The organism is Amycolatopsis bullii (genome assembly GCF_014654205.1).
In the GTDB taxonomy this organism is placed as follows: Bacteria; Actinomycetota; Actinomycetes; order Mycobacteriales; family Pseudonocardiaceae; genus Amycolatopsis; species Amycolatopsis plumensis.
Genome location: NZ_BNAW01000068.1, coordinates 1 through 44,501, shown reverse-complemented (window position 1 = coordinate 44,501; position 44,501 = coordinate 1). Strand labels below are relative to the sequence as shown.

At 72.3% G+C, this 44,501-nt stretch carries 47 protein-coding genes and 2 pseudogenes; 33 read left to right on the top strand and 16 right to left on the bottom strand.

Going from position 1 to position 44,501, the window contains the following annotated elements:
* Together IE317_RS41090 and IE317_RS41085 are read left to right on the top strand one after the other, a co-directional pair.
* Positions 1-915: hypothetical protein (locus IE317_RS41090; protein ID WP_191316756.1), on the top strand; the 915-nt coding region annotated here is incomplete at its 5' end.
* 291 nt (positions 916-1,206) lie between these two features.
* Positions 1,207-2,139 (top strand): sensor histidine kinase, encoded by a 933-nt coding sequence (locus IE317_RS41085; protein WP_191316755.1) that lies wholly within the window; start codon positions 1,207-1,209, stop codon positions 2,137-2,139.
* On the opposite strand, the gene IE317_RS41080 is transcribed toward IE317_RS41085, so the two are convergent.
* Complete coding sequence (locus IE317_RS41080; RefSeq protein WP_229903188.1) at positions 2,111-2,647, bottom strand: phosphatase PAP2 family protein; 537 nt, start codon at positions 2,645-2,647, stop codon at positions 2,111-2,113. The genes IE317_RS41085 and IE317_RS41080 overlap by 29 nt on opposite strands.
* 125 nt (positions 2,648-2,772) lie before the next feature.
* Here IE317_RS41080 and IE317_RS41075 point away from each other — a divergent pair, with 125 nt between their 5' ends.
* Genes IE317_RS41075 through IE317_RS41060 form a run of 4 tightly spaced genes read left to right on the top strand, consistent with a single transcriptional unit; the run spans position 2,773 to position 5,090 of the window.
* A complete protein-coding gene (locus IE317_RS41075; RefSeq protein ID WP_191316754.1) occupies positions 2,773-3,162 on the top strand; it encodes a hypothetical protein in 390 nt (129 codons plus the stop codon).
* Entirely contained in the window at positions 3,159-4,391 is a 1,233-nt protein-coding gene (locus tag IE317_RS41070) for an NRAMP family divalent metal transporter (RefSeq protein ID WP_191316753.1), read from the top strand. The genes IE317_RS41075 and IE317_RS41070 overlap by 4 nt, the downstream gene beginning before the upstream one ends.
* Positions 4,388-4,777 carry a PRC-barrel domain-containing protein gene (locus IE317_RS41065; protein ID WP_191316752.1) on the top strand — a complete coding sequence of 130 codons (390 nt, stop codon included), beginning with the start codon at positions 4,388-4,390 and terminating at the stop codon, positions 4,775-4,777. Before IE317_RS41070 ends, IE317_RS41065 begins: the two co-directional genes overlap by 4 nt.
* Positions 4,764-5,090: a hypothetical protein gene (locus IE317_RS41060; RefSeq protein WP_191316751.1), complete on the top strand. Its 327-nt coding sequence runs from the start codon at positions 4,764-4,766 to the stop codon at positions 5,088-5,090. The genes IE317_RS41065 and IE317_RS41060 overlap by 14 nt, the downstream gene beginning before the upstream one ends.
* Before the next feature lie 292 nt (positions 5,091-5,382).
* On the opposite strand, the gene IE317_RS41055 is transcribed toward IE317_RS41060, so the two are convergent.
* On the bottom strand, positions 5,383-5,799 hold the full coding sequence (locus IE317_RS41055) for an STAS domain-containing protein (RefSeq protein WP_191316750.1): 417 nt from the start codon (positions 5,797-5,799) through the stop codon (positions 5,383-5,385).
* A 220-nt stretch (positions 5,800-6,019) separates the two neighbouring features.
* Positions 6,020-7,621 carry a sialidase family protein gene (locus IE317_RS41050; protein ID WP_191316749.1) on the bottom strand — a complete coding sequence of 534 codons (1,602 nt, stop codon included), beginning with the start codon at positions 7,619-7,621 and terminating at the stop codon, positions 6,020-6,022.
* 307 nt (positions 7,622-7,928) lie between these two features.
* Here IE317_RS41050 and IE317_RS41045 point away from each other — a divergent pair, with 307 nt between their 5' ends.
* From IE317_RS41045 to IE317_RS41010, 8 genes are all read left to right on the top strand, one after another.
* Entirely contained in the window at positions 7,929-8,093 is a 165-nt protein-coding gene (locus tag IE317_RS41045) for a hypothetical protein (RefSeq protein WP_229903187.1), read from the top strand.
* 11 nt (positions 8,094-8,104) lie between these two features.
* The gene (locus tag IE317_RS41040) at positions 8,105-9,631 is read left to right on the top strand and encodes an acyl-CoA synthetase (RefSeq protein WP_191316748.1); all 1,527 of its coding nucleotides are present in this window, start codon (positions 8,105-8,107) and stop codon (positions 9,629-9,631) included.
* Positions 9,628-10,404: a crotonase/enoyl-CoA hydratase family protein gene (locus IE317_RS41035; RefSeq protein ID WP_191316747.1), complete on the top strand. Its 777-nt coding sequence runs from the start codon at positions 9,628-9,630 to the stop codon at positions 10,402-10,404. Before IE317_RS41040 ends, IE317_RS41035 begins: the two co-directional genes overlap by 4 nt.
* A complete protein-coding gene (locus IE317_RS41030) occupies positions 10,401-12,320 on the top strand; it encodes an acetoacetate--CoA ligase (protein WP_191316746.1) in 1,920 nt (639 codons plus the stop codon). The genes IE317_RS41035 and IE317_RS41030 overlap by 4 nt, the downstream gene beginning before the upstream one ends.
* Positions 12,317-13,210: a 3-hydroxyacyl-CoA dehydrogenase NAD-binding domain-containing protein gene (locus IE317_RS41025; protein WP_191316745.1), complete on the top strand. Its 894-nt coding sequence runs from the start codon at positions 12,317-12,319 to the stop codon at positions 13,208-13,210. The genes IE317_RS41030 and IE317_RS41025 overlap by 4 nt, the downstream gene beginning before the upstream one ends.
* A gap of 13 nt (positions 13,211-13,223) precedes the next feature.
* Complete coding sequence (gene couO / locus IE317_RS41020; protein ID WP_191316744.1) at positions 13,224-14,090, top strand: 4-hydroxyphenyl-beta-ketoacyl-CoA hydrolase; 867 nt, start codon at positions 13,224-13,226, stop codon at positions 14,088-14,090.
* Between the two features lie 74 nt (positions 14,091-14,164).
* Positions 14,165-14,383 (top strand): DUF2188 domain-containing protein, encoded by a 219-nt coding sequence (locus tag IE317_RS41015; RefSeq protein WP_191316760.1) that lies wholly within the window; start codon positions 14,165-14,167, stop codon positions 14,381-14,383.
* A 96-nt stretch (positions 14,384-14,479) separates the two neighbouring features.
* A complete protein-coding gene (locus IE317_RS41010; RefSeq protein ID WP_191316743.1) occupies positions 14,480-15,211 on the top strand; it encodes a hypothetical protein in 732 nt (243 codons plus the stop codon).
* A 69-nt stretch (positions 15,212-15,280) separates the two neighbouring features.
* On the opposite strand, the gene IE317_RS41005 is transcribed toward IE317_RS41010, so the two are convergent.
* Entirely contained in the window at positions 15,281-16,006 is a 726-nt protein-coding gene (locus IE317_RS41005) for an ATP-binding protein (protein ID WP_191316742.1), read from the bottom strand.
* 136 nt (positions 16,007-16,142) lie between these two features.
* On the opposite strand from IE317_RS41005, the pseudogene IE317_RS41000 reads away from it, so the two are divergent.
* Both IE317_RS41000 and IE317_RS44925 read left to right on the top strand, forming a co-directional pair.
* A pseudogene (locus tag IE317_RS41000) lies at positions 16,143-16,940 on the top strand (manganese catalase family protein); the annotation flags it as partial.
* Between the two features lie 81 nt (positions 16,941-17,021).
* Positions 17,022-17,195: pseudogene (locus tag IE317_RS44925) on the top strand (DUF2188 domain-containing protein); the annotation flags it as partial.
* 2 nt (positions 17,196-17,197) lie between these two features.
* Here the strand turns inward: IE317_RS44925 and IE317_RS40995 are convergent.
* On the bottom strand, positions 17,198-17,356 hold the full coding sequence (locus IE317_RS40995) for a hypothetical protein (RefSeq protein WP_191316740.1): 159 nt from the start codon (positions 17,354-17,356) through the stop codon (positions 17,198-17,200).
* Between the two features lie 147 nt (positions 17,357-17,503).
* On the opposite strand from IE317_RS40995, the gene IE317_RS40990 reads away from it, so the two are divergent.
* Positions 17,504-17,950: a DUF4383 domain-containing protein gene (locus tag IE317_RS40990; RefSeq protein WP_191316739.1), complete on the top strand. Its 447-nt coding sequence runs from the start codon at positions 17,504-17,506 to the stop codon at positions 17,948-17,950.
* A gap of 25 nt (positions 17,951-17,975) precedes the next feature.
* Here IE317_RS40990 and IE317_RS40985 read toward each other — a convergent pair whose 3' ends face one another.
* Complete coding sequence (locus IE317_RS40985) at positions 17,976-18,620, bottom strand: hypothetical protein (protein ID WP_191316738.1); 645 nt, start codon at positions 18,618-18,620, stop codon at positions 17,976-17,978.
* Between the two features lie 92 nt (positions 18,621-18,712).
* Here IE317_RS40985 and IE317_RS40980 point away from each other — a divergent pair, with 92 nt between their 5' ends.
* Positions 18,713-19,372, top strand: a complete 660-nt coding sequence (locus IE317_RS40980) for an HAD family hydrolase (protein ID WP_191316759.1) — start codon at positions 18,713-18,715, stop codon at positions 19,370-19,372.
* Here IE317_RS40980 and IE317_RS40975 read toward each other — a convergent pair.
* Both IE317_RS40975 and IE317_RS40970 read right to left on the bottom strand, forming a co-directional pair.
* Positions 19,365-19,982, bottom strand: a complete 618-nt coding sequence (locus IE317_RS40975) for a class I SAM-dependent methyltransferase (protein ID WP_191316737.1) — start codon at positions 19,980-19,982, stop codon at positions 19,365-19,367. The two genes, IE317_RS40980 and IE317_RS40975, sit on opposite strands and share 8 nt — an antisense overlap.
* A gap of 24 nt (positions 19,983-20,006) precedes the next feature.
* Positions 20,007-20,480, bottom strand: a complete 474-nt coding sequence (locus IE317_RS40970; RefSeq protein WP_191316736.1) for a carboxymuconolactone decarboxylase family protein — start codon at positions 20,478-20,480, stop codon at positions 20,007-20,009.
* A gap of 156 nt (positions 20,481-20,636) precedes the next feature.
* Here IE317_RS40970 and IE317_RS40965 point away from each other — a divergent pair, with 156 nt between their 5' ends.
* Positions 20,637-21,515, top strand: coding sequence for an RNA polymerase sigma-70 factor (locus tag IE317_RS40965; RefSeq protein WP_191316735.1), 879 nt, complete (start codon positions 20,637-20,639; stop codon positions 21,513-21,515).
* Position 21,516: 1 nt separating this feature from the next.
* Here IE317_RS40965 and IE317_RS40960 read toward each other — a convergent pair whose 3' ends face one another.
* Complete coding sequence (locus IE317_RS40960; RefSeq protein ID WP_191316734.1) at positions 21,517-22,221, bottom strand: alpha/beta fold hydrolase; 705 nt, start codon at positions 22,219-22,221, stop codon at positions 21,517-21,519.
* 122 nt (positions 22,222-22,343) lie between these two features.
* Here IE317_RS40960 and IE317_RS40955 point away from each other — a divergent pair, with 122 nt between their 5' ends.
* Together IE317_RS40955 and ligD are read left to right on the top strand one after the other, a co-directional pair.
* Positions 22,344-22,901 carry a TetR/AcrR family transcriptional regulator gene (locus IE317_RS40955; protein ID WP_191316733.1) on the top strand — a complete coding sequence of 186 codons (558 nt, stop codon included), beginning with the start codon at positions 22,344-22,346 and terminating at the stop codon, positions 22,899-22,901.
* Positions 22,902-23,002: 101 nt separating this feature from the next.
* Positions 23,003-25,003: a DNA ligase D gene (gene ligD, locus IE317_RS40950; protein WP_191316732.1), complete on the top strand. Its 2,001-nt coding sequence runs from the start codon at positions 23,003-23,005 to the stop codon at positions 25,001-25,003.
* A 3-nt stretch (positions 25,004-25,006) separates the two neighbouring features.
* Here ligD and IE317_RS40945 read toward each other — a convergent pair whose 3' ends face one another.
* Both IE317_RS40945 and IE317_RS40940 read right to left on the bottom strand, forming a co-directional pair.
* The gene (locus IE317_RS40945) at positions 25,007-25,906 is read right to left on the bottom strand and encodes a hypothetical protein (protein ID WP_191316731.1); all 900 of its coding nucleotides are present in this window, start codon (positions 25,904-25,906) and stop codon (positions 25,007-25,009) included.
* Between the two features lie 78 nt (positions 25,907-25,984).
* On the bottom strand, positions 25,985-26,926 hold the full coding sequence (locus tag IE317_RS40940; protein ID WP_191316730.1) for a glycoside hydrolase family 43 protein: 942 nt from the start codon (positions 26,924-26,926) through the stop codon (positions 25,985-25,987).
* 215 nt (positions 26,927-27,141) lie between these two features.
* Between IE317_RS40940 and IE317_RS40935 the strand changes: the two genes are divergently transcribed.
* Positions 27,142-28,152, top strand: coding sequence for an AI-2E family transporter (locus tag IE317_RS40935; RefSeq protein WP_191316758.1), 1,011 nt, complete (start codon positions 27,142-27,144; stop codon positions 28,150-28,152).
* Between the two features lie 49 nt (positions 28,153-28,201).
* On the opposite strand, the gene IE317_RS40930 is transcribed toward IE317_RS40935, so the two are convergent.
* The 3 genes from IE317_RS40930 to IE317_RS40920 all read right to left on the bottom strand — a co-directional run bounded on the left by IE317_RS40930 (position 28,202) and on the right by IE317_RS40920 (position 29,901).
* Positions 28,202-28,555, bottom strand: a complete 354-nt coding sequence (locus IE317_RS40930; RefSeq protein WP_191316729.1) for a hypothetical protein — start codon at positions 28,553-28,555, stop codon at positions 28,202-28,204.
* Between the two features lie 321 nt (positions 28,556-28,876).
* Positions 28,877-29,257, bottom strand: coding sequence for a hypothetical protein (locus tag IE317_RS40925; protein ID WP_191316728.1), 381 nt, complete (start codon positions 29,255-29,257; stop codon positions 28,877-28,879).
* A gap of 302 nt (positions 29,258-29,559) precedes the next feature.
* A complete protein-coding gene (locus IE317_RS40920) occupies positions 29,560-29,901 on the bottom strand; it encodes a hypothetical protein (protein ID WP_013225112.1) in 342 nt (113 codons plus the stop codon).
* A gap of 270 nt (positions 29,902-30,171) precedes the next feature.
* On the opposite strand from IE317_RS40920, the gene IE317_RS40915 reads away from it, so the two are divergent.
* Both IE317_RS40915 and IE317_RS40910 read left to right on the top strand, forming a co-directional pair.
* Positions 30,172-30,516, top strand: a complete 345-nt coding sequence (locus tag IE317_RS40915) for a WGxxGxxG family protein (RefSeq protein ID WP_229903185.1) — start codon at positions 30,172-30,174, stop codon at positions 30,514-30,516.
* Between the two features lie 1,027 nt (positions 30,517-31,543).
* Positions 31,544-32,014: a hypothetical protein gene (locus IE317_RS40910; protein WP_191316727.1), complete on the top strand. Its 471-nt coding sequence runs from the start codon at positions 31,544-31,546 to the stop codon at positions 32,012-32,014.
* A 144-nt stretch (positions 32,015-32,158) separates the two neighbouring features.
* Here the strand turns inward: IE317_RS40910 and IE317_RS40905 are convergent, their stop codons facing one another.
* Complete coding sequence (locus IE317_RS40905; RefSeq protein WP_229903184.1) at positions 32,159-33,238, bottom strand: hypothetical protein; 1,080 nt, start codon at positions 33,236-33,238, stop codon at positions 32,159-32,161.
* 56 nt (positions 33,239-33,294) lie between these two features.
* Between IE317_RS40905 and IE317_RS40900 the strand changes: the two genes are divergently transcribed.
* From IE317_RS40900 to IE317_RS40880, 5 genes are all read left to right on the top strand, one after another.
* Entirely contained in the window at positions 33,295-34,302 is a 1,008-nt protein-coding gene (locus IE317_RS40900; RefSeq protein ID WP_191316726.1) for a polysaccharide deacetylase family protein, read from the top strand.
* A 1,135-nt stretch (positions 34,303-35,437) separates the two neighbouring features.
* Positions 35,438-36,202, top strand: coding sequence for a DUF3152 domain-containing protein (locus tag IE317_RS40895; protein WP_191316725.1), 765 nt, complete (start codon positions 35,438-35,440; stop codon positions 36,200-36,202).
* A 58-nt stretch (positions 36,203-36,260) separates the two neighbouring features.
* The gene (locus IE317_RS40890; protein WP_191316724.1) at positions 36,261-37,580 is read left to right on the top strand and encodes an extracellular solute-binding protein; all 1,320 of its coding nucleotides are present in this window, start codon (positions 36,261-36,263) and stop codon (positions 37,578-37,580) included.
* Positions 37,581-37,630: 50 nt separating this feature from the next.
* Complete coding sequence (locus IE317_RS40885; RefSeq protein WP_229903183.1) at positions 37,631-38,482, top strand: carbohydrate ABC transporter permease; 852 nt, start codon at positions 37,631-37,633, stop codon at positions 38,480-38,482.
* Complete coding sequence (locus IE317_RS40880; protein WP_191316722.1) at positions 38,479-39,309, top strand: carbohydrate ABC transporter permease; 831 nt, start codon at positions 38,479-38,481, stop codon at positions 39,307-39,309. The genes IE317_RS40885 and IE317_RS40880 overlap by 4 nt, the downstream gene beginning before the upstream one ends.
* On the opposite strand, the gene IE317_RS40875 is transcribed toward IE317_RS40880, so the two are convergent.
* Positions 39,278-40,159, bottom strand: a complete 882-nt coding sequence (locus tag IE317_RS40875; RefSeq protein ID WP_191316721.1) for a LysR family transcriptional regulator — start codon at positions 40,157-40,159, stop codon at positions 39,278-39,280. The two genes, IE317_RS40880 and IE317_RS40875, sit on opposite strands and share 32 nt — an antisense overlap.
* Positions 40,160-40,235: 76 nt before the next feature.
* Here IE317_RS40875 and IE317_RS40870 point away from each other — a divergent pair, with 76 nt between their 5' ends.
* The 4 genes from IE317_RS40870 to IE317_RS40855 all read left to right on the top strand — a co-directional run bounded on the left by IE317_RS40870 (position 40,236) and on the right by IE317_RS40855 (position 44,363).
* Complete coding sequence (locus IE317_RS40870) at positions 40,236-40,619, top strand: hypothetical protein (RefSeq protein WP_191316720.1); 384 nt, start codon at positions 40,236-40,238, stop codon at positions 40,617-40,619.
* Complete coding sequence (locus IE317_RS40865; protein WP_191316719.1) at positions 40,612-42,159, top strand: multicopper oxidase family protein; 1,548 nt, start codon at positions 40,612-40,614, stop codon at positions 42,157-42,159. Before IE317_RS40870 ends, IE317_RS40865 begins: the two co-directional genes overlap by 8 nt.
* Positions 42,160-42,394: 235 nt before the next feature.
* Positions 42,395-43,246 (top strand): geranyl diphosphate 2-C-methyltransferase, encoded by an 852-nt coding sequence (locus IE317_RS40860; RefSeq protein ID WP_191316718.1) that lies wholly within the window; start codon positions 42,395-42,397, stop codon positions 43,244-43,246.
* A gap of 10 nt (positions 43,247-43,256) precedes the next feature.
* Complete coding sequence (locus tag IE317_RS40855) at positions 43,257-44,363, top strand: family 2 encapsulin nanocompartment cargo protein terpene cyclase (protein ID WP_191316717.1); 1,107 nt, start codon at positions 43,257-43,259, stop codon at positions 44,361-44,363.
* Positions 44,364-44,501: the final 138 nt, after the last annotated feature.

Below are 44,501 nucleotides of genomic sequence, written 5' to 3'. Positions count from 1 at the left end.
TCCGGGGCGGCCCCGCAGTCGGTCGACCCCGAGGCGGCCGAGCGGGCCGTGGCGGCGGCGGCCGGCGACCCGCTGCTGCTCAGCGCGGCCCTGGATGCCCGGTGCACGGCGCAGGCGCTGGCCGGCCGTCCGGATCAGGCGTACCGCACGACCCAGGAGCGCCTCGCCCTCGTCACGGCACTGGACCGCACCGACCCGCACGCGGCGGTCGAGGTCCTGGACGCGTTCCGGGCCGCGATCACCTACGCCGTCGCCACCGGCGCGCTGTCCGGCGCGCTGGCCTTGAGCAGACGCGCGGCCGGCGACCCGGCGCTGGCCGGCCACCCGTATTGGGGCACGAGCGGCCTGGTCACCACCCTCGCGCTGACCGGCCGGTTCGCCGAAGCGGGCGAGGCCGCCGAAGAACTGTGGCGCGCCCGGCTCCCGCGCAACGCGACCCTGGGTGTGCCGCTGCTCGCGGCGGCGCTGGCGGCCGGCCTGTCCGGTGACGAGCCGGCGATGACCCGCTGGCGCACCCGCGCGGCGGACGTCGCGGGCGTGGCCACGCCGTCGGATTCGGCCAATCTCGCGCCGCTGGACGCGTTCGTCCGGGCCAGGGTCGCCCTGCACACGGGCACCGGCTTGGCGGAACGGCTCGCCGAAGCGGGCGCCGAGTTCACTCCCGGCCGCTTCAACGGCTACGCGGCCGGCGTGGCCGCGGAACTGGCTGTGCTCCTCGACGCGCCGGACGCGCCGCAGCACCTCGCCCGAGCCGAGCACCACGCGGCCCGCAACCGCTGGACGGCGGCGGCCCTGACCCGCGCCCGAGCCCGCCACCGAGGCGACACCGCTCTGCTGGCGGCCGCCGCGAAGGAGTTCGCCGAACTCGGCGCGACATTCGAAGCGGAGACGACCCGACCCGCGGCCGGCTCCTGACGGTGCTCCGCGAGCACGACGCGACGGACTTCCCGTAAACCGGCGGGCCTCAGATCAGGACGATCCGCTCCGGTCCCGAGACCACCAGGAAGCCCACCACGGCCATCGGCACCGTCCGCCCGAGCACCGTAGGAGAAGGCCGGCACCGCCGTCGCCAGCGCGACGATCCGCGCCGTCCCCGGGCGTGATCCGCCGTGTTTCCGTCTCCGGCAAACGCCCGGTGACCGCGGGTCACCCGAGGCGGAGGGGATCACGCATACTGGTGAGGTCCCGTGCGGAAGGAGAGGCGGCTTGAGCGCAACCGCGGAGAGGGGTACCGGCACCTTCGGGCACCCCGCGTTGTTCTACCGCGGTGCCGCCGAGTACCTGGCGGGCACCGTGCCGTTCGTCCGGGACGGCCTCGCCGCCGGCGAGCCGGTGGCGGTGGCGGTCCCCGGCGGCAACCTCGAGCTGATCGAACGCGAACTCGGCGCCGACGCCGCGCGGGTCCGCCTGCTGGACATGACCGTGGCCGGGCGCAACCCCGGGCGGATCATCCCCGGCGTGCTGCGCGCCTTCGCCGACAGCCACCCCGGACAGCCGGCGCGGATCATCGGCGAGCCGATCTGGGCGGCGCGCTCGGCCGTCGAATACCCGGCGTGCGCCCAGCACGAGGCCCTGATCAACCTCGCCTTCACCGGCCGGGACGCCACCATCCTCTGCCCCTACGACGCCGACGCGCTCGCCCCGGACGTCCTCGCCGACGCCGAGGCCACGCACCCGGTCCTGATCGACGGCACCGGGCAGCGCACCAGCCCGGCCTACGACCCGGCCGGGCTGATCGAGCGGTACAACCAGCCGCTGCCCGCGCCGCCCGGGGCGTTCGAACTGGCCGGCACCACCGACCTCGCGGCGGCCCGGGCGCTGGCCCACGTCCGCGCGGCCGCCTGCGGGCTGGCCGGCGACCGGCTCGCCGACGTCGAGATAGTCGTCACCGAGCTGCTGTCCAACAGCGTCGAACACGGCAGCGGCTCCGGCACCGTCCGGTTCTGGGGCGGCGACGGCGAGTTCGTCTGCGAGGTCCACGACCGGGGCCGGCTCACCGACCCCCTCGCCGGCCGCCACCCCGCGAGCCCGTACCAGCCGCGCGGGCGCGGGCTGCTGCTCGTCAACCACCTCGCCGACCTCGTCCGCCTGCACACCGGCGAGGGCGGCACTACTTTCCGGGCGTACTTCCGCGCCTGAGCCGGCGGTGCACGAGGCCGCCCGCGACGGCGCCGATCGCCACCCCGCCGTACACGTCGGTCGGCCAGTGCGCCCGCGTCCGGAGCCTGCTGTAGCAGACGGCGGCCGCCAGCGGCGCGATCGCCGCTCCCGTCGCGGGCGAGGTGAGCCCGACGGCGACCGTGAACGCGGCCGCCGTCGTCGCGTGCGTGGAGGGGAACGCGGACGACTTCGGCTGTTCGAGCAGCGCGCGGTGGGCCGGCAGGCTCTGCGCCGGCGGCCGCGGGCGGCGCACCGCCGCTTTGACGGCGTGCCCGCACGCCATGCCGGCCGCACCCGCCACGAGCCCGCGGGCCGCCGCCCGGCGCCGGAGACCCGGCCGCCACGCCAGCACCCCGGCGACGAGGACCCACAGGAGGCCGCCTTGGGCCGCCGCGCTGAGCGCCGTGACCGGCCACGCCGGCCGGGTGACCGGAAGGTCGTTTTCGTCCGGTCCATCCCCGGCGTCAGAGGACATTTCGCTCGGCATGGTCCCCAATTTCCCACCCCTGCACGGGTTCAACCACCCCCGTCTGTCCACGGTGGAGGTTTGTCCGCTCCGCAATCGGGTACCCCCGCCGAGTGATAGTGCTGCGGCGGACAGGGCTTTGCGCGGTGGCCGCCGTCGTCGCGGTCGCGGCACTGGCGGCCTGCGGCGCCGACCCTCAGGCCGAAACCGTGCACGCCGGACGCGAGATCCGCGGTCAGCTCGAACTCCTGCGGCTGGTGGTGACCGCCGACCGCGACGAGGTGCCGCCCGTGCCCAGCCTGTCGGTCACCGTCCGCGACGCGGCCGACGAACTCGGCGCGGCCGGCCAGGACGTCGGCAAGCTGACCGACGACCGCGCCCGCGCGGCGCTCGCGTCGATCACCGATCGCGCGGTCGCGGTGGCCCACCGGCTCGACGACGGCCTCGGCGACGGCACCGACGACGGGCTCGACCGGATCGACGCCGAACTGCAGGGCCTCATCGGCGAGCTCGCGCGCTGGGGTGTGACGTCGTGAGCAAGAAGTTCCTCGCCATCACCCTCGGCATCCTGACCGCGGTCGGCGGCTTCGTCGACATCGGCGACCTCGTCGAAAGCGGTGTCGTCGGCGCCCGCTACGGGATGGCGATGGTCTGGGTGACCGTCCTCGGCGTGCTCGGGATCTGCGTGTACGCCGACATGTCCGGGCGGATCGTGGCGGTGTCCGGGCGCCCGGTGTTCGACCTGATCCGCGAACGCCTCGGCCCGCGGATGGCACTGCTCAACCTCGCCGGGTCGTTCCTCATCACGCTGCTGACCGTGTGCGCGGAGATCGGCGGCGTCGCGATCGTCATCGAGCTCGCCTCCGGGGTCGACCGGCTGGTGTGGGTGCTGCCGATCGGCGTGCTCATCTGGCTGGTGGTCTGGCGGGTCGGCTTCGAGCGGATGGAGACCGGGTTCGGCCTCGGCGGGCTGGCGATCGGCGTGTTCGCCGTCGCGGTGTTCTTCCTGCACCCCGACTGGTCGTCGCTGGGCGCGCAGGTCGCCGGGCTCGCCCCGCCGCCCGACCAGGCGCTGCCGACCTACGCCTACCACGCGGTGGCGCTGTTCGCGTCGGCGATGACGCCGTACGAGGTGTTCTTCTTCTCCTCCGGCGGCGTCGAAGAGGGCTGGACGGTCAAGGACCTGTCGGTCCAGCGGGCCAACGTGCTGCTCGGGTTCCCCCTCGGCGGGCTGCTGGCCATCGCCGTGATGGCGTGCTCGGCGATCGTGCTGTTCCCGGCGGGGGTCGACGTCAGCCAGGTCAGCCAGATCGTGCTGCCGGTAACGCTCGCGCTGGGCACCGCGGGCCTGGTGATCGTGCTGATCGGCATCTTCGCCGCGACCTTCGGGGCGGCGCTGGAAACGGGCCTGTCGTCGGGGTACATGCTGGCGCAGTACTTCGGCTGGGACTGGGGCAAGCGCCGCGCGCCGCGCAACGCCGCCCGGTTCCACCTGACCGTCGGCGCCGGCCTGCTGATCGCGGTGCTGGTGGTGCAGACGGGTCTCGATCCGGTCGGCCTGACCGAGATTTCGCTGATCTTCTCGGCGGTGGCGCTGCCGCTGACCTACCTGCCGGTGCTCATCGTCGCCAACGACCGCGAGTACCTCGGCAAACACGCCAACGGCCACTTCAGCAACACCGTCGGCGTCGTCATGCTCGTCGTCATCGCCGTCGCGGCGCTGGTGGCGATCCCCCTCATGATCTTCACCGGAGCAGGCCAATGAACCCGTGGACCGACCTCGGCCTCGTCGACCTGGGCGACACCCTGCTCGACCGGCAGATCATCGGAGAGGACGGCACGGTGGTCGGCAAGGTCGACGACCTCGAGCTCCGCACCGAAGACGGGCGGTGGATCGTCGACGCGCTCCTGGTCGGCCCGGAGGCACTGGCGGACCGCCTGGGCGGCCCGATCGGCAGGCTCCTGCACCACGTCGGCCGCGGCTTCCGCACCCAGGCGCCGCAACGCATCCCGATGACCGCCATCCGCCGCATCGAGCCGACGATCGTGGTGACGACGGCCGTCGCCCAGGCCACGACCAGCCCGTCGGAAGACTGGCTGCGCCGCCGCGTGATCGGCCGGATCCCGGGAGCGGGCCGTGCGAGCCGGTGACCTGATCGGCCGCCCGGTCCGCGACCCGGCGGGCCGCGACCTCGGCGCGATCCGCGAGATCCGCGCCGAAGCGACCCCGGGGAAGGACGGGCTGCCGCAGCTGGTGGTGCGCGGGGTGATCGTGGGACGCACGCGCGTGCGGCTGTTCGGCTACCAGCGCCACGACCAGCGGGGGCCGGTGCCGCTGGTGAGGCTGATCCGCTGGTTGCACCGCCACAGCCGGTACGTGGCGTGGGAGGACGTGGACACGTCGGACCCGGTGGTGCGCGTGCGGCGGCCGTTCGAAGAGCTGGCCCCACTCGACCGCCCCTGAGGACAGCCCGCAGCCGGAAAGGCCAGGCCGCGTACCGAGAAGGTCGGCTTGCGTGCCTGGAGCGTCGGCTTGCGTGTCTGAACGGTCGGGTCGCGTACCGCAACGGTCGGCTTGCGTACCTGGAAGGTCGGCTCGCGCACCTGGAAGGTCAGGTCGCGTACCGGAAAGGTCGGCTTGCGTACCTAGAGGGTCGGGTCGCGTGCCTGGAGCGTCGGGTTGCGTGCCTGGAGGGCCGGTTGGGCGCGCCTCGGTGGCCGCCCGGCACTCCCGGGCGGCCACCGGCGAGCAACCGTCAGCTCTGGCCGGGGATTTCCGTGGCGCGTTCCCACCCGGACGGCAGGCGGCTGACGTTGAGCGCGTGGTCGAGCCCGCTGGCCGACAACGCCCGGCGCACCACCCGGTTGTCACCCGTGACGATGCGCAGGGTCGCGTTCTCGCGGGCCACTCGCACCTGGATGCCGCCCAGGGCCGCGAGACCCGCTCCGTCGAGGAAATCGACCTCGGACAGGTCGAGCACGAGGACCGGGAAGCGGCGGTGGGCCCAGGTGCTCAGTGCCGACCGCACCTGGGGTGCGCTGTCCGCGTCGAGCGCGCCGCGGATGCGGATCATGACCGCGCCGAAGTACGGGCGGATCACCTGGATGTCGAATTGTTCGCGCTTCGACGGCGCTACGGGGATCGCCGTCGCTGGGGGCTGGACGACTAACATTCTTCCACGCCTCATTCGCAGATGACGTGACGAACGGGTGCCGGACCCGTTCGGTCGCTGGCAAGTTCGGGGGACGGATGGTGCTGCTTGACGCACTTCGCAGCGTAGTCCTTGATCCGAACGGCGCAACCCCGCCAACGGCCGAACCCCCTACCTCCGCACGCGACCCGCACGCGCGCCACTCAAACCACCCATCCGGGTGAATCATGTCCGGGAGCCGCTATCCGGCGTGGTCGGCGAAGATGTCCGACGCCCCGCTGACCGCCACCGGCCGCGCGACGCCGAAGTACGCCGTCAACGCCGGACCCGTGGCCGCGAGCCCGGAGTAGTCACCGAGGAAGTAGCCGCCGGCGTCCGGGGCGGTCGTGAAGTCGAACGACGTCGTGGTCAGCCTCGTCTGGCCGTTGACGGCCCAGTTCGCCGGGTTGCCGCAGTCGCTCGTGGCGGCGTGGCAGTGGGCGAGGAAGGCGTCGGTGAGGCCGGGCTGCGCCGGGGTCGCGTTCTGCAGGTCGTAGTAGCTCAGGCCGATCGTGCCGTCGGCGGTGACGCGGATCTGCGGCACGAACGCGGGCGTGTCCCCCGGCGCCTGGTCGACGCGGATCGTGTCACCCCACGTCAGCCCGCCGTCGGCGGACTGGGCGAAGGCGATCTTCGAGGCGCCCGTCGCGCTGAACCGAGCGTCCTGCCAGACCGCGTACACGAAGCCGTTGACCGGGTTGACGGCGAACTCGGGCAGCTCGTCGCTGGAGCGGACCGGGTGGCCGGCGATCGTCACCGAGGCCACCTGCTGGGTGTCGATGCCGATCGCGCCGGACCACGTCGTCCCGCCGTCGGTGGACCGGACGACCGCCGCGGTCGACGTCGACGAGCCCCGGCAGTGCCGGCCGCCGTGGGTGTACGGGCAGGCGCCACCCTTGTTGGTGATCAGGTCGAAGCCGTTGATCAGCACGCCGCGCGCCGGGCCGGTGGTCGGCACGACGATCTGGTTGCCGATCGTCTGGTCGTTCTGCCCGGGGTCGAAGATGATCCGGCCGGTGCTCCAGGTCGCGCCCCGGTCGGTGGTGCGGGAGAAGTAGGCCGGGCCGCGGTAGGTGATCGCGTGCGTGTACGCGCTCGGGTTGGCGTGGCTCTGCGGCGAGACCAGCTGGTCCCACACCGCGTACGCGCGGTCGGCGAGCAGCGGGTCCGCGGTCACTGTTTCCTTGTCGTCGAGCACCTGCGTCGAGGTGTCCAGGCGTGCGACGACCGGCGTTTCCCAGTGGTCGCCGCCGTCGAGGGAACGGCTGACGAGAATCGCACTGGCGCCGCCGAACGCCGGGCCGTCGGCGTTGAACGAATCCGCGATCGAATACACCACCCGGCCGTCGGCGGAGAAGCTGACCCACGGGTCGGTGGTCCGCTGGAAGTAGCCGGGCGAGCCGGCCGTCGCGCCGGCGCAGACGCTGAACGCGGGCTGCGCGGCGGCCGGGGTCCAGGTCGCCCCGCCGTCGCGGGAGACGACGTTGGTCAGGCCGTTCGAGCCGCCGTCGTTCCAGCGGTCCTGCTGCGCCGAGCCGACCAGGTGGCGCGGGTCGGCCGGGTCGGCGGCGACGTACGGCTCGACCTCGGACGCGGGGTAGTTGACGCTGCCTCGGGCCTCCTGCTGCGCGACGAGCGCAGCGCACGCGGCCCCGCCGCCCAGCGGGTGGTCGGGCACCGCGACCGGCACCCCGGCGGCGAAGGTGGTGGCGACGGCGACACCGGCGCCGGCCAGCAGGGCGGACACCGCGGCGCCGGGCGGCAGGGATCGGCGGGCGAACCGCCGGAGGTTCTTCGGGTTCACGGGTGACCTCTTTTCCGACACGCCCGGCGGGCCGGACGGAACGGACACGGCCCATTCCCGGGCACGTTGGAGTCGGCATTCCGCCCGCGGCCGTTACGGATCCTCGCCGCTGGGGTGAAACATCCGGTTCCCCGCTGAAAAACTCGTCCGTCCACACGGGATTCGGTTAACGGACGGTCAAAAATTGCGCCGGAAATCCCGTCGCGCCCGGCGCGGGCCCGGTCCCTTGACACGGGCGGGCCGCTCGCCGCATCCTGGTCCATGTCAGGGTTCCTGATATATACCTCGCCCAGTGAGGAGCACACCGATGACCGCAGTGGAGGAGCGTCCCGGCACCCGGCCGGCCGACCTCGTCGCCGCCGGCCGGTTCCCGCTCGAAAAGCTGGTCACCCACTCCGAGTTCGGGCAGATTCAGGAGGCAGTCGACGACCTGCTCGCGGGCACGGCGATCAAGCCAGTGCTGCTGTGGTGAAGGAGGCAGCGGTGAACCTCCCCGACTTCGGTCTGGGCAGCTGGCCCGCGCGGCGGGCGCGGATCAACCCGGCCCGCACCGCGCTGGTGCAGGCCGGCCGGTCGCTCACCTACGCCGGGCTCGCCGACCGGGTGGAAAGCCTCGCCGGGGCGCTGACCCGGCGAGGCGTGCGTCCGGGTGACCGGGTGGCCTACCTGGGCGTCAACGACATCACCGTGTTCGAGACGCTCTTCGCCACCGCCCGCTGCGGCGCGATCTTCGTCCCGCTCAACTACCGGCTCTCCCCGGCCGAGATCCGGTACATGCTCGACGACAGCGGCGCCTCGGTCCTCGTGCACAGCGCGGACACCGCCGGCCTCGTGGCGGCGGCCGGCGGGCTCCCGCACGGCGTCGTCATCGCGACCGAGGGGGACTTCGAACCGGAGATCGCCCAGGGCGGACCGGCGCCGGACATCGAGGTGCGGCTCGAAGATCCGTGCCTGCTGCTCTACACCTCGGGCACCACCGGACGGCCGAAGGCGGCGGTCCTCACCCACGGCAACCTGACCTGGAACACCGTCAACCAGCTCGCCCACCTCGACGTCCTGGGCACCGACAAGGCGTTGTGCATCGCGCCGCTGTTCCACTGCGTCGGGCTGGGCCAGATCACGCTGCCGACGCTGTTCAAGGGCGGCAGTGTCGAACCGGTGGCCAAGTTCGACCCGGGCACCATCCTCGCCCGGATCGGCGAAGCCGGGATCACCAGCTTCTCGGCGGTGCCGACGATGCTGGAGATGATGTGGCGGCACGAATCCTGGGACGCCACCGACCTCAGCTCGCTGACCTGTGTGCTCTACGGCGGCTCCCCGGTGGCCGAACGCGTCGCGCAGGCGTGGCTCGACCGCGGCGTGAAACTCCTGCAGGGCTACGGCATGACCGAGGCCGCCCCGGGCGTCTCGATGGCCACCCACGAAGGCACCCTCGACCACCCGGTCGCCGCCGGGGTGCCGCACTTCTTCACCGACGTGGCCGCGCTCGGCCCCGAGCTCACCCCGCAGCCGCTCGACGGGACCCCGGCCGAGTTGCTGGTGCGCGGCCCGCACGTCTTCGGGGGCTACTGGAACCGGCCCGGCGAATCGGAAGCGAGCTTCGTCGAGGGCGGCTGGTTCCGCACCGGTGACGTCGTCCGCGTCGACGACGACGGCTGGGCGCACGTCGTCGACCGGGTCAAGGACATGATCATCTCCGGCGGGGAGAACGTGTACCCGGCCGAGATCGAAGCCGTCGCCGTCCGGCTCGACGAGGTCGACGCCTGCGCCGTGGTCGGCGTGCCCGACGAGCGCTGGGGCGAGGCCGGCGCGGCCTTCGTCGTGGTGCGGCCCGGTGCGCAGCTCGACGAACCCCGGTTCCGCGCCCACCTCGAACGGCACCTGGCCCGCTACAAGATCCCCAAGCACGTGCAGTTCACCGACACCCTGCCCCGCAACGCCACCGGCAAGATCCGCCGCGTCGAACTGCGCACGCTGGCCGCCGAAACCTTCACGAACGGATCCGCATGACCACCCCCCTCCTGCCCCCCTCGCTGCGCCTGGAGCTGCGGGACGACATCGCCGTGCTGTGGCTGGCCCGTCCCGAGAAGCGCAACGCCCTCGACGACGCGACCGTGCTCGGCCTCGAGACGTTCTTCGGCAGCCCGCCACCGGGGGTCAAGGCCGTCGTGCTCGACGCCGTCGGCGACCACTTCTCCGCCGGGCTGGACCTGTCCGAGCTCACCGAGCGCGACGCGTTCGAGGGCCTGGAGCACTCGATGATGTGGCACCGGGCCTTCGAGCGGCTCGAACGCGGGCGGGTGCCGGTGGTCGCCGTGCTCAAGGGCGCGGTCGTCGGCGGCGGCCTGGAACTGGCGGCCGCCGCGCACATCCGCGTCGCCGAACCGTCGGCGTTCTACGCCCTGCCGGAGGGGCAGCGCGGGCTGTTCGTCGGTGGCGGCGCGTCGGTGCGGGTGCCGCGGCTGATCGGCGCGCACCGGATGGCCGACATGATGCTCACCGGCCGCGTCCTCGACGCCGACGAGGGCCACGCCGCCGGGTTGTCGCACTACCGCGTGGACAACGGGCTGGAGCACGCGCTCGGCCTGGCCCGCAAGATCGCGGACAACTCGCCGATCACGAACTTCGCCGTCCTGCAGGCGCTGCCCCGCATCGCCGAGGCCAACCCCGCCGAGGGCTACCTGATGGAGGCGCTGATGGCCGCGGTCGCCAGTGGCAGCGCCGAAGCGAAGGAGAAGATGCAGGCGTTCCTCGAGAAGCGGGCCGGGAAGGTGGGCCGATGATCCTGCGCCCGGTCGCGCCCGACGTCCGCGAAACCACCGAGATCGGCCGGTACCTGCGGTGGCTGGAAACCCGCGGGCACGTCTTCGACGGCTACGCGGACCTGCACCGGTGGTCGGTCACCGATCTCGACGGCTTCTGGTCCTCGATCAAGGACTTCTTCGGCGTCCGGTTCCACTCCCCCGCCACCGCGGTCGTGCCCGACCGGACCATGCCGGGCACGACGTGGTTCCCCGGCGCGACCCTCAACTACGCCGAGCAAGCCCTCGGCCACGGCCCGGACGACGCACCCGCGGTCATCGCCTACTCCCAGACGCGGGAGCGCACCGAGCTGACCTGGGGCCAGCTGCGCGACCAGGTCGCCCGCGCCCGTGCGGGGCTGGCCCGGCTCGGGGTCGGCCGCGGCGACCGCGTCGTGGCGTACCTGCCGAACATCCCCGAAGCGGTGGTCGCCTACCTCGCGGTCGCGAGCCTGGGCGCGATCTGGGCGTCCTGCGCGCCCGAGTTCGGCGCGCGGTCGGTGGTCGACCGGTTCGGCCAGATCGAGCCGCGGGTGCTGCTGACGGTGTCCGGCTACCGCTACGGCACCAAGGACGTCGACCGCCGCGCCGAGGTCGCCGAGATCCGGGCCGGGCTGCCGACCGTCGAGCAGGTCGTGCACGTCCCCTACGGCGAGCACGACTTGCCCGGCACGCTCGCCTGGGACGACCTGCTCACCGAAAGCACGCCCGGGTTCGAGCCCGTCGAATTCGCGCACCCGCTGTGCGTGCTGTTCTCTTCCGGCACCACGGGCAAGCCGAAGGCGATCGTGCACGGCCACGGCGGGATCCTGCTGGAGCACCTGAAGAACCACGGCCTCAGCTGGGATCTGCGCCCGGGCGACCGGATGCTGTGGTTCTCCACCACCGCGTGGATGATGTGGAACGCGCTCGTCTCGGGGTTGCTCACCGGCACGTCGATCGTGCTGGTCGACGGCAACCCGCTGCACCCGGACCTGGCCTGGCAGTGGCGGCTGGCCGAACAGACGCGGGCGACACTGATGGGCGCGAGCCCGGGATTCCTGATGGCGTGCCGGAAAGCGGGTCTCGACCCCGCCGCCGAGTACGACCTCTCCGCGCTGCGGCAGCTCGGCGCGGCCGGCAGCCCGCTGCCCGCCGAAGGCTTCCACTGGGTGCACGAGAAGTTCCCGGGCGTCCTGCTCAACGTCGGCAGCGGCGGCACGGACGTGTGCAGCGGGATCGTCCAGGGCAGCCCGCTGCAGCCGGTCGTGGCGGGCGAGATTTCCGGGCCCTGCCTGGGCGTCGACGCGCAGGCCTTCGACGAGCACGGCAACCCGGTGGTCGGCGAGCTGGGCGAGCTGGTGATCACCGCGCCGATGCCGTCGATGCCGGTGGGCTTCTGGGGCGACTCCGGGGAGCGTTATCGCGAGACGTACTTCTCGACCTATCCCGGGATCTGGCGGCACGGCGACTGGATCCGGTTCAGCCCCGAAGGCAGCTGCGTCATCGCCGGGCGTTCGGACGCCACCCTCAACCGCGGCGGCGTCCGGCTGGGCACCGCCGAGTTCTACGCCGTGGTCGAGGAGCTGCCGGAGATCGAGGACTCCCTCGTCGTGCACCTCGAAGATCCCGCCGGTGGCCACGGCGATCTGCGGTTGTTCGTGGCGCTGCGGTCCGGCGGCGAGCTCGACGACAGCTTGCGCGGCAAGATCACTTCGGCGTTGCGGACCGCGCTCTCGCCGCGGCACGTGCCGGACGCGATCACCGCCGTGCCGTCGATCCCCCGCAACCGCACCGGGAAGAAACTGGAGCTGCCGGTGAAGAAACTCCTGCGTGGCGCCCCCGTCGACGAGGTCGTCGGGCGGGACGTGCTGGCCGATCCCACCGCCCTCGACGCGTTCCTCCGGGAGCGCGCATGACGACCGTGGCGATCGTCGGCACCGGGGTGATCGGCGCGAGCTGGGCCGAACTCTTCCTCGGCCACGGCCTCGACGTCGTCGCCACCGATCCGGCGCCCGGTGCCGAAGAGCGGCTGCGGAGTGCGCTCGAGGACGCGCCGACGGACCGGCTGCGGTTCGTCGCCGACCCCGGCGAAGCGGCCGCCGCCGCGGACTTCGTCCAGGAGAACGGGCCGGAGCGCGAGGACGTCAAGCACGCGCTGTTCGCCGTCCTCGACGAGGCCGCGCGGCCGGACGTGGTCCTGGCGAGCAGCTCGTCCGGGCTCCTGCCGAGCGTCATCGCGCAGGGCTGCCCGAAGCACCCCGAGCGCGTGGTCGTCGGGCACCCGTTCAACCCGCCGCACCTGATCCCGCTCGTCGAGGTCGTGCCGGGCCGCAGGACCGCGCCGGAGGTCGTCGACCGGGCCGTGGCCTTCTACACCTCGGTCGGGAAGCGGCCGATCCGGCTGGCGCAGGAGGTGCCCGGCCACGTCGCGAACCGGCTGCAGGCCGCGCTGTGGCAGGAGGCGTACTCCCTCGTCGAACGCGGTGTCGCGACGGTCGCCGACATCGACACCGCGATCGCCTACGGGCCCGGCCTGCGCTGGGCCGTCCTGGGCCCGTTCGTAAACCAGCACCTCTCCGGCGGCGCGGGCGGGCTCGCGCACGTCCTGGCCCACCTCGGGCCGCCGACCGAGGAGTGGTGGCGCGACCTCGGGCGCGTCCACCTCACCCCGGAACTGGCCGAAACGCTCGTCGCGGGTGTCGACGCCGAACTGGCGGGCACCGACGACCGTGCCCTGGTGACGGCCCGCGACGCCGTCCTGAACGCCCTGCTGGCCGCCAAGGCCGCGCAGCCCGACCTGCCCTGACCTGGAGCTCTTCGTGGACCTTTCCTCCCTGACCGCCATCGACGTCCACACGCACGTCGAGCAAGACGGCCACGGCTGCTTCGCCCTCGACCAGGAACTGCTGGACGCGTCGGAGAAGTACTTCCGCGCCGGCCAGGACCGCACGCCGACGGTCGCCGCGATCGCCGAGCACTACCGGGCGCGGAACATGGCCGCGGTCGTCTTCACGGTCGAAGCGCCGGCCGCGACCGGGCACCCCGCGCTGTCGAGCGAAGAGATCGCCGACGCGGCCGCCGAGCACGCGGACGTGCTCATCCCGTTCGGCTCGGTCGACCCGCACGCCGGCAAGGCCGCCGTGCTGCGCGCGCGGCGGCTGGTGGGCGAGCACGGCGTGCGCGGGTTCAAGTTCCACCCGAGCCTGCAGGCGTTCGAGCCCAACGACGTCCGGTACTACCCGCTCTACGAAGCCATTGCGGAGCTGGGCGTGCCGGCCCTGTTCCACACCGGGCAGACCGGCATCGGCGCCGGCCTGCCGGGCGGGCACGGCATCAAGCTGCGCTACTCGAACCCGATGCTGCTCGACGACGTCGCCGCCGACTTCCCGGACCTCACGGTGATCCTGGCGCACCCGTCGGTACCGTGGCAGGACGAAGCGATCTCGGTCGCGACGCACAAGGCGAACGTGTACATCGACCTGTCGGGCTGGTCGCCGAAGTACTTCCCGCCGCAGCTGGTGCGCGCGGCCAACTCGCTGCTGAAGCGGAAAGTCCTGTTCGGGTCCGACTTCCCGGTGATCACCCCGGACCGCTGGCTCGCCGACTTCGCGGAACTGGACCTCAAGGACGAGGTGCGCCCGCTGATCCTCAAGGACAACGCCATCGAAGTACTCGGCCTGGCTTGAACGCCGGATAACGTTTGTCCGCTACGTCCCCGGGCATCCGCAGCCTTCCAGCACTCACGATGGGAGGCGGCGTCGTGGCCGAGGGTGACGTGCACACCTACTACGAAGACGGACTGTGGAAGAACCGCGTCGAAGGCGGCCGCCGGGCGTCCAACACCTCTCCCCGCCGCGTCGACGCCGTGCTGGCGGGGCGGCAGATCGCGCGGAAGCGCCGGGTCGGGCACTTCGTCCACACGCCGGAAGGCGAGGTCGAGACCGAGCGCGACTTCCGCCCCCGCCGCCCGGCGCAGTGAGCGTGGCGTCCGTCACGGCGCCTGTAACGGACCACTCGTCCAGGCGATAGCCCGTTCGTGTCCGGGGACGCCCCGGCCTTCACGAACGGACTACCCATGCCTCGCCTCCGCCTGGCCGCGCTCCTCACGGCCGGTTCCCTCGCCCTCGCCGGCTGCGCCGGCACCCCGGACACGCCCGCCCCGGCCGCGGCCGGCACCACGACGTCCGCGACGCCGACCGCTCCGGCGGCGCCGGCCCTCGACGCCGCCGAGGTGGGTTCGGCGATCTCCGCCGCCGCCAAGCAGGCCTCGGCCGTGCACGTCAAGGGCACGATGGCCCAGGACGGCAGCGCGGTCAACCTGGACCTGCAGCTCAACGCGGACAGCGCGAGCGGCACGGTGGTGAAGGACGGCCTCGAGATCCCGGTCGTGCGGGTCGGCGACAAGTACTACTTCAAGTTCACCGATTCGCTGGTGAAGCAGGCCGGTGTCCCGGCCGCGGCGGCCAAGCAGATCACCGGCAAGTGGGTGTCGTCGGCGGCCAAGATCGGCGCGGGCATCGCGGACGCGTTCAAGATGTTCCTCGACTACAAGTCGTTCACCCAGGGCGCGCTGGGCGAGCTGGAGAAGACGACGTTCAAGCCGGGTGAGCCGACGACCGTCGCGGGCACGCCGGCGCTGAGCTTCCCGAGCTCGGAAGGCACGGCCACGGTGGCGGCGGCCGAGCCGCACTACCTGCTGCGCATGTCCGACCCGAAGACCGGCGCGATGGAGTTCAGCGACTGGAACAAGCCGGCGACGGTTTCGGAACCGCCGGCCGCGGAGATCTACTCGGGCCCGGGTTCCTGACGGCTCAGGCAGCGAAGGGCCACCGCCGGGACGCCGAACGCCCGGGCGGCGGCCCTTCGGCGATTCAGCTCACGACCGGGCCAGCAGCGCCCACACCGTCTTCCCGCCGGAGCGGGACCGGCTGCTCCCCCACCGCTTCGCGACCTTGGTGATCATCCGCAGGCCCAGGCCCGCGGCGGCCAGGTCGAGGCCTTCCCGCAGCACCGCCGGCCGCCGGCTCTCGTCCGAGACCGCCACGGACAGCGTCCCGCGGCGCAGCTCCAACCGCAGCCGGGGCACCGAATCCGTGTGGCGCAACGTGTTCTCCACCAGCTCGGTCGCGATCAGCTCGGCGTCCTCGGCCAGCTCCGGCACCATCCACTCCGCGCAGACCCCGCGGACGAACCCGCGGGCACGCGCCGACGTGCGCGGTGAGCGATCGAGCAGCCGGCCGGCCCGGCGCCGCGCCGGGCAGGCGAGAGCCGCCTCGGCCGCGGCCGCGTCCGGGTACACCGGCACGCCGCTCGCCGCGAGCACCGCGCGCTGTTCCGGGCGGCCGGTCACGAGGGCGAACGGGATCGCGGGCCAGTCACCGACGCGCAGGGCGACCAGGGCGAACACGCGGACCAGCGCCCGGTCGCGCAGTTCGAGGCGTTCGACGTCGATCAGCACGCCGTCCTCGGAGTCCGCCGCGAACTCCAGCAACCGGTCGCGCAGCTGGGGATACGTTGTCCGGTCCAGCACGCCGACGACCGACGCCTTGGCGAGGGCGCCGTGCCGGGGCACCAGCCACACCGAATTGTGCCGGGCGAGCACCGCTGACCACCTCCTCGACGACGATCGGACCGACGATCACTCGATCGGATAACCGGTCCGGAACCCGTCAAACACCGCGTTTCCCCGATTGACGCGGCCGATCGGGGGAACCCCGCGGGTTCGGAAGGGAGACGACGTGTTCCGTCACACGAAGCTGCTGCAGTTCGAAGCCAAGCCCGAAAAGCCCGACCCCGTCTACGCCCGCAAGCTCCAAGAGCTCATCGGCGGCGCCTTCGGTGAGATGACCGTGACGATGCAGTACCTGTTCCAGGGCTGGAACTGCCGCATCGAAGGCAAGTACAAAGACCTGATCATGGACACCGCCACCGAAGAAATCGGCCACGTCGAAATGCTGGCCACCATGGTCGCCCGCTTGCTGGAGGGCGCCCCCGCCACCGCCACCGCCGAAGCCGTCAAAGACCCGGTGATGGCCGCGATGATCGGCGGCATGGACGTCCAGCAGGCGATCGTCGGCGGCGGCGGCGCGCTGCCGGCCGACAGCAACGGCACCCCGTGGAACGGCAAATACATCGTCGCCTCCGGCAACCTGCTCGCCGACTTCCGCGCGAACGCCGCCGCCGAAGCCCAGGGCCGGTTGCAGACCGCGCGGTTGTACAACATGACCGACGACCCCGGCGTGAAGGCGATGCTGAAGTTCAACCTCGCCCGCGACACCGTCCACCAGAAGCAGTGGCTCGCCGCCATCGAGGAACTCGAAGCCGACGGCCTCGAAGGCGGCATCGCCCCCAGCGCCCTGTTCGACGAAGAGGACCAGACCCACAACCACACGATCTGGCACCTCTCCGACGGCCCCGACGGCGCCAAGGGCACCAGCTGGACCACCGACGCCGGCATCGAATACCTCATGGACCCCGAGCCGCTCGGCGGCCCGGGCACCGCGCCGAAGCCCGACCCCGCCCTCTTCGGCACCTATGAGACCGGCAGCGCCGAGACCGGCAGCGAGCCCACGTTCGAACCGGCCGACGGCGATGTCGAGACCTTCCACGACGGCTCGGTCTGGAAGAACAAGGTCGTCGGCAACACGCGGGCGTCCGGCAGCGCCGAGACGAAGTCCGACGCCGTCGCGGAGGGGCGCAAGCTCGCGATCAAGCGCGGCACGGCCCACTTCATCCACACGAAGGACGGCCGGATCGGCGAGCGCCGGACCTACCCGCGCGCCCGCTCCTGACCTCACGCCGAGGGCATGCCCCCGCGGTCGGCGTCCTCTTCGTCACTGTCGGCCGCGCGGGGCTCTTGGTCGCGGAACGTCGGCTCGGTGTGCTCGCCGGCGATGTCGGCGTCGTCTTCCATGCTCTCGGCCGTCACCGGGTCGATTTCGGGAGTGCTCATCTTTCCTCCGATCGGGCGAAACCCGGGCATACCCGGCGACCCCCGGGGTGAAACGCGTTTGCCCGCCGCGCCGCGGGGCATGCCGCCCGGCGGGTCCCCCGGCCGAGGGGCCTGCACACCGAATCGGAGGAAGCGACCATGTCATCGATGGAGACCGAGGTCCGGCGTACTCCGCGCCAGCTTCTCGCCGCGATCGTGGGAGTGGTTTTCCTGCTGGTCGGCGTGCTGGGGTTCATCCCCGGCGTGACGACGAACTACGACATGCTGACCTTTGCCGGGCACCACTCCGGCGCCCTGCTCCTGGGCATCTTCGCCGTTTCGATCCTGCACAACATCGTGCACCTGGCGTTCGGCGTCGCCGGGCTCGCCCTGGCGCGCACCGCGAGCGGCGCCCGGGCGTTCCTCGTCGGCGGCGGGGTGATCTACCTGGTCCTGTGGCTCTACGGCCTGGTGATCGACCACGGCAGCGCGGCCAACTTCGTCCCGGTGAACACCGCCGACAACTGGCTGCACCTCGGCCTGGGCATCGGGATGATCGCGCTCGGCCTCATCCCGCTGGGCGCCACGCGCAGCCCCATCGCCGACTCGCGGTGACCGGGCACCGGGCCGGGCGGCCGGATCACGACGGCCGCCCCGCCCGGCTCCCCGCGTAGGCCCGTTCCCGCACCCGCGCCAGCCAGTCCGGCGCGAACTCCAGCCCACCGGGCCGGTTCAGCATCGGATCGAACGACGGCGCGTCCGCACCGGGACCGGTCAACGTCAGCACCGCGGTGTCGGACCAGCGACCGTCCGCACGACCGGTCCGGAACACGAACTCCCACGACTCCGCCGCGCGAGCCGCCTCGAGCGACGCCTCGATCCGCGGTGACGACGCTTCCGCCCACGCCCCCAGCCAGACGAGCCGATCGCCCAGGCGGTACGGCACGAGGCTGCTGTAGGCTCCCCGCGTCCAGGCGGGCGCCGGCCGGGGCAGCATCCGGCCGAGGTGGCCACGGCCCGCCGTCGTCAAAAGGATGTCCCACGGCCCGCCGTCGCGGCCGGCGCCGGGGATTCGCACCGCCAGCCCGAGCGCGTCGGGCAGCCGTCCGGGCGTGCCGGCGCCCTTGGACAGCCGCGCGACGACGGGAGCCGGCCCGGACGGCCACGGCAGGTCGTCGGCGATCGCCCGGAGCTCGCCGCGCAGCACCAGACCCACGGGGTGGAAGGCCGGGGCGCGCCGCAGGGCCGCCAGCCCGCGGAAACCCGCCGAGACGAGGCCGGTCATGTGTACGTCCCTTCGCGACGGGGTATTCGGAGCACCCCTCCCGATACCCGCGCCGGGCACCGGGAAACCCGCACCGACCCGAGGAGCCAGCCATCGCCACCGCGGTCCTGTTCGACGTCGACGGCACCCTCGTCGACTCCAACTACCTCCACGTCCACGCCTGGCGCCGGGCGTTCCACGCGCTGGACCGGGACGTCGACTCGTGGCGCGTGCACCGCGCGATCGGCAAGGGTTCCGGCAAGCTGCTGACCACCTTGCTGGGTGAAGAAGACGCCGGCCGCATCGGCGAGCGGGCCAAGGAGCTGCACAGCCGCTTCTACCTCGAGACGGCCGACCTGCTGCGGCCGTTCGACCGAGCTCCCGAGCTCGTCCGCGAGCTGGCCGGGCGCGGGGTGCGTGTCGTGCTGGCGACGTCGGCGAGCCCGGACGAGCTCGAGGCGCTGCGCAAGGTCCTCGACGTCGACGACGTGGTGACCGGCATCGTCTCCGGGGACGACGTGGAAGCGACCAAGCCAGACCCGGAGCCGGTGTTCGCCGCGCTCGAGAAGGCCGGGACCGCGCCGGAGGACACGATCTTCGTCGGCGACGCGGTCTGGGACGTCCACGCGGCCACGAAGGCCGGCGTGCGCACGGTCTCGGTGCTGTCCGGCGGCGTCGGCGCGGCGGAGCTGACCGACGCCGGCGCGGTGGCCGTCTACAGCGACGCCGCGACGCTGCTGAACCGGCTGGACGAAAGCGTGCTGATCAGCTGATCCGGCGGGCGACCAGCCGTTCGACCAGGCCGAGCTTGAACCGCTCGCGCTGTTCGACCGGCAGCCCCCGCGCCTCGACGAGCTTCAGCGGCCGGCGGCGGAAGTGCTCGCCGGCCAGGGGGACGCTCGCCAGCTCGAGCAGCCACTGCAGGCCCCGCACGACGCGCGACGACGACGTCACGTGGTCGACCAGGATCAGCCGGCCGCCCGGGCGCAGCACCCGCACCATCTCCCCGACCGCGGCCGCGGGATCGGGGATGGCGCAGAGGCCGAACGTGCACAGCACGGTGTCGAACGAGGCTTCGGCGAACGGCAGGTCGTGGGCGCTGCCCTGGCGGAAGGTCACCGGCCGGCCGAGCCGGGCGGCCCGGTCGCGGGCGATGGCGAGCATCCCCTCGCTGAGGTCGAGGCCGGTGAGCGTCACCCCCGCCGGGTAGCACGGCAGGTTCAGCCCGGTCCCGACCGCGACTTCGAGGACCTCGCCGGCGGCCCGGCCGCACGCCCACTCCCGCGAGTCGCCGAAGAGGCGGCGGTCCCAGACGCCCATCTCCGCGTCGTAGGTCGTGGACTTGCGGTCCCAGTACCGACGCCACCGCTCCGCCTTCGTCATGTCCCCAGCGAAGCACGGACGGCGTCAGCCGAACATGCCCGGCTCGTACGCGCCGCCCTTCTGGTGGACGATCACGGCGAGCCGGTTGGCCGAGTTCATCTGCGCGACCAGGGCGACGAGCGCGGCGATCCGGTCGTCGTCGTAGTGCTCGCGCACCCGGGCCCAGGTGTCGTCGGAGACGCCGGGGGCGGCGTCGGCGATCCGGGTGCCCTCTTCGGCCAGGGCGAGGGCCGCCTGCTCGGCTTCGGTGAACACCGTGGCTTCGCGCCAGGCCGCGACCAGGTTGATCCGCACGCCCGTCTCCCCGGCGGCCGCGAGCTCCTTCGTGTGGATGTCGACGCACCAGCCGCAGCCGTTGATCTGGCTGACGCGCAGCGACACCAGTTCCTGCGTGACCTTCTCCAGCGGTGACTGGATGATGGCCAGGCTCGCGGTGCCGAACCGCTTGGCGAACCTGGCGCCGATCTCGGTGCCGGTCAAGGTGAACCGGGGTTCCATGGCTTCGTCCTCTCGTGTGTGCCTGCGAACGGCCACGAGATGCCGGCGGCCGCCCGGCTCGTGACACCCTGGGCCGGTGACGGCGATCACTGTCACACCGCGGCGGTCGGCGGCATCTGGTGGAAAACCCCGCGAACGGAAGCGAGGACGCATCCCATGGCCGACCCCGCCACCGAGGCCTTCGTCGCCCACCGGAACCTGCTGTTCACCGTCGCCTACCAGCTGCTCGGCTCGGCCGCCGACGCCGAAGACGTCCTGCAGGAGACCTGGCTGCGGTGGGTGGAGGTCGACCTCCACGCGGTGCGCGACCAGCGCGCGTACCTGGTCCGGATCACCACCCGCCTGGCGTTGATGCGGCTGCGGGCGCTCGGCAGGCGCAAGGAGTCCTACGTCGGGCCGTGGCTGCCCGAACCGCTGCTGACCACGCCCGACGTCGCCGAGGACGCCGAGCTGGCCGACAGCGTGTCGATGGCGATGCTGCTGGTGCTGGAGACGCTCGGGCCGGCCGAGCGGGCGGTGTTCGTGCTGCGCGAGGTGTTCGACCTCGGCTACGACGAGATCGCCGACGCCGTCGGCAAGAGCCCGGCCGCGGTGCGGCAGATCGCGCACCGGGCCCGGTCCCACGTCGCCGCGCGCCGGCCGCGCGGGACCGTCTCGCGGGCGGCGACCCGGGACGCCCTCGAAGCGTTCCGGCACGCCGTCGAAACGGGCGACCTGCGGAACCTGCTCGACGTCCTCGCGCCGGACGTCGTGTTCCTCGGCGACGGCGGCGGGGTCGTGCAGGCGGCGCCGGAGCCCGTCACCGGAGCGGGGGACGTCGCCCGCCTGCTCGCCGCCGGCCTCGGCAACCTCGCCGTGGGCACGCTCGAAGCCGCCCAGGTCAACGGCTACCCGGCGCTGATCCTCCGTCGCGACGGCCGGGCCGACACGGTCCTGGCGGCCCGCATCGACGACGGCCTCGTGACGGGCATCTACGCCGTGCGCAACCCCGAGAAGCTGTCCCGCCTCGACGAGGCGAGGACGCTCTGCCGCTGACTCACTCGACGCTCGCCGCGGCGGCCAGGATCACCTCGGCGACCACCTCGGGCCGGGACACCGCGACCGCGTGCGAAGCGTCGATCCGGCGGACCGTCGACGACGCGCGCTCGGCCATGAACTCCTGCGCCTGGGCGGGGATCGCGTTGTCCTGGTTGGCCACCAGCGTCCACGACGGCAGCTTCGACCACGCCGGGGTGCCTTCGAACGGCGCGGCGAGGGCCTGCTGCGCGACCGGCCGCTGCGTCACCGCCATGATCGCGGCGGTGGCCGCGGGGACGTCGGCGGCGAAGACCTCGGCGAAGTCCCCGGGCTTGATCGACAGCTCGGGCTCGCCGTCGTGCTCGAGGACGTTCGTGGTCTCCGGGCCGAGCTTGGCGCCCGGGTAGCGGCCGGACAGCTCGAACACGCTCTCGCCCGCGTCCGGCTGGAAGGCGGCGATGTAGACCAGGGCACGGACGTTCGGCGTCTCGCTGGCCGCGCGGGTGATCAGGGCACCGCCGTAGGAGTGACCGGCCAGGACGACCGGGCCTTCGACGCTGTCGACGACTTCCTTCACGTAGGCCGCGTCGGATTCGACACCTCGCAGCGGGTTCGCGACCGCGAGCACCGGATAGCCCTGCTCCTGCAGCTTCGCGACGACGCCGGTCCAGCTCGACGAGTCGGCGAACGCGCCGTGGACCAGGACGATGGTGGGCTTGCTCATGGCTGGCTCCTTCAGGGAGAACGATCGGTCTTTCTGCCCACTACTCTGACCCCTTCGGGCCGCCGTGGCAATGTGACGTAGCCGATCTGGCAGAACGATCGGTCTTTCTCTAAGCTGCGGGGATGAGGACTGCCGAGCCGCACCCGAAGGACCGGCTGCTCGCGACCGCCTCGCGGCTGTTCTACGCCGAAGGCATCCACGCCGTCGGGGTGGAGCGCCTGGTCTCCGAGGCGGCCGTGACCCGGGCGACCTTCTACCGCCACTACCCCACGAAGGACGACCTCGTCGCGGCCTACCTCGCCGAGACCAGCCGTCGAATCCGCGCCGCCGTCGACGCGGCGCGGGCGGGCAAGCCACCGCGCGAGGCGCTCGCCGAAACCATGGCGGTGGTCGGCGACGCGACGTGCGGAGAGGACTTCCGCGGCTGCCAGTTCCTCAACGCCGCCGCCGAGTACCCCGATCCCGCGAACCGGGTCCGCCAGGTCATCGAGGACCACCGGCAGTGGTTCTTCGGCGTCCTGCGCGAGCAGGCCGCCGAGCTGGGGCACCCGGAACCGGACCACGCGGCCCGCGTGCTCGTCCTGCTGCGCGACGGCGCCCTGCACGGTGGCGAACTCGACGACGCCGAGACGGTCCGCACCACCCTGCGCCGCGCCGTCGACGACTTCCTGCCCGCCTGAGCGGCGTGCCGAACAGGCGTTCACGCCGCTTTCACCTGCACAAATCCGGCTAATCTAGGCCGAACGGGTTACCTTGGGCACAGAAGGTGACGGAGGTCGACATGGCGGCAGACGAGGCGTCGCTCGTCCCGGCCTGGCTGGAGCCGATGCTCGCCAAGGCCGACGGCGGACGGCTGCGCAGCGGCCCGGAGTGGGCCTACGAGTACAAACTGGACGGGTACCGGGCGGCGATGCGGATCGCCCCGGACGGCACGACCGTGCTCACCAGCCGCAACAACATCGACTTCACCGCGGAGTTCGCTGACCTCGAAGGCGTGCTCGCCCCCGCCCTCGACGGCCGCGCCGCCTACCTCGACGGCGAGGTCGTCGTCTACGGCGAAGACGGCCGGATCGACTTCGAGCGGATGCAGGAGCGCCGCGGCCGCTACGTCCGGCACCAGAGTGGACCGAAGGGGCTGGAGTTCAAGGACGTGCCGGTCCGGTTCCTGGCCTTCGACCTGCTCCGGCTCGGGGACCGGAGCCTGCTGGGCCTGCCGTACGACGAGCGCCGGGGCCTGCTGGCCGAGCTGCCGATGCCCGATCCGTACCGCGTATCGGTGGTCCGCGCGGTCACCTTCGACGAGCTCGCCGCCGACCGCCGCACGCCCGCCGACTTCCTGGCCCACGCCGCGTCCGCCGGGTACGAGGGGGTCGTCGCGAAACTGCGTTCCTCGGCCTACCACCCCGGCCAGCGGCCGGACTCGTGGCTCAAGCACCCGCTGGTGCGGACGCAGGAGGTGATCGTCTGCGGCTGGCGGCCCGGCCAGCACAGCTTCACCGGCACCCTCGGCGGGCTGCTTCTCGGCGCGCACGACCCCGTCACCGGCGACCTGGTCTACATCGGCGACGTCGGCACCGGCTTCAGCCAGGCCACCCGCGCCGAGCTGCGGGCGCAACTGGAGGCCATGGAGCGGCGCACGCACCCGTTCGTGACGACGCCGCCGCGCGAGGACACCGTCCGCGCGCGCTGGGTGGAGCCGCGGCTGGTGGGCGAGGTCGTCTACCGCCAGTTCACCCGCGGCGGCCGGGTCCGGCACACCGCCTGGCGGGGTCTGCGCCACGACAAGGACCCCGCCGACGTCCTCGCGCCCCGGGCGGTTCCGCAGGAATCCGCGGCCCCGCCGCCACCGGCACCTTCCTCGGCACCTTCGCCGACGCCATCGCCGGAGCCGGCGGGGCAGCGGATCACCGTCCAGGCCGGCCACCGGCGGCTCACCCTGTCCAATTTGGACAAGGTGCTGTACCCGGCGGACGGGTTCACCAAGGGCGAGGTGATCAACTACTACTCCCGCGTCGCGGCGGTGCTGCTGCCGCACCTCGCCGGGCGGCCGATCACGTTCATCCGCTACCCCAACGGCGTCGACGGCCAGAAGTGGTTCGAGAAGAACGTCCCCAAGGGCGCCCCGGCCTGGCTGCGCACGGTGCGCCTGGCCGGCACGGGCGGCACGATCGACTACCCGCTCCTGGACGACCTCCCGGGCCTGGTGTGGGCGGCGAACATGGCGGCGCTCGAACTGCACGTTCCCCAGTGGACGGTCGAGTCGGGTACCCGCCGTCCCCCGGACCGGCTGGTGTTCGACCTGGACCCGGGCCCGGGCACGACGATCGTCGACTGCTGCCGGGTGGCCGAGCGCCTCCACGACGTCCTGGTCGCCGACGGACTTACCCCGTACGCGAAAACCTCGGGCTCCAAAGGGATGCAGCTCTACTGCGGGATCCGGACGGACGACCCGGCGGCCCCGTCGGCGTACGCCAAGCGGCTCGCCCAGCGCCTGGCGAAGGAGACACCGGAGTCGGTGACGGCGGTGATGGCGAAGGCCCAGCGCACGGGCCGGGTGTTCATCGACTGGAGCCAGAATAACCCGGCCAAGACCACGGTGGCGCCGTACTCCCTGCGCGGCCGTGACCACCCGACGGCGTCCACCCCGGTGACGTGGGACGAGGTCCGCGCCTGCCACCACGTCACACGGCTGACGTTCACGGCGGACGAGGTCCTGGACCGGATCGAGGAGCACGGGGACCTGCTCGCCGGGGTGGCCAAGGACAGCGCACCGCTGCCGTGAGGGTCAGGCGCCCCCGAGAAACCGTTTGAACCGGCCGGCCAGCCCGCCCGTCGCCGGTTCGGGCGGCGGCGAGGTTTCCTTCGCCGGGCGGTGGGGGTGCTGCTGCGGTATGGGAGCTTCGGTTTCTTCGGCCCGGAGCGCGTGCCTCGGCTGCTGCGGGAGCTCGGAGGTCCGCGGTTCCGGAGCCCACGCCTGCGCCGGTTGTTCCTGCGCCATCGGGGAAACCGGCTCATAGGGTAAGCGGGAGTTCTCGGCCTCCGGCGCGGCCGCATGCCGCGCCGATTGTCCCTGCGCCGCCGGGGAAACCGGCACGTACGGTACGCGGGAGTCCTCGGCCACCGGCCCGGGCGCGACCGCCTGCGGCGCCACCGCTGGCGCCGGAGCCTGACCCACCACCGGCGAACCGGCCGCCTGCACCTCGCCCCCCGGCACCGCCGAAACCCCAGCCCCCGCCGGAACCTCCCCCGCCACACCGGCCGCCTGCACCCCACCCCGCGGAACCGCCGACTCCGAACCCGCCGCCGGGACCTGATCCGGCACGCCGGTCACCTGCATTCCACCCTGCGGCACCCCGGAAAGTCCCGCCGCCGGGACCTCCTGCGGCGCACCCGGTTGGTCCGCCACCGGCCGCGGAGCCGGGATCTCCCCCGCGATACTCCCCGACTCCGGCACCGCCGCCTCTTCCCGCGGCAAGGCCGGCCGGGCCAGCATCTCCGGGGTGATCGCCGGTGTCATCAGCGGCGTGTGGGCCGCGTCCGCGTTCGGGGTGGCCGGTTCGCGGGCCGCCGGGTAGCGCGCCAGCGGGTCGTCGTCGACCGGTGTCCCGTCGGCGCGATGGCTCCGGAGGAGACCGCACACCCCCAGCAGCCCCAGCAAGCCCGCCAAGCCCCACCACACCGTCATGACCTTCCTCCGTTCCTCGGTTCCCGGATATCCGGCTCTCGGCCGGCCCAACCGAGCGTTACCCGGGTGGGTGACACGTCAGCCCAGCTGCGGCACATCACCCGGAAAGGTGATGGGCAGCTGATAGAGCCCCCTCGCCGTGCGGGCGCCGCCCAGCCAGCCGTGGAAGAAGATGTGGCCGTCCACCACGTCGGCGCCGCCGGGGGCGTCCGCTTTGCCGCCGAGCAGGTCCGTCGACAGGAACGGGCCGTCCGCCTTCACGAACGCGCCGCCCAGCGACGGCGCCGACGCGTAGCTCGTGTGGTAGCCCGGGCTGTCGAACGTGTCCGCGGAGTAGAACAGCAGGTACCGCGACCCCGTTTTCACCACCGAAGGCGCTTCGACGACCGAATTCTCGGTCTTGAGATCGGCCCGCAGCAGCTCGGTGCGCGGGCCGGCCAGGGTGCGCCCGTCGGCCTGCAGCTTCTGCACCCAGATCGCCGACGGCGGTCCGGTCGCCGCGCCGTCGCTCTTGTACAGCAGATAACGTGACCCGTCCGCGTCGACGAACGTCTGCGGGTCGATGTCCCCGTGATCGCCGGGCTCGCACACCAGCGGGCGGTCTCCGTCCGGTGTGTACGGTCCTTCCGCCTTCTTCGCCGTCGCCGCGCCCAGGCACATCCCGCCGCCGGCCGTCTGCGCGGCCGCGAAGTAGAGCACGAACGTGCCGTCCGGCAGCTGGGTGACGTCCGGGGCCCAGAACCCGCCGTCCGGTTTCGCCCACGCGGGCACGGCTCCGAGTGCGTCACCCGCGATGCGCCAAGGCCCTTCCGGCGCGGCGGCACTGGCCACCGGAATCCGCGTGGCCTTCGTGCCCGTCGCGAACGCGAAGTAGCCCCACGCGGTCTTGACGACGTCCGGGTCCGGGAAGTCCTGTTCGAGCAGCAGCCGGGGCGCGCTGACGGCCGCCGCTTCCGGGGCCACCGCGAAGGCGGCCGCGAGCGCGACGACGGGAACGAGCACAAGAGACTTCAAGCGCATAGGCGATTTTGCCGATACCACAACGGTTCCGGCAACGGCAGGCCGACGCCGTCACCGGGAAGCGTGGACTTTCCCGCGTACCCGGATCGGGTGGATTCGCCCGCGCCGCCGGGGGTAGCCGCCAAGGCATGCACGCAACGAGCGGTCGCGGGGCCCACCGCGCCGGGCACCCCGTCGGCGAGGCCGAGGGAGCGGCGGCCCGGCAGGAAGAGCCGCTGGGCAGGCCGGGAAAACCGCTCGACCGCCGCGCGCCGTTCTTCACCGGGCTGCTCGCCGCGGCCGGGGTGGTCGTCACGGTCGCCGTCGTCGAGCTCCTCCTCGCGGCCTCCGACGTGCTGCTGCTGATCGGCATCGCGTTCTTCCTCGCGGTCGGGCTCGAGCCGGTGACCGCCCGCCTCGCCCGCCGGGTGCCCCGCGCGCTGGCCGCCGTGGTGGTCGTCGTGGCCGGGCTGGCCGTGCTCGGCGGCAGCATCGCCGCGGCCGCCGTCCCCCTGGCCGACCAGGCGGCGCAGCTGCGGAACGGCGCACCGCGGTTCGTGGCACTGCTGCGTGACCACGGCACCCTGCTCGGCCGCGCCGACGAACTCTTCGGGCTCGAAGCCGCCGCCCGGTCCGTCCAGCTGTCCGAAGTGGCGAAATCGGTCGCCGCGCTGCTCGGTGACGCCGCGATCGTCGTGGTGCTCGCCACCTACTTCGTCGCCGACTTCCCGCGGATCCGCACCGCGCTCTACCGGCTGGCCCCGCGGTCGCGGCGGCCGCGGGTGATCCTGATCGGCGACGCGGTCTTCCGGAAGGTCGGCGCGTACCTCGTCGGCAACGTCGTGGTGTCGCTGATCGCGGGCGCGGCGACCTTGGGCTGGCTGTGGGCGTTCGGGGTGCCGTACGCGCTCGTGCTCGCCGTGCTCGTCGCCGTGCTCGACCTGGTGCCGGTGGCCGGATCGGTGGCGGCCGGCGCCGGCACCACTCTCGTCGCGCTCACGGTGTCGGTGCCGGTCGGGCTCGCGACGCTCGGTTTCTTCGTCGCCTACCGGGTGATCGAGGACTACGTGCTGTTGCCGAAGATCGTCGGCCGGGCCGTCCGGATCCCCGCGCTGGTCACCGTCGTCGCGGTGCTGCTCGGGTTCGAACTGCTCGGCGTCGTCGGCGCGTTCGTCGCGGTGCCGGTCGCGGCCGCGATGCTGCTCGTCGTGCGCGAAGTGGCCGTGCACCGGCTCGACCGGACATGACGAAACCGCCGCGCGGGGCGCACCCCGCGCGGCGGTCGGACCACTCGGGTCAGTTGCCCTGGGCGGTTCCGCCGTCGGCGATCTCACCGGCGGCGCAGCTCTCCGGGTTCTGGCCCTCGGCCTCGTGCTCACCCGGCGACAGGATCGGCACGCCGATGCCGTTGGCGGTGTCCTGCACCGGGACCTGGACACCGAGGACGTTGACGTTGTCGTCGCAGACGCCGCCGACCACGTTGAGGTTGTGCACCACGTCGAGGTTCTGCACGTTGCCGACGAGGCCGAACTGGTCGGTGGAGTCGACCGGGTGACCGGCGACGGTGACGTTGGCCGCGGACGCGGATCCGCCGAGGACCGCCATCCCGGCGGCGAGGGCGGTGGCGACGAAGCCGAGCTGCTTGATCACGGGGAAATACTCCTTCTGGGTACCCACCGGACGATCCGGCGGGGGTTCGGGGAACGGGAACGGGCCCGGCTTCGGTTCGCCGGGCCCGCGAAAGTCCGTTATGGTGCCGTCAGGCCGGGTGGGACCGGCGCACTTCTCCAGCGTCGTGGCCGGTCCCACCCGGGTCGGCGCCGTGCGGCCTCACGGCGTGCCCGGAACGCGGAACAGGAGTGTGCAGCTCGCTCCGTGTTCCGGGCGCGCGGTGCAGCGTCGCACCGGCGACCGAATTCCCGTGCCCGGCGCCGGTCTTTCCGCACGCACGCGGCACCGGGCACGGAAAACTCAGTGACCCTGGCTGGTGCCGCCGTCGGACAGGCCGCCCGAGGCGCAGTTTTCCGGGTTCTCGCCACTGGCCTCGTGCTCACCCGGCGACAGGATCGGCACGCCGATGCCGTTGGCGGTGTCCTGCACCGGCACCTGGACGCCGAGCACGTTGATGTTGTTGTCGCACACGCCGAGCACGGCGTCGACGTTGTGCAGCACGTCGGTGTTGTTCAGGTTCACCAGGCCGACCTGGCCGGTGTAGTCGTAGCCGCCGTAGTGGTGGCCGTGGTGGTGCCCGTGGTGGTGGTGCCCGTCCGGGGTGTCGGCTGCGGCGATGCCGCCCGCCAGGAACGCACCGGCCGCCGCGGTGGCCGTGACGAAGCCGATCTTCTTCAGCATGGATTGCTCCTCGGTGAACGATATTCGGAGAACGGGATGCCGGCGAAAAGTGTGTTCGGCGTCCCGCGTGAGGGAAACGTACTGATGGTCGTACGCGGTTTCCACTTCGTGCCACCATCGTGTGGGTACCGCAAGCCGCTGACCGCGTCGCGTGTGGTCCGATCGGGTTATCCGGCGAGTTCTGCTTGCCGGGCAGCACTTCCCGGCCGTCGTGTCATGAATCGCTTGCGGGGCAAGAAATGTTTCCGGGCACGCGAAAGAGCCCTGCGCCGGGTCGGCGCAGAGCTCTTCAGCGGGGATTCCTATTCGGGCCAGGCCTCGGCTTCGGCCGTGAGCGCGGTGGTCACGTCGATCTCACCCGACCGCACCCGCCACGCGAGCGAGTCCGGCCGGGGCTGCAGAAGGTGCCACCCGATGACGTCTTCGTCGCGGTAGCAAGGGTTTTCGTCGTCACCGATGCCCAGCGCGGCGAAGTACTGGCGGGCGGGCCAGGTTTCGGGGACCCAGGCGCGGGCCCAGCGCACGACGATCCTGGCGAGGTCGTTGCGGCCGTCCGCCGGGTGGATCAGGCGGTCGCCGGTGGTGCAGATCAGGCGTGGTGTGTAGGTCGCGCCGAGTGGCGCGACGGCGAGTTCAGTGTTCATTCCTCCCCCGGTCCACGGCAGTGGACGGTGTTGCCCGGCTCGGATGCGCTGCTGCGCTTGAGAAGGGGCGGGACGACCGGAGGCGGACGTGCGCACGCGGCGCGTCCCTGCACGGCTCCGTCTTGAACCGGCGGCCATCCTACAAAGACCGGTAAGGCGCGGAAGACCGGGCCCCGGCGTCTTCGCCCGTTCCCGTGACAGCGCGAGTGGATGCCCGGGGCGGGGGTACGCCCTGGAAGACCGATTTCCGGAACGGAAGGGAGAACCGGGATGAACCGCAAGGCAGGCAAGCTGTGCTGCGCCGGCGTCGCGGCCGCGGCGTTCGCGCTGACGGGAGCGGTGCCGGCGTCGGCGGCGCCGGAGTTCACGGCACCGGCGTGGCACCAGCAGACCGACGACGGCACGAACCACGACAACAACGCCCGCGACGACGACAACGACAACAACGGCCTGTGGGGCCTGCTCGGCTTGGTGGGGTTGCTGGGCTTGGCCGGGCTGGTCCGGCGCGACCCCAAGCCGGGGGCGATGGCGGGATATCCGGCCGCGGCCCCGACAGCCCCGCCGGCGAACACGTACCCGCCGGCCGAGCCGCGGCGGAACCCGCCGGGCGCCTGACCGCCGGTGATGTCGTAATGCCGGTCCCCACCGGGCACACCGCGGCAGAACCCGCCCGGCGCCTGACCAACGGCGGCGTCGTAGCGCCGGTCCCCACCAGGCACACCGCGGCAAAACCCTCTTGGCGCCTGACCAACGGCGGCGTCGTAGCGCCGGCCTCCACCAGGCACACCACAGCGAAGCCCGCTCGGCGCCCGACCAGGCGCACCGCAGCAAAACCCGCCCGGCGCCTGACCATCGGCGGCGTCGTAGCGCCGGCCCCCACTGATCACACCGCGGCAGAATCCACCCGGCGCTTCGGCGCCACCCGTACGGCCCAACAGATCTCTGTCCGGTGATCGCGAGCTGTTGCCGGGCCGCCGGCCGTCACCTGGTGCCCGGGCACCGGCGATCCCGCACGCCCGGCTCCCGCCGGGTGCCCGGGTGACCCTGGTACCCCGCACCGCGATCCCTCTTCTCTTCGCGCAGAACGTCCCGGCGCCGTCGGCGTCGGGACGTTCTGCGTTTCCTTCTCTCCGAATGGCGCCCAGTTGTCAGGTCTCGGCACCGAGGAGGTCACAGTAACGGCCGGAAAAACCGGCCCTGCAACCGCCACCCAGATTAACCAGGCGCTCATCGCGCAAGAAGTGTTTTCCCACCGTACCCTCCTTACGGGTGGCCTTCCCGGCGCCGGGCAAATGGGCGTGATTACCCATCATATCTTCCCTTAAACCTCACGATCGAGTGAACATGCCGTGTCACCCGGATCTGGCGCCGATGGCACCTGAGGTAAAGAAAACCCCCTCAATTCAGCCGTATATCGTAACCGTCCAACACGGACGAGTGGCGGCGTCACACACCGTAGCCGATGCGGAAAAGCGCAGAACAGCCACGTCACGCGATGTCGATGTTTGTTCCGGGGAACCGGCACGGCCGTACACCGTGCGAGATCAACTGGGTCCGCCCGCCCCGGACATCCGCTCGCGCTATCGCGGATCGGCGCTCACCATGATCGCAGTCGGCATCGCACAATCCGGAGGAGTACGACATGAAAAGTGCACTGACCCGAGCGCTCACGGTGTTCGTCACCGCGGCGGCGGTGACCCTGGCGGGGGTGGGTGTGGCGACGGCGGGCGGGCCCGGTGGCAGCGGGTCGTCGAGCACCACGAGCGCCGCGGCGGAGGTCCAGGGCCTGCGCGACCAGCTGGCGGCCCGTGCGGACAACGGGGACGTGCCCGGCACGCAAGCCACCCTCGCCCAGCTCGACCCGCTGCTGTCGGACCTGGCCCAGGGCAAGCGGTACACGATCCAGGCCGCGGCGAAGGACAGCGCGGCCACGGCGCAGAAGGACAACGCCGAAGCACGCAAGGGCGTCGACGAGCTGGCCAACCAGCTGGCGGCCCGCCAGTCGCTGCCGCCGGTGTCGGCCTTGCTCAACGCACTGCTGCAGCGCGTGCTGATCAGCCTTTCCGCACTGGTGAACGACCTTCTCGGCGGGCTGCCCGTCCCGGTCGGCTAGGCCGGCCGGTACCCCGGACGGACAAGCCGGCGATGGCCCGGCGCGGTTCCCCTCCCGCGCCGGGCTTTCGTCGTGCGTGAGCCGGGCGCGAACGCACGAAAGAGCCCGGTGCGGCGGACCGCACCGGGCTTTCGCCGTCACCGGCTATTCGTACACGACGTAGGCGGGCGTGGGATTCAGCGCCAGGACGTCCGCCGGGGTCATCAGGTCCGCGCCGCGGCGGGTGTCTTCCTCGAAGAACAGCTTGAAGCCCGGCCGCACGTGGGTGGGCATCGTCGTCATCAGGGTTTTCCACGTCGCTTTCTTCGCGGCCGCCGAACCGATGCCGTCGACGACCTTGACGACCGAAACTCCCCGGTGCTGCTTGAGAAGCTCTTCCTCGCGCACGACGGACGCGGCGACCTGGTGGTAGATCATCACCTTGGCGGGCAGGTCGTGCGTGTCGGCCAGGCCCCCGAGGTACCGGGCGACCCCGTCGAGCTCGGCACCGGTCGTGCGGCCGAACTTCCGGCCGGGGATGACTCCCGGTTCCACGGCCCACTCGGGGTCGAGCGCGACACCGACGTCCGGCTCGGTCAGCCAGCGCTCGTACGCCTGCACCTCGGGCAGGAAGTCGGCGCGGCCGGGCTGGATGTTCAGCAGCAGCAGGCCGTTCAGCGCCCGCGCGGCGTCGAGGTACTCGCGCACGGTCGAATCCTCGCAGCGGCTGCGGAACATGCCGTCCTCACCGGGCGAGCGGTGCACGGTGGTGGCGATCAGCTCGACGACCGGGGTGATCGGGCGTCCCGCCGGGAACGTCTCGATCTGACGGCGGAGCGCACGGCTCGCTTCCCCGAGGTCGCCGGTCATGCGGCCGAGCGCCTTCGCGCCCGGAGCTCCGCAAAAGCCGACGAGAAGGCCTTTCTCGAGCGGATTCGGAGGGGGTGGCGGCGGTGCGGCCGCGACGGCCGCCGGGGCCGGCACGGCCAGCGCCTTTCCTCGTTGCAGCGCACCGCACGCACTCGTGGCCAAGCCCGCGAGGGCGGCGGTGAGGACCAGACGTCGATCGAAGGTTCGTTCGGCGGCGACCGCCTTTTTCGGGACCATCGCGGGAAAATACCCACCGCTGATCTTCACCAAACCCGTTTCCTCGCAATCACCGAATCGTGCCAGGGCCATTTCCGTGTTCATGGCCCCGGCCTGCGGAAATATAGGTTCCGGTGCCGTGAAGCGCAATTCCGCCATCACCCGACCCGGTGGCACGGGCCGCACCCGCGGCGGCCCGGACGCACACTTCGGGCATGCGTTGCCCTTTCCGGTTCGGTGCCGGGTTCACCGCTGTCCTCGCGCTGACGGCCTGTGGCGGCCCCGCGCCCGTCGCCCCGGCGCCCGCTCCGCCCCAACCGGCGCCCACCGCCGCGCCGGTCCGCATCACGCCCGCCGCCGCCCGGCAGGTGGGCGCGGACGAGCTCGGCCGGGTGCCGGTCGTGATGTACCACCGCCTCGTCGCGCAGCCGAAGTCGGTCTACGAGCGCACGCCCGCCGACTTCACGGCGGAGCTCGAGCGGCTCGCGGACGAGAACTACGTCCCGGTCACCACGGCCGAACTGGTGTCCCGCCGGCTCGACCTCCCCGCGGGCGCGCACCCGGTGGTCCTGACGTTCGACGACGGCGACCCGAGCGTGTTCCGCCTGACGCCCCAGGGACAACCGGAGGCCGGCACGGCGATCCGGATCCTCCTGGACGTCGCCGCGGCCCACCCGAAGTTCCGGCCGGTGGCCAGCTTGTACGTCAACGAGCACCCGTTCGGCGGCGACCCCGACGGGCGTGCGCTGCGCTGGCTGGCCGAGCACCACTTCGAGATCGGCAACCACACGCGCCACCACACGAACCTGCGCACCGCGACGGAATCGGCGGCCACGGCGGCCATCGCCGAGGAGGACGCGCTGATCCGCCAGGCGATCCCGGGCTACCAGCCGACGACGCTGGCCCTGCCGTACGGAAGCCGCCCGCGCCGCCCCGCGCTGGCGGTGCAGGGCCCGGGCTATTCGTACGGCGGCGCGCTGCTGGTGGGCGCCGGGCCGGCACCGTCACCGTGCTCGAGCAAGTTCGAGCCGGCGGCGATCCCGAGGATCCGTTCGCAGTCGGCGGGCGCGGAGGCGGAGTACGGATCGGCCCACTGGCTCGACGAGCTGGCGTCCCCCACGGGCCACCGCTACACCTCCGACGGCGATCCGTCGACGGTGTCGTACCCGCGATCCGAGGGTGCGGTGGCGCCGGAGTGTGCGAGCGTGGCCCTTGCCTACTGAACGCCACCCGATGGCCCGCGTGGACTGGCTGCCCCAGCCGCGCCGCCGCCCCGCGCAGCCGCACGGGACACCGCCCCCGAGGTCGCCGCGCATCCCGCCCCCGGCGGCACGAACGGCTCCGGTGGAGCAGAACCCGGCTGCGGCGCCTCAGGTCGCGCCGGCTCGCCCGGCGGCACCGGCCCGCGCGACGGCGGCTCCGGTGGCTCAGCCCGCGCCGACCCGCGCGGCGGATCCGGCCCCGCCAAGCCCGGCACCCGCACCAGCCCACTCGGCCCCGGCACCCGAGCCGCGCATCCCGGTCGAAGACCCAACCTCAGCCACCCGCGCAGCACACCTCGCCCCGGCTGTACCGACCGGGGAACCCGCAGCCGAGCCGCAAACCGCGACCGAAGACGCAACCTCACCCGCGCCGACCCGCGCGGCGGATCCGGCCCCGCCAAGCCCGGCACCCGCTCCGGAGCAACGCACCACGGGAGAACACGCAACCCTGCCCGCGCCAGCCCACTCGGCCCCGGCACCCGAGCCGCGCATCCCGGTCGAAGACGCGACCTCAGCCACCCGCGCAGCACATCACGCCCCGGCTGTGCTGACTCCGGAACCCGCAGCCGAGCCGCAAACCGCGACCGCACCAACCCGCGCCCCACACGCCCCGACAACCCCGCCGAACCCGGCACCGGCGCCCGACCCACACCCCACCACCGAAAACGCGACCCCCGTCGCACCCCACCACGCAGCACACCCCGCCCCGGCCACGCCGAGCCCAGCAGCCGAGCCGCGCATCCCGGTCGAAGACCCAACCTCAGCCACCCGCGCAGCACATCGCGCCCCGGCTGTGCCGACCCCGGAACCCGCAGCCGAGCCGCAAACCGCGACCGCACCAACCCACGCGCCACACCCCACGACAGCCCCGCCGAACCCGGCACCTGCGCCCGGCCCAACCACCACCATCGAAGACACCACCGAAGCCACCCACTCCGCACACCTGCCCACCACCCTCTCCGTCGCCCCGGCGATCTCCGTCGGCCCACCGGCCCCCCGCGTGCCCCGCGCGCCCGCTGCCCCTCCCCCGCCGCCCGTCCCACCCGCTCGCGCCGCCACCCCCGAGCCCGCCCAGGCTGCGTGGTGGCCGCCGGCCGTGCTCGTGTTCGCCGTGGTTCTCGCCCTGGGGCTTCTGCTCAGCCCGGAAGCCGCGCAGCCGCGGCGGATCTCCGGGGTCGCGGCCGCCCAGCCGACCACGAAGACGACCGTCCCGGAACCGGCGCCGGAACCCGCCGCCCTGCCCGAAGGCGTGCCCGTCACCGAAACCGGCGAGGGCACCTGGCACGTCGTCCCCGGCGGCGGCCACGACATCGGCTCCGGCGACAAGGTCCTCACCTACACCGTCGAAATCGAGGACGGTGTCGAGCTGCCTTCTTTCGACTACGACGTCGACACGATCCTCGCCGACCCGCGCGGGTGGACCAGCCTCGGCGCCGTCACCTTCCGGCGGGTCACCGGCCCCGACCCCGACGTGCGGATCAGCCTGACCAGTCCCGGCACCGCCCGGCGTCCCGACCTCTGCGGCTTCAGTATCCCGTTCGACTCCTCCTGCCGGCTGTCGCGGGACCGCCGGATCGTCGTCAACCTCGCCCGGTGGCTCCGCGGCGCGCACTCCTACGACGGCGACCTGACCGGCTACCGCGCCTACGCCATCAACCACGAGATGGGTCACGCCCTCGGCCTCGGCCACGTCGGCTGCCCGGCCCCCGGCGCGCCGGCGCCGGTGATGATGCAGCAGACCTTCGGGCTGTCCAACACCTATCTCGCGAACCTCAACCGCGGGGAACCCGGTGCCGCCGGCAAGGTCCGGCCGGACGGGGCCGTCTGCCGCCCGAACCCGTGGGTCACCGAGGCGCACTGAACTGGTTTGGACCCTCACCCGAGCGGGTACCCACCGTTCCTTCTGGGAGGGGTGTGCAATGGTGCGCAAAGCTCTGGCCGGTGCCGGTGTGGTCCTTCTGCTCGCCGGGTGCGGTGGGGTCGGCAGCGGTGGCGACACCGGCGCCGCGGCCACCCTGACGACCATGGGGTTCGGCCTCGGCGACGAAATCGCCACCACCCGCGCCGAGCTGGCGGGCAAGGCGATCGCGCCGGCCACCGTGAAGATCGGCGGCAGCGCCTTCGACGCCCAGCAGTTCCTCGCCTCCGTCGCCTCGCACACCCCACCCGATCTCGTCTACCTGGACCGGCAGCTGCTCGGCACCTACGCCGCCCGCGGCACGCTCGAGCCGCTCACCGACTGCATCGCCAAACAGCACATCGACGTCGGCCAGTACCGGCCCGCCGCGCTCAAGGAAGTCACCCTCGACGGCAAGGTCTACGGCCTGCCCGAGTTCTACGACAACCGGGTGCTGCTGGTGAACGACACCGCCGTCGAAGGGAGCGGCTTCACTCCGCAGGACCTCGGCGACCGGGCCAAGCTCACGACCGCCGCGCAGAAGCTCACCGTCCGCACGGGCAACGGGCTGTCGCGGATCGGGTTCGACCCGAAGATCCCCGAGTTCCTCCCGCTGTGGGCCAAGGCCAACGGCGTGCAGATGCTCAGCGACGACGGCCGCACCGCCCACCTCGACGACCCGCGGCTGGCCGAGGCCCTGACGTACGCCAAATCGCTGATCGACGTCCAAGGCGGCTGGAGCGCGGTGAAGGCCTTCCGCGACTCCTTCGACTTCTTCGGCGAGAAGAACCCGTTCAAGCAGGGCCAGCTGGCGGCCACCCTGATGGACGACTGGTACCTCAACGTCCTGGCCAACTACTCCCCCGACGTGCGGTTCTCCGCGGCGCCCTTCACCGACACCGCCGGCACCCCGATCGACTGGGTCACCGGCAGCGCCTGGGTCATCCCGGCCGGGAGCACCCACAAAGAGCAGGCCTGCACCTGGATCAAGACGATGACCGACGCGCCGACGTGGGTCGCCGCCGCCAAGGCCCGCGCGGAGAAGCGGAAAGCCGGCGGCAAGGCGTTCACCGGCGTCTACACCGGCAACCGCGTCGCCGACCGGGAAATCTTCGGCTCCCTCGTGCAGCTGAAGGACCGGCCCGCGTTCGACGCCGCCGTCCGGACCGTCCTCACGGCCCAGGACAGCGCCTTCACCATGCCCGCGTCCCCGGCCGGTTCCGAGTTCAAGACGGCCTGGCAGAACGCCGTCAACCGGGTGCTCTCGGGTGAGCAGCAGCCCGCCGACGCCCTGCGCCAGGGCCAGCAGGAAGCCCAGCGTGCGCTGGACGCCGCCCGGTGAAGCGGCGCACGAAAGAAGCTTGGGCCGCGTACGCCTTCTTGTCACCGTGGATGATCGGGTTCGTGATCTTCATGGCGATCCCGATGATCGCCAGCCTGGTGCTCTCCTTCACCGACTACGACGCGCTGCGGCCACCGGACGCCGTGGGCTGGGCCAACTACCGGCGGCTCCTCGAAGACCCGGCCGTGCGCAAGAGCCTGGTCAACACGATGGTGTACACCGTCATGTCGGTCCCGGCCACGATGGCCTTCTCGCTGGCGCTGGCCTCGCTGCTGGCCCGGGCCGGGCGCCGGTCGGCCGGCTTCTTCCGCACGGTGTTCTACCTGCCCGAGATCACCCCGAAGGTCGCCGTCGGCGTGCTGTTCCTGATCCTGTTCAACGGCCAGGTCGGCCTGGTCAACGCCGTGCTCGGGCTGGTCGGCATCGACGGTCCGCAGTGGAGCACCGACGGGCCGTGGGTGAAGCCGGGGCTGGTGCTGATGCACCTGTGGTCGGCGGGCAGCACGGTGATCATCTACCTGGCCGCGCTCCGCGGGGTGCCGCGCGAGCTGTACGAAGCCGCCGAGCTCGACGGCGCGTCGGCGTGGCAGCGGTTCCGGCGGATCACCGTCCCGATGATCAGCGGGGCGCTGTTCTTCACCCTCATCGTCCAGACGATCGCGGCGCTGCAGTCGTTCGACGAGGCCTACACCGCCTTCTACGGCTCCGCGGCCTCGGCGACCTACAGCAACGACGCCGCCTTGTTCTACCTCATCTACCTGTTCCAGCAGGCGTTCGAGTTCCTCCACCTCGGGTACGCCTCGGCGATGGCGTGGCTGCTGTTCGTGGTGATCCTGGCGATCACCCTCGTGCAGGTGCGGCTGAGCCGCCGGTTCGTCTACTACGAAGGCGGTGACCGGTGACGGCGCGGCAGGTGCTCCGCTGGACGGCGCTGGCCGCGGGGACCGTGCTGTTCCTCTACCCGTTCGTCTGGCTGCTGAGCGCGTCGGTGAAGCCGCGTGCGCAGGTCTTCGACAACCTGCTCATCCCCCGGACCTGGGCGTGGGACAACTACGTCGAGATCTGGCGGGCCGCGCCGGTCGCGGCCTGGCTGCTCAACAGCGTCGTGGTGTCCCTCGCGGGGGCCGTGGCCGTCACGCTGACCAGTTCGCTGGTGGCGTTCGGCTTCGCCTACTTCCGCTTTCCCGGCCGCAGCGCGTTCTTCGGCCTGGTGCTGGCCACCATGATGCTGCCGGCCGCGGTGACAATGATCCCGGTGTACCTGATCTGGAACAGCGTCGGCCTGGCGCACACGCAGGTGCCGTTGTGGGCGGGGAATCTGTTCGGCAGCGCGTTCTACATCTTCCTGCTGCGCCAGTTCTTCCTCGGCCTGCCCCGCGAAGTGTTCGAGGCCGCCCGCGTCGACGGCGCGAACCACTGGACGCTGTTCTGGCGCATCGCGGTGCCGCTGTGCCGCCCGGCGCTGATCGTCAGTTTCGTGTTCGAGCTCAAGGCCGGCTGGTCGGACCTGCTCAAACCGCTGATCTACCTGCGCGACCCGGCCCTGTACACGCTGCCGCGCGGGCTCAAGGCGCTGTCCGACCAGTTCGGCCAGGCCGGCGAGCAGCGGTGGGAGATCGTGCTGGCCGGGAGCGTCATCACGACCGTGCCGCTGCTGATCGTGTTCTTCGTGGCCCAGCGCCACTTCCTCGCCGGGATCACGACGGAGGGTCCCAAAGCCAGCCGGTGAGCGTCGTGCGCATCAGCCGGGCCGCGGCGGGCAGCCGGTCGCCCGCGGCCCAGAACAGGGTGATCGTGCGCCGGCAGTCCGGGCTGTCCACCGGGAGCCAGACGACCGGCACCTGCGCGGCCACGCGGCGGGCCATCGCCGGGTTGAGCCCGATGCCGAGCCCGGCGCTGATGAGTTCCTGGATGGCGCCGGGTTCGTCGCCCTCGAAGACGATCTTCGGCGTCAGGTCCCGGGCGGCGAAGAGCCGGTCGAGCAGCCGCCGGTGCCAGTGCCCGGGCCGGGCGGTGACGAACGGCTCGCCGGCGAGGTCTTCGACGGTGACCGAGGTGCGGTCCGCCAGCCGGTGCCCGAGCGGGGTGGCGACCAGCACCGGCTCGTCGAGCAGCTGCACCCCGGCCAGACCCTCGTCGGGAATCGGCTGGGACGCCACGCACAGGTCGATCTCCTGGGCGCGCAGGGCCCGCGCCATCGCGTCGGCCGGCAGCTGGTGCAGTTCGATTTCGATGTCCGGGTGGGCGCGCTTGAAGGCGGCGAGGGGCCGGGTGAGGGTGAGGAAGGTTTCCGACGCCAGCCGCACGGTGCCGAAGCCCTCGCCCGTCGCGTCGGCGACCGCGCGGCGCCCCGCGTCGAGCTCGCCGAGAGCGCGTTCGACGTAGCCGCGGAAGAGTTTTCCGGCGTCGTTGAGCCGGAGCCGGCCGGCCCGGTCGAACAACGGCGTGCCGAGCTCGTTCTCCAGCCGCGCGATGGTGCGGCTGAGCGACGGCTGGGCGACGCGCAGCTCTTCGGCCGCGCGGCTGAGGTGTTCCAGCCGGGCCACCACGAGGAACTGCCGCAGCGTCCCGAGGTCCACGTCATGCCTCCCGCGTCATAACGGCATAGCGATATTGATCTTAGACATGATGGCTTCGCAGTCATAGCTTCGGAACGTGGAAAGAACCGGGAAAACGAGCTGGACCCTGCGGGTCGTGGCGGGCGCGCACCTGGTGGCGATCGCCGGCCAGCCGGTGTTCGCCGGGGTGTACCTGAGCGGCAGCTACGACGGTCTGCGGCTGCACGCGACCGGCGCCGACGTCGTCACGTCCCTCGGCTACGTGCAGCTGATCGTCGCGATCGTGGTCTGGGTCCGGCTGCGGCGGGCGTGGCCGTTCCCCGCCACGGCGGCGGTGGTGGCCGCGGAGACGGTCCAGTACTTCGCCGGGCTGGACGGCGCTCTGTGGCTGCACCTCCCGCTGGGCGTGCTGACCGTCGCCGGGCTCGCCGCGCTGGTCGTCGCGCTGTGGCGCCGTCCCCTGGAGAGCGTCGATGCGTGAGCTGAGCCGTCGCCAGGCGCTGCGGCTCGGCGGTGCCTTCGGCCTGCTGACTGGAACAGCAGCGCTCTCCACCGCGGCCGCGCTGTCGCGGCGTCCCGCGGTCACCGGCGCCGAACTCCGCAGCGCCGTGCCGCTGCCACCGCCGTTCCGGGTGCCGCTGCCGCTGCCCCGGGTGCTGCCACCGGTGGCACCCGGGCGCTACGAGATCACCCAGCGCGTCGCGGAAGTCGAGATCCTGCCCGGGATCCGCACGCCGATGTGGACCTACGACGGCACCTTCCCGGGCCCGACGATCGAGTCGCGCCGCGGCCGGCCGATCACCGTGACCCACCGCAACGAGCTGGCCGTGCCGACCGTGGTGCACCTGCACGGCGGGCGGACGCCGGCGGACTCCGACGGCTACCCGACCGATCTGGTGCTGCCCGCGGGCTGGACGGCGGAGCATCACGCCATGCCCGACCCGCGGGCCGTGCGGACGCACCTCACCCGCAGCTACACCTTCCCGCTCGACCAGCGGCCGGCGTTGCTCTGGTACCACGACCACCGGATGGATTTCACGGCTCCGGCACTGTGGCGCGGTCTCGCGGGGCTGCACATCGTGCGCGACGACGCCGAAGAGGCGCTCGGCCTTCCTTCGGGGGCGCGGGAACTGCCGCTGCTGATCGCCGACCGCGCGTTCGCCGCCGACGGCAGCCTGGACTACCCGTCGCTGGACGGGACGCTGCGGGAGCGGCCGGGCGTGCGGGAGAGCTTCCTGGGCGGGGTGCTCGGCGACGTGCTCCTGGTCAACGGCGCGCCGTGGCCGGTGCAGGAGGTGGACGCGGCCCGGTACCGGCTGCGGATCCTCAACGCGTCCAACGCCCGCCACTACGAACTCGAAGCGGTCACCGACGACGGGCGGCAGCTCCCGCTCGTCCAGATCGGCGCGGACCAGGGGCTGCTCGCCGCGCCCGTCACCCAGGCGACCCTGCCGATCGGCCCGGCGGAACGCTACGACGTCGTGGTCGACTTCGCGGACGTCCCGGTCGGCGGCCGCGTCCGCCTGCTGAACCGGCTGGGGTCCGGGCGCACTGCCGAGGTGATGGCCTTCCGGGTCGCCCGCCGCGCCCGCGACGACAGCCGGGTTCCCGCGGTGCTGTCGACGGATCTGCCGGCCTGGGACCGGCCCGTCCGGGTCCGCGACTTCTCCTTCCGCGCCGGGCAACTGGACCACGGGCGCGGCTGGGTGATCGACGGGCGGCCGTTCGACCCGGCCCGCACGGACGTCACGGTCGCCCTCGGCGACGTCGAGGTGTGGCGGCTGGTCGCCGACGTCCACCACCCGGTCCACCTGCACCTGGCCGGGTTCCGCGTACTCTCGCGCGGAGGGCGGCCGCCGCTGCCGCACGACGCCGGGCTCAAGGACACCGTCTCGCTGCGCCCGGGCGAAGCGGCGGAGATCATCACCCGCTTCGACGGCTACCGCGGGCGGTACCTCTTCCACTGCCACAACGCCGAACACGAAGACCGGGGCATGATGGCGAACCTCGAAATCACCTGACACGCACTGTCGCGTTTCGTCACCCGGTCGTGGCGGCCCCGGTCTCGAACGAGGGGCGGCAGCGCCGTGCGCGCCCCCTCTGAGCTGGGCGCCGTTGGGCCGGACGGGCAACGAAGGTCCAACCCGAGTGAAGCTTCTTGTCCCTGCGAAACTCCCGCCACTAGCGTTTCCTCCCAGGGGGCAGCCGCCGAGCGGATCCCCTTGCCTGCCAAGGAAACGACGAGGAGTGCCATCGATGACCGCTCTCGAGAAGCCCGTGACCCGGACCGCTTACCAGCAGTCGGTCGCCGACTACTGGAACGCGGAGAAGGATCCGGTGAACCTCCGGCTGGGCGACGTCGACGGGCTCTACCACCACCACTACGGGCTCGGCGACTACGACCCGGCCGTGCTCGAAACCCCGGCCGACCGGCGCGACGAAGCGATCATCGCGGAGATGCACCGGCTCGAGACCGCGCAGGCGGACGTCCTGCTCGACCACCTCGGCCCGATCAAGCCGGAGGACCGGCTGCTCGACGCCGGTTGCGGCCGCGGCGGCACGAGCGTCATGGCCCACCTGCGGTTCGGCTGCCAGGTCGACGGCATCTCCATTTCGGAGCAGCAGGTCGGGTTCGCCAACGCGCACGTGCGGCAGCGCGGGATCGACGGCTCGGTGCGCTACCACCTGAAGAACATGCTCGACACCGGCTTCGGATCCGGGACGTTCCAGGGCATCTGGAACAACGAGAGCACGATGTACGTGGACCTGAACGAGCTGTTCGCCGAGCACGCGCGGCAGCTCAAGCCCGGCGGCCGGTACGTGACGATCACCGGGTGCTACAACGACGTCACCGGCGGCCGGTCGCGCGCGGTGAGCCAGATCGACCAGCACTACATCTGCAACATCCACGCGCGCGGCGACTACTTCAAGGCCATGGCGGCCAACGGGTTCGTGCCGATCAACGTCGTCGACCTGACCGCGGCGACGATTCCCTACTGGGAGCTGCGGGAGAAGTCGTCGGTCGCCACCGGCGTCGAGAAGCCGTTCCTGACCGCCTACCGCGAAGGCAGTTTCCACTACCTGCTGATCGCCGCCGACCGCGTCTGAGGCGGGCGCGGTGACCGGGGAGAGCACCAGTTGTCCACAGTGGACCGTCTGCGGGCTGCCGGCGGCGCCGTTCGGGCTCGGGACGTCGGCGGCGCGGATCGCGACCCAGTTCGCGCCGTCGGCCGGGCAGGACCCGGCGTACGCGTACCTGCCGTGGGGTGACGGCAGCGCGTCGCCGCTGTACTGCCCGGTCCAGGGCCGCGTCGACGACGGCCTCGCCGCCGAGGTCGACCGGCGGCTGGTCGCCTGGGCGGCCGACTGCGGGTTCAGCGGCAAGGGCCTGGAGCAGATCGCCGGCGCGGGGTTCGGCCGGCTGGCGATGCTCGCCCACACCGACTGCGACGACCCGGACCGGTTGCTGGTCGCGGCGCAGCTCAACGCGGTCTGGTGGGCGGCCGACGACTACTACGCCGACGACAGCACGCTCGGCGCGGCCCCCACCGAGCTCCCGCCGCGGCTGGCGCTGGTCATGGCGGCGATGGACCCGGTCGCCCCGGCCGGGGAGTTTTCGGAGCCGCTGGACGAGGCGTTGCGCAGCGACCCGATCCTCGTCGGGCTGCACTCGGGGATCGACCACCTGGGCCGCCACGGCTCGCCGGTGCTCGTGCAGCGGGTCTGCTACGCGACGTTCTCGATGTTCGTCAGCTGGGACGCCTACGCGGCGTGGCGCCACACCGGGCGTTATCCCCCGGCGTGGGAGTACCTGGCGGCTCGCCAGCACGACAGCTTCTACACGTCGATGACGCTCGTCGACGCCGTCGGCGGCTACGAGCTGGCCGCCCCGTTCTACTACGACCCGCGCGTGCGTGAGGCGATGATGCGGGCCGGGACGGCGTCGGTGCTGGTCAACGACCTGCACTCGGTCGCCAAGGACGCGGCCGACGAAAAACCGGTCTGCAACATGGTGCTGCAGATCGCGGCCGACCGGGACTGCTCGGTCGAGGAGGCGGTGGAGGCCACCGTCGCGCTGCACAACAAGATCGTCCACGAGTTCGAGGACGGCCACCGCGCGCTGCTGGCCGTGCCGTCGCCGGAGCTGCAGCGCTTCCTCGTGGGTGTCCGTTCCTGGATGGGCGGCGGCTTCACCTGGCACGCCACCAATCCCCGCTACCAGTGATTGGGGTTTTCGCTGTGACTGTCACCGACCCGGTGGGATCCGAGCAGGTGGAATCCGAGCTGGCGCCGTCGAGCCTGAGCCGGGCGGCGGCCCGGACCCTGGCCACGACGACCAAGTCCGTCCCGCAGATGCAGGGCA

Excerpts from the sequence above, each read along its gene's own strand:
- IE317_RS41080 (WP_229903188.1), bottom strand. The coding sequence starts at position 2,647 with ATGCCGAGCGAAATGTCCTCTGACGCCGGGGATGGACCGGACGAAAAC.
- IE317_RS41065 (WP_191316752.1), top strand. The coding sequence starts at position 4,388 with ATGAACCCGTGGACCGACCTCGGCCTCGTCGACCTGGGCGACACCCTG.
- IE317_RS41055 (WP_191316750.1), bottom strand. The coding sequence starts at position 5,799 with ATGTTAGTCGTCCAGCCCCCAGCGACGGCGATCCCCGTAGCGCCGTCG.
- IE317_RS41045 (WP_229903187.1), top strand. The coding sequence starts at position 7,929 with ATGACCGCAGTGGAGGAGCGTCCCGGCACCCGGCCGGCCGACCTCGTC.
- IE317_RS41035 (WP_191316747.1), top strand. The coding sequence starts at position 9,628 with ATGACCACCCCCCTCCTGCCCCCCTCGCTGCGCCTGGAGCTGCGGGAC.
- IE317_RS41030 (WP_191316746.1), top strand. The coding sequence starts at position 10,401 with ATGATCCTGCGCCCGGTCGCGCCCGACGTCCGCGAAACCACCGAGATC.
- IE317_RS41025 (WP_191316745.1), top strand. The coding sequence starts at position 12,317 with ATGACGACCGTGGCGATCGTCGGCACCGGGGTGATCGGCGCGAGCTGG.
- IE317_RS41010 (WP_191316743.1), top strand. The coding sequence starts at position 14,480 with ATGCCTCGCCTCCGCCTGGCCGCGCTCCTCACGGCCGGTTCCCTCGCC.
- IE317_RS40995 (WP_191316740.1), bottom strand. The coding sequence starts at position 17,356 with ATGAGCACTCCCGAAATCGACCCGGTGACGGCCGAGAGCATGGAAGAC.
- IE317_RS40990 (WP_191316739.1), top strand. The coding sequence starts at position 17,504 with ATGGAGACCGAGGTCCGGCGTACTCCGCGCCAGCTTCTCGCCGCGATC.
- IE317_RS40985 (WP_191316738.1), bottom strand. The coding sequence starts at position 18,620 with ATGACCGGCCTCGTCTCGGCGGGTTTCCGCGGGCTGGCGGCCCTGCGG.
- IE317_RS40975 (WP_191316737.1), bottom strand. The coding sequence starts at position 19,982 with ATGACGAAGGCGGAGCGGTGGCGTCGGTACTGGGACCGCAAGTCCACG.
- IE317_RS40970 (WP_191316736.1), bottom strand. The coding sequence starts at position 20,480 with ATGGAACCCCGGTTCACCTTGACCGGCACCGAGATCGGCGCCAGGTTC.
- IE317_RS40965 (WP_191316735.1), top strand. The coding sequence starts at position 20,637 with ATGGCCGACCCCGCCACCGAGGCCTTCGTCGCCCACCGGAACCTGCTG.
- IE317_RS40960 (WP_191316734.1), bottom strand. The coding sequence starts at position 22,221 with ATGAGCAAGCCCACCATCGTCCTGGTCCACGGCGCGTTCGCCGACTCG.
- IE317_RS40955 (WP_191316733.1), top strand. The coding sequence starts at position 22,344 with ATGAGGACTGCCGAGCCGCACCCGAAGGACCGGCTGCTCGCGACCGCC.
- ligD (WP_191316732.1), top strand. The coding sequence starts at position 23,003 with ATGGCGGCAGACGAGGCGTCGCTCGTCCCGGCCTGGCTGGAGCCGATG.
- IE317_RS40945 (WP_191316731.1), bottom strand. The coding sequence starts at position 25,906 with ATGACGGTGTGGTGGGGCTTGGCGGGCTTGCTGGGGCTGCTGGGGGTG.
- IE317_RS40940 (WP_191316730.1), bottom strand. The coding sequence starts at position 26,926 with ATGCGCTTGAAGTCTCTTGTGCTCGTTCCCGTCGTCGCGCTCGCGGCC.
- IE317_RS40925 (WP_191316728.1), bottom strand. The coding sequence starts at position 29,257 with ATGCTGAAGAAGATCGGCTTCGTCACGGCCACCGCGGCGGCCGGTGCG.
- IE317_RS40920 (WP_013225112.1), bottom strand. The coding sequence starts at position 29,901 with ATGAACACTGAACTCGCCGTCGCGCCACTCGGCGCGACCTACACACCA.
- IE317_RS40915 (WP_229903185.1), top strand. The coding sequence starts at position 30,172 with ATGAACCGCAAGGCAGGCAAGCTGTGCTGCGCCGGCGTCGCGGCCGCG.
- IE317_RS40910 (WP_191316727.1), top strand. The coding sequence starts at position 31,544 with ATGAAAAGTGCACTGACCCGAGCGCTCACGGTGTTCGTCACCGCGGCG.
- IE317_RS40905 (WP_229903184.1), bottom strand. The coding sequence starts at position 33,238 with ATGGCGGAATTGCGCTTCACGGCACCGGAACCTATATTTCCGCAGGCC.
- IE317_RS40900 (WP_191316726.1), top strand. The coding sequence starts at position 33,295 with ATGCGTTGCCCTTTCCGGTTCGGTGCCGGGTTCACCGCTGTCCTCGCG.
- IE317_RS40890 (WP_191316724.1), top strand. The coding sequence starts at position 36,261 with ATGGTGCGCAAAGCTCTGGCCGGTGCCGGTGTGGTCCTTCTGCTCGCC.
- IE317_RS40885 (WP_229903183.1), top strand. The coding sequence starts at position 37,631 with ATGATCGGGTTCGTGATCTTCATGGCGATCCCGATGATCGCCAGCCTG.
- IE317_RS40865 (WP_191316719.1), top strand. The coding sequence starts at position 40,612 with ATGCGTGAGCTGAGCCGTCGCCAGGCGCTGCGGCTCGGCGGTGCCTTC.
- IE317_RS40860 (WP_191316718.1), top strand. The coding sequence starts at position 42,395 with ATGACCGCTCTCGAGAAGCCCGTGACCCGGACCGCTTACCAGCAGTCG.